Annotated in this window: 51 protein-coding genes (1 of these 51 cut by a window edge); 35 read left to right on the top strand and 16 right to left on the bottom strand. The window is 69.3% G+C overall.

Annotated features, from left to right (window positions below):
* The 4 genes from ACSMFO_RS26220 to ACSMFO_RS26205 form a co-directional block, all read left to right on the top strand.
* Window positions 1–365, top strand: a 365-nt coding sequence (locus tag ACSMFO_RS26220; RefSeq protein ID WP_436460847.1) for a LysM peptidoglycan-binding domain-containing protein, incomplete at its 5' end; no start/stop codon positions are given.
* 301 nt (window positions 366–666) lie between these two features.
* A complete protein-coding gene (gene nrdR, locus ACSMFO_RS26215; RefSeq protein WP_034311932.1) occupies window positions 667–1,155 on the top strand; it encodes a transcriptional regulator NrdR in 489 nt (162 codons plus the stop codon).
* A 34-nt stretch (window positions 1,156–1,189) separates the two neighbouring features.
* Entirely contained in the window at window positions 1,190–4,006 is a 2,817-nt protein-coding gene (locus ACSMFO_RS26210; protein WP_436460846.1) for a vitamin B12-dependent ribonucleotide reductase, read from the top strand.
* An 80-nt stretch (window positions 4,007–4,086) separates the two neighbouring features.
* Window positions 4,087–4,737, top strand: a complete 651-nt coding sequence (locus ACSMFO_RS26205) for a hypothetical protein (protein WP_436460845.1) — start codon at window positions 4,087–4,089, stop codon at window positions 4,735–4,737.
* Here the strand turns inward: ACSMFO_RS26205 and ACSMFO_RS26200 are convergent.
* From ACSMFO_RS26200 to ACSMFO_RS26190, 3 genes are all read right to left on the bottom strand, one after another.
* Entirely contained in the window at window positions 4,725–5,051 is a 327-nt protein-coding gene (locus ACSMFO_RS26200; protein WP_436460844.1) for a DoxX family protein, read from the bottom strand. The genes ACSMFO_RS26205 and ACSMFO_RS26200 overlap by 13 nt on opposite strands.
* A 69-nt stretch (window positions 5,052–5,120) precedes the next feature.
* Window positions 5,121–6,170, bottom strand: a complete 1,050-nt coding sequence (locus tag ACSMFO_RS26195) for a DUF2293 domain-containing protein (protein ID WP_436460843.1) — start codon at window positions 6,168–6,170, stop codon at window positions 5,121–5,123.
* Between the two features lie 18 nt (window positions 6,171–6,188).
* Window positions 6,189–6,788 (bottom strand): CGNR zinc finger domain-containing protein, encoded by a 600-nt coding sequence (locus ACSMFO_RS26190; RefSeq protein WP_436460842.1) that lies wholly within the window; start codon window positions 6,786–6,788, stop codon window positions 6,189–6,191.
* A gap of 55 nt (window positions 6,789–6,843) precedes the next feature.
* Between ACSMFO_RS26190 and ACSMFO_RS26185 the strand changes: the two genes are divergently transcribed.
* Window positions 6,844–7,242 carry an SRPBCC family protein gene (locus ACSMFO_RS26185; protein ID WP_037343302.1) on the top strand — a complete coding sequence of 133 codons (399 nt, stop codon included), beginning with the start codon at window positions 6,844–6,846 and terminating at the stop codon, window positions 7,240–7,242.
* On the opposite strand, the gene ACSMFO_RS26180 is transcribed toward ACSMFO_RS26185, so the two are convergent.
* Window positions 7,243–7,827: a TetR/AcrR family transcriptional regulator gene (locus ACSMFO_RS26180; RefSeq protein ID WP_436460841.1), complete on the bottom strand. Its 585-nt coding sequence runs from the start codon at window positions 7,825–7,827 to the stop codon at window positions 7,243–7,245.
* Window positions 7,828–7,921: 94 nt separating this feature from the next.
* On the opposite strand from ACSMFO_RS26180, the gene ACSMFO_RS26175 reads away from it, so the two are divergent.
* On the top strand, window positions 7,922–8,569 hold the full coding sequence (locus tag ACSMFO_RS26175; protein WP_125737809.1) for an FMN-dependent NADH-azoreductase: 648 nt from the start codon (window positions 7,922–7,924) through the stop codon (window positions 8,567–8,569).
* The gene (locus ACSMFO_RS26170; RefSeq protein WP_037343307.1) at window positions 8,569–8,883 is read left to right on the top strand and encodes a DMT family transporter; all 315 of its coding nucleotides are present in this window, start codon (window positions 8,569–8,571) and stop codon (window positions 8,881–8,883) included. The genes ACSMFO_RS26175 and ACSMFO_RS26170 overlap by 1 nt, the downstream gene beginning before the upstream one ends.
* A 65-nt stretch (window positions 8,884–8,948) precedes the next feature.
* Here the strand turns inward: ACSMFO_RS26170 and ACSMFO_RS26165 are convergent, their stop codons facing one another.
* Window positions 8,949–10,955: a prolyl oligopeptidase family serine peptidase gene (locus tag ACSMFO_RS26165; RefSeq protein WP_436460840.1), complete on the bottom strand. Its 2,007-nt coding sequence runs from the start codon at window positions 10,953–10,955 to the stop codon at window positions 8,949–8,951.
* A gap of 85 nt (window positions 10,956–11,040) precedes the next feature.
* Between ACSMFO_RS26165 and ACSMFO_RS26160 the strand changes: the two genes are divergently transcribed.
* The 3 genes from ACSMFO_RS26160 to ACSMFO_RS26150 all read left to right on the top strand — a co-directional run bounded on the left by ACSMFO_RS26160 (window position 11,041) and on the right by ACSMFO_RS26150 (window position 12,930).
* Window positions 11,041–11,973, top strand: coding sequence for a neutral zinc metallopeptidase (locus tag ACSMFO_RS26160; RefSeq protein WP_038516282.1), 933 nt, complete (start codon window positions 11,041–11,043; stop codon window positions 11,971–11,973).
* 157 nt (window positions 11,974–12,130) lie between these two features.
* Window positions 12,131–12,451, top strand: a complete 321-nt coding sequence (locus tag ACSMFO_RS26155; protein WP_436460839.1) for a hypothetical protein — start codon at window positions 12,131–12,133, stop codon at window positions 12,449–12,451.
* A gap of 47 nt (window positions 12,452–12,498) precedes the next feature.
* Window positions 12,499–12,930 (top strand): CBS domain-containing protein, encoded by a 432-nt coding sequence (locus ACSMFO_RS26150; RefSeq protein WP_037343317.1) that lies wholly within the window; start codon window positions 12,499–12,501, stop codon window positions 12,928–12,930.
* Window positions 12,931–13,010: 80 nt separating this feature from the next.
* Here the strand turns inward: ACSMFO_RS26150 and ACSMFO_RS26145 are convergent, their stop codons facing one another.
* The gene (locus tag ACSMFO_RS26145) at window positions 13,011–14,576 is read right to left on the bottom strand and encodes a DUF4139 domain-containing protein (RefSeq protein WP_436460838.1); all 1,566 of its coding nucleotides are present in this window, start codon (window positions 14,574–14,576) and stop codon (window positions 13,011–13,013) included.
* A gap of 83 nt (window positions 14,577–14,659) precedes the next feature.
* Here ACSMFO_RS26145 and ACSMFO_RS26140 point away from each other — a divergent pair, with 83 nt between their 5' ends.
* From ACSMFO_RS26140 to ACSMFO_RS26130, 3 genes are all read left to right on the top strand, one after another.
* Window positions 14,660–16,471 (top strand): Xaa-Pro dipeptidyl-peptidase, encoded by a 1,812-nt coding sequence (locus ACSMFO_RS26140; RefSeq protein ID WP_436460837.1) that lies wholly within the window; start codon window positions 14,660–14,662, stop codon window positions 16,469–16,471.
* A gap of 156 nt (window positions 16,472–16,627) precedes the next feature.
* A complete protein-coding gene (locus ACSMFO_RS26135) occupies window positions 16,628–17,482 on the top strand; it encodes a M23 family metallopeptidase (RefSeq protein ID WP_038516271.1) in 855 nt (284 codons plus the stop codon).
* Window positions 17,483–17,631: 149 nt separating this feature from the next.
* Entirely contained in the window at window positions 17,632–18,681 is a 1,050-nt protein-coding gene (locus ACSMFO_RS26130; RefSeq protein WP_436460836.1) for a DUF4192 domain-containing protein, read from the top strand.
* Between the two features lie 164 nt (window positions 18,682–18,845).
* Here ACSMFO_RS26130 and galE read toward each other — a convergent pair whose 3' ends face one another.
* From galE to ACSMFO_RS26115, 3 genes are all read right to left on the bottom strand, one after another.
* Window positions 18,846–19,799 carry a UDP-glucose 4-epimerase GalE gene (gene galE, locus ACSMFO_RS26125; protein ID WP_435818461.1) on the bottom strand — a complete coding sequence of 318 codons (954 nt, stop codon included), beginning with the start codon at window positions 19,797–19,799 and terminating at the stop codon, window positions 18,846–18,848.
* Between the two features lie 117 nt (window positions 19,800–19,916).
* On the bottom strand, window positions 19,917–21,098 hold the full coding sequence (galK, locus tag ACSMFO_RS26120; RefSeq protein ID WP_436460835.1) for a galactokinase: 1,182 nt from the start codon (window positions 21,096–21,098) through the stop codon (window positions 19,917–19,919).
* On the bottom strand, window positions 21,095–21,814 hold the full coding sequence (locus tag ACSMFO_RS26115; protein ID WP_016332755.1) for a metal-dependent transcriptional regulator: 720 nt from the start codon (window positions 21,812–21,814) through the stop codon (window positions 21,095–21,097). Before ACSMFO_RS26115 ends, galK begins: the two co-directional genes overlap by 4 nt.
* Window positions 21,815–21,922: 108 nt before the next feature.
* Here ACSMFO_RS26115 and ACSMFO_RS26110 point away from each other — a divergent pair, with 108 nt between their 5' ends.
* The 3 genes from ACSMFO_RS26110 to ACSMFO_RS26100 are packed head-to-tail and all read left to right on the top strand — an operon-like array spanning window position 21,923 to window position 26,687.
* Window positions 21,923–22,771, top strand: a complete 849-nt coding sequence (locus ACSMFO_RS26110) for a sulfurtransferase (protein WP_038516263.1) — start codon at window positions 21,923–21,925, stop codon at window positions 22,769–22,771.
* A 47-nt stretch (window positions 22,772–22,818) separates the two neighbouring features.
* Window positions 22,819–23,991, top strand: coding sequence for an acetoin utilization protein AcuC (locus tag ACSMFO_RS26105; protein ID WP_436460834.1), 1,173 nt, complete (start codon window positions 22,819–22,821; stop codon window positions 23,989–23,991).
* 2 nt (window positions 23,992–23,993) lie between these two features.
* Entirely contained in the window at window positions 23,994–26,687 is a 2,694-nt protein-coding gene (locus tag ACSMFO_RS26100; RefSeq protein WP_436460833.1) for a bifunctional acetate--CoA ligase family protein/GNAT family N-acetyltransferase, read from the top strand.
* Between the two features lie 6 nt (window positions 26,688–26,693).
* Here the strand turns inward: ACSMFO_RS26100 and ACSMFO_RS26095 are convergent, their stop codons facing one another.
* Complete coding sequence (locus tag ACSMFO_RS26095; protein WP_436460832.1) at window positions 26,694–27,119, bottom strand: SgcJ/EcaC family oxidoreductase; 426 nt, start codon at window positions 27,117–27,119, stop codon at window positions 26,694–26,696.
* Between the two features lie 65 nt (window positions 27,120–27,184).
* Between ACSMFO_RS26095 and ACSMFO_RS26090 the strand changes: the two genes are divergently transcribed.
* Entirely contained in the window at window positions 27,185–27,790 is a 606-nt protein-coding gene (locus tag ACSMFO_RS26090) for a TetR/AcrR family transcriptional regulator (RefSeq protein WP_436460831.1), read from the top strand.
* Here ACSMFO_RS26090 and ACSMFO_RS26085 read toward each other — a convergent pair.
* The 4 genes from ACSMFO_RS26085 to ACSMFO_RS26070 all read right to left on the bottom strand — a co-directional run bounded on the left by ACSMFO_RS26085 (window position 27,742) and on the right by ACSMFO_RS26070 (window position 32,709).
* Window positions 27,742–28,839 carry an alpha/beta hydrolase family protein gene (locus tag ACSMFO_RS26085; protein ID WP_436460830.1) on the bottom strand — a complete coding sequence of 366 codons (1,098 nt, stop codon included), beginning with the start codon at window positions 28,837–28,839 and terminating at the stop codon, window positions 27,742–27,744. The two genes, ACSMFO_RS26090 and ACSMFO_RS26085, sit on opposite strands and share 49 nt — an antisense overlap.
* Window positions 28,840–28,936: 97 nt before the next feature.
* Window positions 28,937–30,448 (bottom strand): long-chain-fatty-acid--CoA ligase, encoded by a 1,512-nt coding sequence (locus ACSMFO_RS26080; protein WP_436460829.1) that lies wholly within the window; start codon window positions 30,446–30,448, stop codon window positions 28,937–28,939.
* The gene (locus ACSMFO_RS26075; RefSeq protein WP_436460828.1) at window positions 30,445–31,518 is read right to left on the bottom strand and encodes an acyl-CoA dehydrogenase family protein; all 1,074 of its coding nucleotides are present in this window, start codon (window positions 31,516–31,518) and stop codon (window positions 30,445–30,447) included. Before ACSMFO_RS26075 ends, ACSMFO_RS26080 begins: the two co-directional genes overlap by 4 nt.
* A 9-nt stretch (window positions 31,519–31,527) precedes the next feature.
* The gene (locus ACSMFO_RS26070) at window positions 31,528–32,709 is read right to left on the bottom strand and encodes an acyl-CoA dehydrogenase family protein (RefSeq protein ID WP_436460827.1); all 1,182 of its coding nucleotides are present in this window, start codon (window positions 32,707–32,709) and stop codon (window positions 31,528–31,530) included.
* 103 nt (window positions 32,710–32,812) lie between these two features.
* On the opposite strand from ACSMFO_RS26070, the gene ACSMFO_RS26065 reads away from it, so the two are divergent.
* From ACSMFO_RS26065 to ACSMFO_RS26005, 13 genes are all read left to right on the top strand, one after another.
* The gene (locus tag ACSMFO_RS26065) at window positions 32,813–33,004 is read left to right on the top strand and encodes a ferredoxin (protein ID WP_340683281.1); all 192 of its coding nucleotides are present in this window, start codon (window positions 32,813–32,815) and stop codon (window positions 33,002–33,004) included.
* 71 nt (window positions 33,005–33,075) lie between these two features.
* The gene (locus ACSMFO_RS26060) at window positions 33,076–33,960 is read left to right on the top strand and encodes a 3-oxoacyl-ACP reductase (protein WP_436460826.1); all 885 of its coding nucleotides are present in this window, start codon (window positions 33,076–33,078) and stop codon (window positions 33,958–33,960) included.
* Between the two features lie 16 nt (window positions 33,961–33,976).
* Window positions 33,977–34,738: a glucose 1-dehydrogenase gene (locus ACSMFO_RS26055; protein ID WP_436460825.1), complete on the top strand. Its 762-nt coding sequence runs from the start codon at window positions 33,977–33,979 to the stop codon at window positions 34,736–34,738.
* A 91-nt stretch (window positions 34,739–34,829) separates the two neighbouring features.
* A complete protein-coding gene (locus tag ACSMFO_RS26050) occupies window positions 34,830–35,615 on the top strand; it encodes an MlaE family ABC transporter permease (RefSeq protein ID WP_125675589.1) in 786 nt (261 codons plus the stop codon).
* Between the two features lies 1 nt (window position 35,616).
* Window positions 35,617–36,465 (top strand): MlaE family ABC transporter permease, encoded by an 849-nt coding sequence (locus ACSMFO_RS26045; RefSeq protein WP_038516225.1) that lies wholly within the window; start codon window positions 35,617–35,619, stop codon window positions 36,463–36,465.
* Between the two features lie 8 nt (window positions 36,466–36,473).
* Window positions 36,474–37,796: an MCE family protein gene (locus tag ACSMFO_RS26040; RefSeq protein WP_038523890.1), complete on the top strand. Its 1,323-nt coding sequence runs from the start codon at window positions 36,474–36,476 to the stop codon at window positions 37,794–37,796.
* Window positions 37,797–37,905: 109 nt separating this feature from the next.
* The gene (locus tag ACSMFO_RS26035) at window positions 37,906–38,943 is read left to right on the top strand and encodes an MCE family protein (RefSeq protein WP_436460824.1); all 1,038 of its coding nucleotides are present in this window, start codon (window positions 37,906–37,908) and stop codon (window positions 38,941–38,943) included.
* Complete coding sequence (locus ACSMFO_RS26030; RefSeq protein ID WP_037343494.1) at window positions 38,940–39,971, top strand: MCE family protein; 1,032 nt, start codon at window positions 38,940–38,942, stop codon at window positions 39,969–39,971. Before ACSMFO_RS26035 ends, ACSMFO_RS26030 begins: the two co-directional genes overlap by 4 nt.
* A complete protein-coding gene (locus ACSMFO_RS26025) occupies window positions 39,968–41,149 on the top strand; it encodes an MCE family protein (RefSeq protein WP_436460823.1) in 1,182 nt (393 codons plus the stop codon). Before ACSMFO_RS26030 ends, ACSMFO_RS26025 begins: the two co-directional genes overlap by 4 nt.
* Window positions 41,146–42,348, top strand: a complete 1,203-nt coding sequence (locus ACSMFO_RS26020; protein WP_436460822.1) for an MCE family protein — start codon at window positions 41,146–41,148, stop codon at window positions 42,346–42,348. Before ACSMFO_RS26025 ends, ACSMFO_RS26020 begins: the two co-directional genes overlap by 4 nt.
* Window positions 42,345–43,580: an MCE family protein gene (locus tag ACSMFO_RS26015; protein ID WP_073846793.1), complete on the top strand. Its 1,236-nt coding sequence runs from the start codon at window positions 42,345–42,347 to the stop codon at window positions 43,578–43,580. The genes ACSMFO_RS26020 and ACSMFO_RS26015 overlap by 4 nt, the downstream gene beginning before the upstream one ends.
* On the top strand, window positions 43,580–44,068 hold the full coding sequence (locus ACSMFO_RS26010; protein WP_436460821.1) for a hypothetical protein: 489 nt from the start codon (window positions 43,580–43,582) through the stop codon (window positions 44,066–44,068). The genes ACSMFO_RS26015 and ACSMFO_RS26010 overlap by 1 nt, the downstream gene beginning before the upstream one ends.
* On the top strand, window positions 44,065–44,559 hold the full coding sequence (locus ACSMFO_RS26005; protein ID WP_436460820.1) for a hypothetical protein: 495 nt from the start codon (window positions 44,065–44,067) through the stop codon (window positions 44,557–44,559). Before ACSMFO_RS26010 ends, ACSMFO_RS26005 begins: the two co-directional genes overlap by 4 nt.
* On the opposite strand, the gene ACSMFO_RS26000 is transcribed toward ACSMFO_RS26005, so the two are convergent.
* Window positions 44,560–45,063, bottom strand: coding sequence for a hypothetical protein (locus ACSMFO_RS26000; protein ID WP_436460819.1), 504 nt, complete (start codon window positions 45,061–45,063; stop codon window positions 44,560–44,562).
* Between the two features lie 175 nt (window positions 45,064–45,238).
* On the opposite strand from ACSMFO_RS26000, the gene ACSMFO_RS25995 reads away from it, so the two are divergent.
* The 3 genes from ACSMFO_RS25995 to ACSMFO_RS25985 all read left to right on the top strand — a co-directional run bounded on the left by ACSMFO_RS25995 (window position 45,239) and on the right by ACSMFO_RS25985 (window position 48,979).
* Window positions 45,239–46,483 carry an aminotransferase class I/II-fold pyridoxal phosphate-dependent enzyme gene (locus ACSMFO_RS25995; protein ID WP_073846796.1) on the top strand — a complete coding sequence of 415 codons (1,245 nt, stop codon included), beginning with the start codon at window positions 45,239–45,241 and terminating at the stop codon, window positions 46,481–46,483.
* 389 nt (window positions 46,484–46,872) lie between these two features.
* A complete protein-coding gene (locus ACSMFO_RS25990) occupies window positions 46,873–47,820 on the top strand; it encodes a ferritin-like domain-containing protein (protein ID WP_038516198.1) in 948 nt (315 codons plus the stop codon).
* Window positions 47,821–47,884: 64 nt separating this feature from the next.
* Window positions 47,885–48,979: an FAD-dependent oxidoreductase gene (locus tag ACSMFO_RS25985; protein WP_436460818.1), complete on the top strand. Its 1,095-nt coding sequence runs from the start codon at window positions 47,885–47,887 to the stop codon at window positions 48,977–48,979.
* Window positions 48,980–49,456: 477 nt separating this feature from the next.
* On the opposite strand, the gene ACSMFO_RS25980 is transcribed toward ACSMFO_RS25985, so the two are convergent.
* Window positions 49,457–51,247, bottom strand: coding sequence for an AMP-dependent synthetase/ligase (locus tag ACSMFO_RS25980; RefSeq protein ID WP_038516192.1), 1,791 nt, complete (start codon window positions 51,245–51,247; stop codon window positions 49,457–49,459).
* 125 nt (window positions 51,248–51,372) lie between these two features.
* Between ACSMFO_RS25980 and ACSMFO_RS25975 the strand changes: the two genes are divergently transcribed.
* Together ACSMFO_RS25975 and ACSMFO_RS25970 are read left to right on the top strand one after the other, a co-directional pair.
* A complete protein-coding gene (locus ACSMFO_RS25975) occupies window positions 51,373–51,783 on the top strand; it encodes a polyketide cyclase / dehydrase and lipid transport (RefSeq protein ID WP_436460817.1) in 411 nt (136 codons plus the stop codon).
* Between the two features lie 23 nt (window positions 51,784–51,806).
* A protein-coding gene (locus ACSMFO_RS25970) for a metallophosphoesterase family protein (RefSeq protein WP_038516186.1) crosses the window boundary here: on the top strand, window positions 51,807–51,926 show its start. The gene runs 669 nt beyond the window's last position; only the first 120 of its 789 coding nucleotides appear in the window; it begins with the start codon at window positions 51,807–51,809; its stop codon lies beyond the right edge, outside the window.

Below are 51,926 nucleotides of genomic sequence, written 5' to 3'. Positions count from 1 at the left end.
GGGTCGTGGCGGGCCGCCGCCCCGGCGTCGCCACCGTCGCCCCGGCGTGCCCGGGGCCGCGGCGGCTCCCGCTCAGGTGGCCGTCGCTCGTCGGGATGGCCTTGCTCGTCGCCGGGGTCATCACCGGATTGGGTCTGTTCTTGGCCGGTGTTCCCGGCGCCGCGGTGCCCGAACGGACCACCACGGTGTCCGTTTCCGCGGGCGAGACGCTGACGGAGATCGCGGCGCGATTCGCGCCAGGCAGTGACACCGGCGCGGTCGTCGCCAAGATCAAGGAGCTCAACTCCCTGGAAAACGCCGTCCTCGTGCCCGGACTGCCGCTCACGGTCCCCGTCGCGGCCGAGGTCGCGGAAGGCGGGAGGTGATCCCGAAGGACGCTCTCACCCGTCGTGGGTGAGCTCCTCATTCGTGTCTGATCGACCCGGCCGTTGCGCTTGCGTGCGTCCGACCAGCGATCTAGTCTCCACCGCTATATGTAGTAGTTACATGGCTGTAGTTGGTCCATAGCTTGGGGTAGACTCGGTACCAGTTGTCCACAGCTGGCCGGTGTTCACCCACCGGATGTCCACAGATCGATCCACATGTCGATCTTTTCCGTCGTTGCGTGGCGGCGGGGGCGGGCGTCCACTCGGGACCGGCCGGCGCGGAGGGGAAGGTGATCGGCGGATGAGGTGCCCGTTCTGCCGGCATGCGGACTCTCGGGTCGTCGACTCCCGAGAGGTGGATGAGGGTCAGGCGATCCGGCGGAGGCGCTCCTGCGCCGCTTGCGGCCGGCGCTTCACCACTTCGGAGACGATGGTGCTCGCCGTCGTCAAACGATCCGGGGTCACCGAGCAGTTCAGCCGGGACAAGGTGGTCCGGGGGGTGCGCCGCGCCTGCCAGGGCAGGCCCGTCGACGACGACGCGTTGCAGCAGCTCGCGCAGCGGGTCGAAGAGTCGATCCGGTCGGCGGGGCTGGCGGAGATCCCGAGTCACGAGGTCGGCCTGGCGATCCTGGGCCCCCTGCGCGAACTCGACGGCGTCGCCTATCTCCGGTTCGCCAGTGTCTACCGCTCCTTCTCCTCGGTCGAGGACTTCGAGAAGGAGATCTCGGACCTCCGCGAGGCCATGGCTGCCACACCGGACGAGAGCGATCAAGACGCGAAAGACGGCTGATGCCGCCTCCCGCGTGGGAGTGAGGGAAAGACCCATGACCGAGACCGTGGGAACAGGCAACCCGGCCACAGCGCGGACGAACGGGAAGAAGAAGCAGGCGGGCGGGCTCACCGTGCGCCGCGTCTTCACCACCGAGGGCGTCCACCCGTACGACCAGGTCACCTGGGAGAACCGGGACGTCGTGATGACGAACTGGCGCGACGGCACGGTCAACTTCGAGCAGCGCGGTGTCGAGTTCCCCGGCTTCTGGTCGGTCAACGCGACGAACATCGTCACGAGCAAGTACTTCCGCGGTGCCGTGGGGACGCCTCAGCGCGAGCAGAGCCTCAAGCAGCTGATCGACCGCGTCGTCCACTCCTACGTCAACGCCGGCCGCGAACACGGCTACTTCGCGAGCCCCGCCGACGCCGAGGTCTTCGAGCACGAGCTGACCTGGATGTTGCTGCACCAGGTGTTCAGCTTCAACTCGCCGGTGTGGTTCAACGTCGGCACGACGTCGAAGCAGCAGGTCAGCGCGTGCTTCATCCTCGCGGTCGACGACACCATGGAGTCGATCCTCAACTGGTATCGCGAAGAGGGCCTGATCTTCAAGGGCGGCTCCGGCGCCGGCCTGAACCTCTCCCGTATCCGGTCCTCTCGTGAGCTGCTGTCCTCCGGGGGCACCGCGTCCGGTCCGGTCTCCTTCATGCGCGGCGCCGACGCGTCCGCGGGCACCATCAAATCCGGCGGCGCCACCCGGCGCGCGGCGAAGATGGTCGTGCTCGACGTCGACCACCCGGACGTCGAGGAGTTCGTGCAGACCAAGGCCCGCGAAGAGGAGAAGATCAAGGTCCTCCGCGACGCCGGGTTCGACATGGACCTGTCCGGTTCGGACATCGCCTCCGTCCAGTACCAGAACGCGAACAACTCGGTCCGCGTCTCCGACGAGTTCATGCAGGCCGTCGAGACCGAGGGCGACTTCGGCCTGCGGTCCCGGACGACCGGCGAGGTCATCGACCGGGTCGACGCGAAGAAGCTGTTCCGCACCATCGCGCAGGCCGCCTGGGAATGCGCCGACCCGGGGCTGCAGTACGACGGCACGATCAACGATTGGCACACCTGCCCCGAATCGGGCCGGATCACCGCGTCCAACCCGTGTTCGGAGTACATGCACCTGGACAACTCCAGCTGCAACCTCGCCTCGCTGAACCTGCTCAAGTTCGCCACCGAGGACGGCGGTTTCGACGCGCCGCTGTTCGCGAAGGCCGTCGAGCTGGTCATCACCGCGATGGACATCTCGATCTGCTTCGCCGACTTCCCGACGGAGGCGATCGGCGACACCACCCGCAAGTTCCGTCAGCTGGGCATCGGCTACGCGAACCTCGGCGCGCTGCTGATGGCGCTCGGCCACGCGTACGACTCCGACGGCGGCCGCGCGCTCGCCGCCGCGATCACGTCGCTGATGACCGGTGTCTCGTACCGGCGTTCCGCGGAACTCGCCGCGGTCGTCGGGCCGTATGAGGGCTACGCGCGCAACGCCGAGGCGCACCAGCGGGTCATGCGCAAGCACGCCGCCGCCAGTGAACTGGTGCGGACCTACCACTCGAACGACGCCGCGGTCCGCGCGCTCGCGACCCAGGAATGGAAGCGCGGCATCGAACTGGGCGAGAAGAGCGGCTGGCGCAACGCACAGGCCTCCGTGCTCGCGCCCACCGGCACCATCGGCTTCATGATGGACTGCGACACGACCGGCATCGAGCCGGACTTCTCGCTGGTCAAGTTCAAGAAGCTGGTCGGCGGCGGCTCGATGCAGATCGTCAACCAGACCATCCCGCGCGCGCTGGCCGCGCTCGGTTACCAGGGCGAGCAGATCGAAGCGATCGTCGAGTACATCGCTCAGCACGGTCACGTCGTCGACGCCCCCGGCCTGCGCCAGGAGCACTACGAAGTGTTCGACTGCGCGGTGGGGGAGCGGTCCATCGCGCCGATGGGACACGTCCGGATGATGGCCGCGGTGCAGCCGTTCCTGTCGGGCGCGATCTCCAAGACGGTCAACATGCCGGAGTCGGCGACCGTCGAAGAGGTCGAGGAGATCTACTTCCAGGGCTGGAAGTACGGCCTCAAGGCGCTCGCGATCTACCGTGACAACTGCAAGGTCGGCCAGCCGCTGTCCAGCGGTAAGAAGGAGAAGGCCGAGCCTGAGGCCGAAAAGGTCGTCGAGTACCGGCCGGTCCGCAAGCGCCTGCCGAAGAAGCGCCCGAGCCAGACGGTGTCGTTCACCGTCGGCGGCGCCGAGGGCTACCTGCACGCCGGTTCGTACCCGGACGACGGCCTCGGCGAGATCTTCGTGAAGCTCGGCAAGCAGGGGTCGACCCTCTCGGGCGTGATGGACGCGTTCTCGATGTCGATCTCCGTCGGCCTGCAGCACGGGATCCCGCTGGAGTTCTACGTTTCGAAGTTCTCCAACCTGCGCTTCGAGCCCGCCGGCATGACCGACGACCCGGACATCCGGATCGCCACCAGCGTCATGGACTACCTGTTCCGCAGGCTGGCGCTGGATTACCTGCCGTACGAGAAGCGTTCGCAGCTCGGCATCTTCACCGCCGACGAACGTTCGGCGCAGGTCGAAGCGAGCTACGGCACCGCTCCCGCCGCGGAGCCGGAGAACGTCGACATCGACGCCCTCCGGTCCACTGTGGACTCCTCGTCCGCGGAGCCCGCCAAGGTCGCGCACTCGACGGCGGAACTGGTGGAGTTGAACCTGGGCACCGCTTCCGACGCGCCGCTCTGCATGACCTGCGGCACCAAGATGCGGCCCGCCGGTTCGTGCTACGCCTGTGAAGGGTGCGGAGCGACCTCCGGCTGCAGCTAGGTCAGAGCGAATGTCATGAAAGGGCCGTTCAGGACGATATATGTCCTGAACGGCCCTTTCATGACACCGGAGGCGCGTGCGTGACCATCCTTGATCCGTTCGGCACACTCAAGCAGGCGCTCTGGATCTGCGGCGGTCAATGGGCGGGGAAGTCCACCGTCTCCCGCCTGCTCGCCCACCGCCATGGAATCACCGTCTACCACTACGACTTCCACGACGCCCGTGCCCATCAAGATCGGCGTATCGCCCATCGCGTCCGGAACGGTTCGCCCGTCGAGGACCCCGACCCCGAGACCGTCTGGGTCGACACGACACCCGAACGGATGGCCGCCGACACGATCGCCGGTTTCCCGACCCGGTTCGCCTGGGCGCTGGACGATCTGCGCGCGCTGGTGTCCGGGCGCCCGATCCTCGCCGAGGGCTGGGGGCTGCGCCCGGAACTGGTCGCGCCACTCCTGGATTCACCCCGGCGGATGATCGTGCTGGTGCCCACGGACGAGTTCCGCGAGCACCAGCTTCGTGCGCTGCCCCGTGCCGGGGCGGTGACACAGCGGGTCAGTGACCCCGAACGCGCGCAGCACAACCGGATCGCGCGAGACCGGCTTGTCGCCGAGGACGCCGTGCGGAGCGCGACCGGGCTCGGTATCCGGGTGCTGCGGGTCGACGGCTCGAAAGACGCCGAAGCGATCGCGGACGTCGTCGCCGAGCACTTCGGTCCCTACCTGGCCTGAGCGAGATCCAGGACCAGGACGACCGCGGCCAGCGCGAGCAGACTGCCGGGGGCGGCGATGTTGCCGAAGACGCGGTGGCGCAGGTGGACGAAGACAGCGCCGACGTAGAACAGCACGAGCCCGGCGGCCGCCGCGGCCCCGAGGTAGGGCACCCCGAACAGGCCGAGGATCAGCCCTGCCGCGCCCGCGGCTTTCACCAGGCCCAGGGGCACGATCCAGGAACGGGGTACGTCGACGGCGGCGGAATTCTCGAGAACGAACGGGGCATAGACGAAATCGGCGATCGCCGCCCCGGCGTTGAGGACGATCGTCACGATGGCCACGATGAGGTATGCGGTGAACATGCCCCGTGGACGAGGCCCGCGCCCGGAACGTGACAGCGGTCAGGAACGCCAGCGGTCCAGCACCGCGTCGATGGCGGGCCGGATGCGGTCGCGGGCGGCCTGGCGTTCCACACCTGCCATGAGGAGGTCGTCGTACTCGGTGTCGAGATGCCGGATCGAGGCGACGACGGCGAGGAAGACCGCTCGTTCGGCCAGTTCCCGTCCGGCGGCGGACCGGCCCACCCGGCCGCTGCCGCGCAGGCCCGCGTGTTCGGCGATGGCGCGTGCTCGTTCCGGCGGGCAGCCGGGGAACAGCTCGGTGATCGCGGTGTGGAACCGGATGGTGAACTCGACGTCTTCGTGGGCGCGGCGTTCCCGATCGCGGCCGCGGCGCCGTTCGCGGACGTCCTCGTCGGCGAGGCATTGTTCCTCGGCGTCGCGCAGTGCCGCCTCTTCGACCAGGATCCCTTGCCGCTCATGGCGTTTCCGCGATCGGTTGAACTTGGTGACGACGGCGGAAAGCCGGCTCGCCTTCTTCGCCCGGCGGGTCAGGGTGGCGTCGCCGGAGGGCAGGAAGACCAGGTGGCCGAGGTCGGCGCAATCGAGGCAATGCGGCTTTTCGTTCTCCGCGAACCACAGGTCGCCGGTGCCGCCGCAGTCGGCGCACGTCCACTCCCGGAGCGCCACCGACACCATGAGGTCGGGTGCTTTCCGTTGCCTGGCCTCGACTTGCGCGCGTTTGGCTTCGGACAGTCCCGGCATGATCCAGTGCGTCCGGAACAGCGGTTCGAGACCGGCGAGCTCGCCGGAGGTCACCCGGAGGGCGGCCCGGTCCCGGGTCGCGCCGACGTGCTCGATCTCCGACCCTTCGAGGCCGTTCGCCGCGGCCCAGCGTTGCAGGGCAGCGAGAGCGAAGGCCAGCTTCTCCGGTGCCACCGACAGCGCCCCCGTCAGCACGGGGATCCGGCCCCGCTGCCAGGCGTCGACGACGTTCTCCGAGAGCCAGCCGATGCCGGTGAGGATGCCGAGCGCGGTCACCGACTTCTTTTTGGCCAGCAGCTTTTCCGCCGTCTCGACGACGCGTTGCTCCAGTTTCGCTTCACCCTGCATCGCCGGGAATCCTAGCGATCACGCGGTTTCGGTCCGGGCCCGGTACGCCCGGATCTTGGCGCGGTTGCCGCAGCGCTCCATCGAGCACCAGCGACGGTTGCCCGAACGCGAGGTGTCGAAGAACAGCAGATAGCAGTCGCTCGCGGAACATTCGCGGACGCGGCCGGAGCGTTCGCCCGCGACCAGGCCGATGGCGTCGCGGGCGACGGCGCCGAGGAGTTGCTTCCCGGTGACGGGCGGCGCCCAGGCGAGCCGCCGGGTCTGCGGGTCCACGAGCGGCCTCGGGGTGGCTTCGGTCGCGCTGTTCAGCACGGCGAGGTCGTCGGCCGACGGTGCTTCGCCCCGGGCGAGGGCGGGTGCGACGCGGTAGAGCGTGTCCCGCAGTTCCTTGAGCGCGGTGAGTTCGGCTGGCCGGATCCGGACGTCGGTCAGGGGAGCGGTCAGCGCCAGCCGGGAGCCGGTGAACCAGTCGGCGAGAGCGGACGGCGTATGCGCGATCTCGTAGCGCTCGTACGGGCCGGGGCCGCCGGTCAGCATGAGTTCGAGACTGAGGCTGCCCGGGTCGAACCGGTACCGCTCACCCTGGGCGTTGACGAGCACTCTTGTTCCCGGAGTCATGTAACCACTATAGTCGGTTTCAGAAACCAGGTAAGACGGTTACAGCGGAGGCGTGATGATCGGCAAGACGAAGGACGCGGGCTGGGAGATCGGCGTGTCCAAGACGGTGGCGTATCCGCTGGACGAGGTTTGGGAGTATCTCTCGGGTCCGGGCTTGGCGGCCTGGCTGGGCGAAGTGTCGCTGGAGCCGGAAAAGGGTGCGCCGTACGAGACGGCCGAGGGCACTGTCGGCGAGGTCCGCGGTTACCGCGAGCGCGAGAAGATCCGCCTCACCTGGCGGCCGAAGGACTGGGATCACGAGAGCACGGTCCAGGTCGGGCTCCGTCCGGCCGGGCCGGGCAAGACGACCGTGGTCTTCCATCAGGAGCGGCTGACCGGGCCGGAAGAGCGCGCCGCGCAGCGCGAGCACTGGCAGGCCGTGATGAAGCTGGTCGTCGACGGTCTCGCCGGCTGATCAGGAGAGCGTTCGCCGGGCGAGCTCGGCCAGGGTGTCGGTGATCCGTTCGACGCTCAGGCCGAGCTCGCCTGTTTGATGCAGGAACACTTCGACGGCGAGCGGTGCCAGCAGGATGTCGGCGAGCACGTCCGGATCCGGGGCGCTCGCCTGCTCCGCGAGATGGCGGACATGGGTGCGCCACAGCCGGTACGGCCCGGTGGTGAACCGCGAGTGCCCGACCTCGGTGCCGAGGACGAGATGCGCGTGCCGGGCGAGCAGCCCGATCATCGCCGCGTAGAACGCGGCCAGCCGCTCGGCGGGCGGCGCGCCGGGCCCCAAGGGGGGAGGGCCGGCGAGCAGCCGCTCCTGGAGTTCCCGCTCGTGTTCGTCCAGCAGGGCCACGGCGATCGCCGAGCGGTCCGGGTAGCGGCGATACAGCGTCGCGCGGCCGACTCCGGCCGCTTTGGCGATGTCCTCCATGGTGATGTCGGCCGCCGGACGTGCGGCGAAGAGCCCTTCGGCGGCTTCCAGGATCTTCGCGCGGTTACGGGCGGCGTCCGAACGTTCCCGTCCCGGACCGTTCGCGAGCAGATCTTCCGGCATGTTTCGCAGCCTAGGGAATATCCGGACGCGGCGTCCACTTGTACCCGGCGAAGCAAGTGGACGCCGTGTCCACTTCCTGGTCCCGGAGGCCCCGATGAGCCACCTTCTCCACCTCGACTCCAGTGCCCGCAGCGCGTCGTTCTCCCGCGAGCTGAGTGCCCGGTTCGCCGGCGCCTGGCGTGCCGCGAACCCGGGCGCGGCCTACACCTACCGCGACCTGGCCGCCGACCCGGTGCCGCCGATCGGCCAGGCCTGGACCGAGATCTGCGACGCCCTCCTCCAGGCGGGGATCACGGATCCGGACGGCTACGCCTCCGTGGTGAAGACGCCAGAGCAGCGCGAAGCCTGGGCGGTCATCGAGCCGCTGCTGGCCGAACTGCTCGCCGCCGACGTCGTGCTGATCGGGGCACCGATGTACAACTTCTCGATCCCCGCGACGCTCAAGCTGTGGATCGACCAGGTGACGTTCCCGAAGATGTCCTTGGCGGGCAAGGCTTTCGTGGTCGCGGGAGCGCGTGGCGGCACCTACCTGCCGGGCACGCCGCGCGAGCCGGTCGACCACCACGAGCGCTACCTGCGCGATTTCTTCGCCGGGCACTACGACGTCCGGGACGTCACCTTCCTGCACTCCGAACTGACGAACGCCCTGGTCGACCCGCGGCTGAGCCCGCGTGACGCCGACCGGATCGCGTCGCGGGAGCAAGCGCTCCTCGGCGCCGAAAAGGCTGGGAGGGAAGTCTGATGGGCTGGGGAATCCTGCTCCTGGCGGGAGCCGTCGAGGTCGCCTGGTCGCAGAGCATCAAGCCGACGGAGAACTTCACCCGGTTCTGGCCGACCGTGCTGTGCTTCGTGCTCGGCGTCGCCGCGGTGTACCTGCTGTCGAAGGCGATGGACTCGATCCCGGTGGGGACCGCGTACGCCGTCTTCACCGGGATCGGCGCGGTGGGCGCGATCGTGTTCGGCATCGTGATCCACAAGGACCCGGTCAGCTTCGGCCGGTTCGCCGCGATGGCGCTGATCGTCGGAGGGGTGGTGCTCGCGAAGGTGACCGAGTGAGCTCCGAGTGTCATGAAAGGGTCGTTCAGGACGAAAGATGTCCTGAACGACCCTTTCATGACATGTCAGGCGAGCTTCTCCCACAGGAACTCGAACATCAGCGCCCATTTGAACGCCAGCTGTTCGTTGTCGGCCGCCGCGCCGTGCCCGCCCTCGATGTTCTCGTGGTACCGCACGTCGTGGCCCTGCTCCGCCATCCGCGCGACCATCTTGCGCGCGTGCGCGGGATGCACCCGGTCGTCGCGGGTGGAGGTGACGAACAGGACCGGCGGGTACCCACGGTCCGCGTGGACGTTCTGGTACGGCGAGTACTTCCCGATGAAGTCCCATTCCGCCGGATCGTCGGGGTCGCCGTACTCGGCCATCCACGACGCGCCCGCGAGGAGCTTGTGATACCGCTTCATGTCCAGCAGCGGGACCTGGCTCACGATCGCGCCGAACAGGTGCGGGTAGCGCGTCAGCATGACACCCATCAGCAGCCCGCCGTTGCTGCCGCCCTGGATCCCGAGCCTGGACGGCTCACTGATCCCGCGCTCGACGAGATCGGTGGCGACGGCCGAGAAGTCCTCATACACCTTGTACCGCTTGGCTTTGGTCACCGAGGTGTGCCAGTCCGGCCCGTATTCGCCGCCTCCGCGGATGTTCGCGACGACGTATGTGCCGCCTCGCGCGAGCCAGCCGCGGCCGATGATGCCGCTGTAGCCGGGGGTCAGTGAGACCTCGAAGCCGCCGTAGCCGGTCAGGAGGGTCGGGCCGCCTTCGGCACCGGAGGGGCGTACGACGAAGTACGGGATCTTCGTGCCGTCTTCGGACGTCGCGAAGTACTGCGAGACCGTCATGCCTTCGCTGTCGAAGAACGACGGAGCGCGCTTGAGGACCTCGACGTCACCGCCGACGTGCCCGTAGCTCAGCGTCGACGGCTGGGTGTAACCGCTGGAGTCGAGCAGGTATTCGTCGCTGACGTCGGGGTCGGTGCCGGTGATCTGCGCGGTGCCCAGTTCCGGGGCGCCGGCGAGCGGCCGGGAGGTCCAGCCTTCGGACGGCGTGAGCACGTGCAGTTCCGTCCGGACGTCGGACAGCGTCGAGAGCAGCAGGTGGTTGTGCGTCCACGCCCAGTACTCCAGCGACGTGTGCGCGTCCGGCGTGAACAACGTCGTGAAGGAGCGCTCGCCCGCCATGAACGCGTCGAAGCCGGAGGCGAGCAGGGTGCCGGAGGGGTATGTCGTGCCTTCGACGGTCCAGTCCGAGCGAAGCCGGATCAGCAGCCACTCACGGTGCGAGGACGTCTGGGCGTCTTCGGGAACCTCTATGCGGTCGAGACCGGCGGCCGTCCGGACATACCTTTCCGTGCGGTAGAAGTCGACCGACCGGTAGACGAAGTCGCGCTCCCACCCCTCGGTCGGGTCGTGGTGCGCGGATACCGAGACGTCGTCCGGTTTGCCCTCGAAGACCACCGTTGCCTCTTCGAGCGGCGTGCCGCGGCGCCATTCCTTCGCCAGCCTCGGATAGCCCGAACTGGTCAGCGTCCCCGGACCGAAGTCGGTGCCGACGTAGACGCGGTCCTGGTCGATCCAGCCGATCCTGGTCTTGGCCTCGGGGACGAAGAACCCGTCGTCGACGAAACGGCGCTCGTCGAGGTCGTACTCGCGGACCACGGTCGCGTCGGCGCCTCCGCGCGACAGTTCGACCAACGCGCGGTGATACCCCGGACGGAGGACGGCCGCGCCCTGCCACACCCAGTTCTCGCCGTCGGCCTCGGCCAGGGCGTCGACGTCGAGCAGGAGTTCCCACTCCGGGTCGTCGAGCCGGTACTGCTCCAGGGTGGTCCGGCGCCACAGGCCGCGGGGGTTGGCCGAGTCCTGCCAGAAGTTGTACAGATATTCGCCGCGGCGCCGGATGTACGGGATCCGGTCGTCGGCGTCGAGGACCTCGCGGACCTCGTCACGGATCCCGGCGAACCGCTCGCCGGTGGACAGTTCCGCCAGCGCCTCGGCGTTGCGGGCTCGCACCCAGTCCAGCGCTTCTTCGCCGGTCACGTCTTCCAGCCACAGGTACGGGTCCTCGTCACTCATGCCCACAGTCTCGCCGGGTGCTCCGTCCCGGCGCCACCAGGTGTGGCATTCCGTATGCTGTGGGCTCGCACGTTTGGGGGACATCATGACCGGCACCGACGAGGTACCCAGACCGTTCGCGCCCGCGCCGCCTCGTCCCGAAAGCCCCCGCAACACCGGGACCGCCGTGGTCGGCCTGCTCATCGTCGCCGCGCTGACCACCACCGGGATGGCGATGGCGGGCGGACCGCGGAAGATCGACGGTCAAGCCCTCCCTGCGTCCGGTGTGTACACCTCCGAAGGGGCCAAAGCACCCGCCGGGAACGCGAAACCCGCGCCGAAGGAGGTGCGGGAACTGGAGACGAACCCGCTGCTGGCGGAGGGGATCGCGCTCGGCGCCGTCACCTGCCGCCTGCCCGCGATCAGCCGCGAGCCCGCGAAGCTGGAGACGTACTACAAGACCTTCGTGTCCTGTCTCGCCGAATCCTGGAAACCCGCCTTGGACCAGGCGAACGAACCCGCGCTGACGGCGACCGTGCAGGTGACGCTGCCCGAGACCAGCGCGTGCGGGAAGGCACCGAGCGAGAACGAGGCCGTCGCCTACTACTGCGGCGGCGACACCACGATCTACGCGCCGACCCAGTGGATGCTGGGCGATGCGGGTCTCGAACGGTCTCGTCACCTCGCGACGATGGCCCACGAGTACGGACACCACATCCAGCGGTCCAGCGGGATCCTGTCGGCGGCCGCGGAGAAGATGTCGTCGCCGGGCGAGGACAGCCCGGCCGACAAGGAACTGGTCCGCCGCATCGAACTGCAGGCGAACTGTTTCGGCGCGCTCGCCCTCGCGGCCGCCGCCGGGCGCGGCTCGATCAGCAAGTCGCTGGCGAACGCGGCACTCGACGACTACGGCCGCGCCGACGACAGCGACACCCACGGCAGCCGTCGTAACCAGCTGAAATGGGCGAAGGCCGGGTTCTCCGGGAAGACGACGTCGGCGTGCAACACCTGGGCGGCGCCCGCTTCGGACGTCAAATGACCGACGAGGTGATGGCCGAGATCAACACCGGTCTCCAGGCGCACATCTCCGGTGACCGCACCGGCGCGCGCGAGAGGTTCGCGGCGTTGTGGGAACGGATCGGCGAGGACGGCGACCCGCTGCACCGGTGCGCGCTCGCGCATTACATGGCCGACGTGTGCGACGACCGGCCGACGAACTCGCCTGGGATCTCCGCGCGCTCGCGGCGGCCGATTCCCTCACCGACGAGCGTGCCAAGGAGTACCACGCGACGCTCGCCGTGCGCGGGTTCTACCCCTCGCTGCACCTGAACCTCGCCGAGGATTACCGCAAACTCGGTGATCACGGGTCCGCGAAGAAGCACTGGGAGCTCGGGCGGGAGACACTCGGCGCGCTCGGCGACGACCCCTACGGCCTGGGGATCATCGAGGCCTACGACGCGCTTGCCACCCGGCTCGGTCTCGAACCGGACTCTCCGGACTTTCGCGCACGGCGGTGAGGCCATAACCTGGAGTGACTCAGGTCACCCATCCGGGAGGAGCGCGTATGCGGATTTCCGATCTGTTGCGGAACAAGGGGGCGGCCGTCGCGACCGTCTCGCCGGAGACGAACGTAACCGAACTGCTCGAGAGACTGGCGGAGCACAACGTCGGCGCCTTGGTGGTCGTCGACCCCGAGGGCGGGATCGTCGGGATCGTCTCCGAACGGGACGTGGTGCGGCGGCTCAACGAGCGCGGACCCCAGCTGCTCGACGGATCGGTGTCCGCGATCATGACGAAGATGGTCGCGAGCTGCACCCCCGAGGATTCGGTGGACCAGCTGTCGGTCCTGATGACCGAACGCCGTATCCGGCACGTCCCGGTCGTGGTGGACGGCAGGCTCGCGGGAATCGTCAGCATCGGCGACGTCGTGAAGACCCGGATGGAACAGCTGGAGCAGAGCCAGGAACAGCTGGAGGCGTACATCTCGCAGGGCTGATCCCGGCCGGCCCGTGCAATGAAAGGTCCTTTCCTTGCAAATTTCGCAAGGAAAGGACCTTTCATTGCATCCGGGGGCGGCTACTCGCGCCACCCAGACAGCTCGACACCCTTCGCGACGTCCACCCGGTACCCGAGCGTCACGACGCCCTTCGCGCCCGAAGCGAGCGTCAGCCGCCACGTGAACTCGCCCAGCTCGGTCCGCTCAACCGGCTCCGGTGTGGTGCGCACGTCCCGGACAGTGATCGCGTCGTCCCGGGAGACCGGTGCCTGGTCCAGCACGGTCACGACGGCTTCGCGCGGGCTGTGGTTGACGATCGTCGTGGTGTACGCGGCCTCCCGTTTGCGGACGCCGGACAGCGTCGCCTTGCTCGCCGTGCGGTGCGTGAGTTCGCGTTCGATCCGGATCCGGTCGTCCACGCCGAGGGCGAGTTCGAGTTCCTCGCCCGGCGCCCAGACGTCCAGCCGTGTGGTGCCGACGAACTCCGTCTCGTGGAACACCGAAGCCTTCCCCGGCCGCAGCGTGTGCTCCGAAGTGTTGACCACGGTCGCCCGCAGGAACGCCTCCGGGGACACCGCCGGAGCGGAGATGTAGCCCAGTTTCGCCGTCAGCTCCAGTTGCGCGAGCGTCGTGCGGTGGCCCTGCGCCCCCGACGGCACCGCCACCGGGCGGCCCGGCCGGTAGGTGACCGCGGTGGTGCCCTGTTCGACGGACGCCGTCCGCGCGGCCATCGGGGGGCCGGCGGGCGCGGGCATGCCCACCGACTCCGGAATCCCGCCGCCCGCGGGCGACGCGCTGCCGTACGCCGCGCGGGCCATCAACGGCTGGACCGGACGCACGCGGTCGAGGAACCAAGGTTCGAGTTCCGGTACCTCGACGGTGTTCGCCGGCCGCGCGGTCGACAGGGCCAGTTCGCATTCCGGCCAGTCCTCGCCGGTGTGCTGGGTGATCCGCCCGTACCAGGTCAGCGAGACGTCCTCACCGCGGACGCGCACGTCGTAGCCGGGTTCCCAGCCGGCGTTCGCGACCACATAGGACAGTTCGAGGCCGATCTCCGCGCAGTCCTCCCCGGGCTCCAACTCGACCGTGACCGTCGCGCTGTCCACTTCGGACATCCCCTGTTTCGCCTCGATCTCGCGGTCCAGCGCCTTGAGGTCGTCCCGGAGCCGGGCGAGGCGGATGCCGAGTTCGCGGCGCTTGCCCAGCGCCTCGGCCAGCTGGGTGCCCAGCGCGTCGGTGACTTCGGCGACCCGGGGCGGCTCCGCCGTGCCCGCGGCGAGCGCCTTCGCGAAGCTCTTGCCGCTCCGGGTCGCCAGGCCGGTCAGCAGATCGACCTTCGCCGTCTCGGCGGCGACCGCGTCCGCGACCTCGTCGACCACCGCCTGATCGGCCTTTCGCCGCTCGGTCAGCGCGCGCAGTGACGCGTCCGCGGGCGCGGGATGGCGCTCGACGGCGACGTCGACCCCGGCGATGACCGCCGGACCGGAACCGGTGACGCGGACCGAATCCGTGTCCAGGTTCCATGGCAGGCCCGCGAAGGCGAAACGCGTTTCCCCGTCGAGGGCCGCCGAAGCCCGCCTCGTGATCCGGGCGTGGTGCGGATAGACGGTGACGGCGACGATCGGTGCGTCCAGGGTGCTCGGCATGCCTCCGACGTTAGTCTCTTGACACCCGTTCGGGTGGCCGGAAGCCTCAGCTTCGTCTTGCCCACCAGCCTTTTGGGGGTCTTGTGAGAGTCGCCAGGCTCGCCGCCCTGTTCACCGCCGTCCTGGTCCTTCCGGCGACGGCGTTGCCCGCCCAAGCCGACGCGCCGCCAACGCCGGTCTTCAAGGACGGCCAAGCCCAGCCAGTGTTCGACCCGGCGGACGTCATCCGGGAGAACGTCTGGGTCACCGCACCGGTCGACAGCGACCACGACGGCAAGGACGACCTCGTGCACGCGGAGGTCGTGCGTCCTCGCGCGACACAGCAGGGCATGAAGGTCCCGGTCGTCTACCAGGCCAGCCCGTACTACGCGGGCGGCAACGACGTCGCGAACCACAACGTCGACGTGGAGCTGTACGTGCCCGGCGCGAAGCGCGCCCCGGCGGGCCCGCGGATCGCGACCAAGACCGTCGGCCCCAACGCGGCACCGATCAGCTGGCGCTACCAGGACTACTTCACCGCCCGCGGGTTCGCCGTGGTGTACGGGGAATCGCTCGGCAGCGGTCAGTCCACCGGCTGCCCGAGCACCGGCGACGTCAACGAGACCATCGGCGCGAAGTCCATTGTGGACTGGCTGAACGGCCGTGCGACGGCGCGTGACGCGGCGGGCAAGGCCGCGGTCGCCGACTGGAGCACCGGCAAGACCGGCATGACGGGCGTCTCCTACAACGGGACGCTGCCCAACGCGGTGGCCAGCACCGGCGTCGAAGGGCTGGAGACGATCGTCCCGATCGCGGCGATCTCCAGCTGGTACGACTACTACCGCAACGACGGCGCCGTCGTCGCGGCCGGCGGTTTCCAGGGCGAGGACGCGGACGTGCTCGCGGACTACGTCTACACGCGCCAGGATCGCGCCGTGTGCCGTCCGCTGATCGACCGGATCGCCGTGGACCAGGACCGGGTGACCGGCGACTACAGCCGCTTCTGGGACGTGCGGAACTACCGTAACGACGTGAACAAGGTGCGGGCTTCGGTGCTCGTGGTGCACGGCCTCGGCGACTGGAACGTCAAGACCGACCAGGGCACCCGCTGGTACGAAATGCTCAAGGCGCGCGGTGTCGAGCACAAGATCTGGCTGCACCAGGCCGGGCACGCCGACCCGTACAGCCTCCGCCGCGACGTCTGGCTCGCGACGTTGAACAAGTGGATGTCGCACTACCTCTACGGCATCGACAACGGCATCGAGCGCGAGCCGAAGGCCACCATCCAGCGTGAGGACAAGTCGTGGGTGGACGAGCCGGAGTGGCCGCTGCCCGGCACCCAGGACGTCAAGCTCTACCCGTGGCCCGGCGGTTCTTCGAAGGGCAAGCTCGACACGCGTAACCCCGTCCCGGGCAAGGCCGCCGTCGAGACGCTGGCTGACGACGCCAGCAAGACGATCGAACAACTGGCGGCCGCCGCGTCGTCGGGCAACCGCCTGCTGTACTCGACCACCGCGGCGAAGCAGCCCGTCCGGCTTTCCGGAACAGTGAAGACCGATCTGTCGCTGTCCTTCGACAAGCCGGCCGCGAACGTGACCGCGGTGCTCCTCGACCGCGCCCCGGACGGGACGGCGAAGGTGATCACCCGGGGCTGGACCGACCCGCAGAACCGGCGCGACCCCGCCCGCACCGACCCGATCACCCCTGGTGAGAACTACAAGGTCGAGGTGGAACTGGTCGCGAAGGACTACCTGCTCGCGGCCGGGCACAAGATCGAGTTCCTGGTGGCCTCCAGCGACCACGACTACACGCTCCGGCCGAAGCCGGGCGCCGGTGTCTCGGTCGAGCTGAACCGCACCTCGCTGGTGCTGCCGGTGGCGGGCGGCAAACCCGCGCTGCGTGCCGCCTTCGGCTGATCAGGGCCGCGTTTTCCGGATGCCACGTCCCCCTCGGGACGTGGCATCCGGCGTTTCGGATGGAAAACGCCGACCCGACCTCGGGCTTGTACGGAAAATGTATTTCCCCCGGCTTTGCTCCGTCCTGTCCGGCTTCCCCACCTGATGGAGGTCTCCATGTCCAGGTTGCGCCGTTTCGCAGTGCTCGCCGCGGCCGCCGTTCTCCCCGCGCTCGGCCTGACCCTCGCCGGCACGACGCAGGCGTCGGCCGCCCCGAACTTCCAGGTCCCCTTCAAATGCGGCGTCACGGTCACGGCGGCGACGTTCAGCGGGCACAGCCCGGCGAACTCGGTCGACTTCCAGAAGTCGGGGATCACCGGGATGCCGGTGCTGGCCTCGGCGGGCGGCACCGTCACCCGGGTCGCCAACGAAGGCAGCACGAGCTACGGGCGCTGGGTCGAGATCGACCACGGTGGCGGCTGGCGTACCCGCTATGCCCACCTTTCGACCCAGTCCGTTTCGGTCGGCCAGGCCGTCAGCCTCGGCAAGCAGATCGGCACGGCCGGCGCGACCGGCGGGGTGACCGGTCCGCACCTGCACTTCGAAGAGCGGCTCAACGGGGTGGCGCAGAAGGCGGTGCTGAACGGGGTCGCGGTGCCGTACTACGGCCACACGAACTTCACCAGCAAGAACTCGTGCGGCGGCAACCCGTACGAAGCCACCGAGGTGTGCGGCAGCGGCTTCTCGGTCGTCGACTCGCAGGGGCTCGCGAACGGTTCGGGAACCGCGTACCTGCTGTACAACGCTTCGACCAAGGCCAACTGCGTCACCACGCTGAAGGCCGTCTCGCTCGGCACCGCCTCGCCGGTTTCGGCGTTCCTCGAGGTGCAGGGTTCGGCTCGCGTGACCGACTCCGGCAGCTTCACCTACTACGCCGGACCGGTGAAGAAGACGGCCGCCTCGACCTGCGTCAAGTGGGGCGGTTCGGTCGGATCGAACGCTTACGAGAGCCCGTTCGAACACTGCGACTGATCCCGCGGGGCCGGGCACTGTAGATCACCTCACCGACAGGATCGGCGTCCCACGACCGGTCCCGCGGCGGTTGTCCACAACGGTCCCGGCTGTCCACAGATATGTCATGCCCCCACCCTGCGGCCCCATTCCCGCCGCAGGGTGGGGGCATGACCACTTCCACCTCGACCGGCAGGACCAAGGTCGATCTGACGGATCCGGCGGACCTGCTCGCCGCGATCCCGTACCTCCTCGGATTCCACCCCGAGGACTCCGTCGTCGTCTTCGGCCTGCGCGGCCCGGGACGGATGAAACAAGGCCTCGTCATGCGCGTGGACCTGCCGCCGCCCGGCCTGGAGCAAGACCAGGCGCGTGACCTGGCGATCAGGCTCGCCGTGAGCGGTCACACCGGTGCCACCCTCGCGGTGGTCGGCGGTGGCGCCGCGAACAAGGCGGGTCGGCCACCGCGCCGCCGGTTCGTCCGGCGCCTGGAAGCCTCGCTGGCCGAGTACGAGATCTCGGTGACGCATTCGGTGTGGGCGCCCCGGATCGCCGCCGACGTGCGGTGGGGCTGCTACCGGGAACGGACCTGTGGCGGGATCCTGCCGGATCCGCGGGACTCGGTGGCCGCCGCGATCGTCACCGGTGCCGGGCACGTCACCCACGCGAGCCGGGACGAGGTCGAGCGGCTCTTCGACCCCGTCGCGCCGGAAACGCTCGCCAGACGTGCCGATCTGCTCACCAGAATGGCCGATCCGCCGTGGCGAGGGGAGGATCCCGTCCCGGCCGGAGTCGCCGAGGTGAACGCCGCCCTCACCCGAGTCGACGGCGGAGACCGGGCGATCAGCGACGACCAGGCCGTCCGGCTGGCCTGGGCGCTTTCCCTGGTCGAGGTTCGCGGCGCCTGTCTGCTCACGGCCGTCCCCGCGGACTCGTCGCTCGCCCGCGTGGCGGAGGACCTCTGGCTCATCCTGGCACGGGAGCTCCCGGCACCCGAAGCGGCCGAGGCGCTCGTCCTGAAGGCGCACGCCGCCTATGTCCGAGGTGACCTGGCGGCCGCCGGGATGGCCTTGGCCAGGGCCGGCGAGGCCGACCCCGGGCACGGGCTGGCGAAGCTGCTGAGCGCGGCCCTCAACGCGATGGTGCCGCCGGCCGACCTGATCGGGGTGGTCCTGCGGCAGCAGGCCGAAGGACCACCGGAGATCGCACTCAGAACCTGATGGCGGAGCTGAGGTTTTGTCTGGAAACTCGCCAGACGCGTGAACCCGCCCGGCCGAAGGCCCCGCTATCGCGGTGGCAGGGCGCCTTGTCCGTATCCGTGACGCGGATGACCAGGTCGCGCCCTGTCGACGTCGATCGCGGACGCGGGTTCACCAACAGGCACTCAGACGTTCTGACGGGACCGGGTGAACGCCCAGGCATCGGCCACGATGCCGTCGAGGTCGGTGCGCTCGGGCTTCCACCCGAGCTCGTCACCGGCCCGCTCGCTGGAGGCCACGAGCACCGACGGGTCGCCCGCACGGCGCGGCGCGACCGCGGCGGGGATCTCGTGACCGGTGGTGCGGCGGCACGCCTCGATCACCTCGAGCACCGAGAAACCGGTGCCGCTGCCGAGGTTGTAGATGCGGTGTTCGCCGTCGGCCGCGTGCCGCAGGGCCAGCAGGTGCGCGTCGGCGAGGTCGACCACGTGGATGTAGTCGCGGATGGCGGTGCCGTCCGAAGTCGGGTAGTCGTCACCGAAGATCTGGATCCGTTCGCGGTCCCCGGTGGCGACCTGGAGCACGAGGGGGATCAGGTGGGTTTCGGTGGTGTGCCGCTCGCCGAAGGAACCGTAGGCGCCGGCGACGTTGAAGTAGCGCAGGCTGACCGCGGCGATGCCGTGGGCGCGCGAGAACGACGTGATCGCGTGGTCGATGGCCAGCTTCGTCGCGCCGTAGGTGTTGGTCGGCTGCGTCGGCGCCGTCTCCGGGATGGGGGAGGACTCGGGTTCGCCGTAGGTGGCCGCGGTGGAGGAGAACACCAGCCGCTTCGTGCCGTGGTCGCGCATCGCCTCGAGCAGGCGGAGCGAGGTCAGGACGTTGCCTTCCCAGTACTTCGCCGGATCCGTCATCGATTCGCCGACCAGCGACTTGGCGGCGAAGTGGAGGACACCGTCGAAGCCGTCGCCGAGCAGGCGCCCGGCGACCTCGGCGGCGTCGCCCTCGACGAAGGTCGCGTCCGGGTGCACCGCGTCGGCGTGCCCGGTGGAGAGGTCGTCGACCACGGTGACGTCGTGCCCGGCCTCGATGAGGCGGGCCGCGCAGACGCTGCCCACATAACCGGCTCCGCCCGTCACCATCAGCTTCAGGGTCTTGGTCGGTTCGTCGGTCACGTTCGCGCCTTTCTGCTGCGGATGCGGTCGCGGCCCAGTCTCCTCGCCCCCGGGCACGGTGCGCGCCCGGGGGTGGTGCGGCGGCTAGAGCTCGTCGCGGCCCGCGCCACGCGACGGCACGGCGGTGAACAGCCTGGGGTGGCGCAGCTCCGCCGCTTCGTACGCGGCCTTCACCGCCCGGCCCACGGTGTCCACATCGGACTCGCGGACCAGCGCGATCGCCGACCCGCCGAAGCCGCCGCCGGTCATCCGCGCGCCGAGCGCCCCGGCTTCGCGGGCCGAGTCGACGGCGAGGTCGAGTTCGCGGGTGGAGATCCGGTAGTCGTCGCGCATGCTCACGTGCGAGGCGTCGAGCTGAGGGCCGATCTCGGTGATCCGGCCCGCCCGCAACAGGTCCACGGTGTCGAGGACGCGCTGGTTCTCCGTGACGACATGGCGCACCAGCGGCACGAGCTCGTCCGGCAGCTTGGCGAGGGCGGTGTTCAGCCCGTCGACGCCGATGTCCCGCAGCGCCTTCACTTCGAGCAGCTCCGCGGCGCGCTCACAGCCCCGGCGGCGTTCGCCGTAGCCGCCCTCGGCGTGCGAATGCTTCGTGCGGCTGTCCATGATCAGGATCCGGACGCCGGATTCCTCGAGCGGGAACGGCACCTGCTCCATCTCGCCCGAACGGACGTCGAGGAACAGCACGTTCGATTCCGTGCAGCACAGGGAAGCGGTCTGGTCGAGCAGGCCGGTCGGCGCCCCGACGAAGTCGTTCTCCGAACGCTGCACCCAGCGGGCCACCTCGTGCAGGGTCGGCGAACCCGCGCCGGTCCCCGGGGTGATCCCCGCCAGCCCCAAGAGGGCGAGCGCGACGGCGCATTCGAGCGCGTGGGAGGAGGAAAGCCCCGCCCCCGAAGGCACGTTCCCCGCGATCGCCACGTCCGCGCCGCCGCCGAGACCCTGGTCCCGCAGGACCCACGCGACCCCCGCCGGGTACGCGGCCCACCCCTCCACCGAGCCGGGCCGCAGATCGGCGATGGTGAGCGGGCCGGATTCCTGCACCCGGCCGTCCGAGCCGAGGGTGGCCACGGTCAGCACACCGTCCTCGCGCGGCGACGCCGCGGCGGCGAGCCGGTGCGGGAGGGCGAACGGCAGCACGAAACCGTCGTTGTAGTCGGTGTGCTCACCGATCAGGTTCACCCGGCCCGGTGCGGACCAGACGCCGGCCGGAGCCCGGCCGTGGAGGGCCTGGAAGGTCTCCGCGGCGTCGGACGCGGCGCTCACCTGGCTTGCGCCAGCACGGCGTGCAACGCCGAGACGGGCACCTGCGCGGTGCTGCTCCCGCCGGTGACCTCGATGGTGCCGCCGGGCGCCGTCTTGCCGACCTTGACCCGGCTGCCGGGCACGATGCCGACCGACTTGAGCTCCGTCATCAGCGTCTCGTCCAGCTGCACGTGCTCGGCGATGCGGCGGATCTCGACCTCGCCGCCGCCCATGCGGGCGAACTCGTCGAGCCGCACGAGGTCGGCTTCGGCGGGCGGGGCGGGATCACCGTCGCCGAGCTTGTCCAGCCCCGGGATCGGGTTGCCGTAGGGCGACGTGGTCGGGTGGTCGAGCAGCTTGACCAGCTTGCGCTCGACGGCCTCGCTCATCACGTGTTCCCAGCGGCAGGCCTCGTTGTGGACGTGCTCCCATTCCAGGCCGATGACATCGACCAGGAGGCGCTCGGCCAGCCGGTGCTTGCGCATGACCGCGATGGCGAGCTCGCGACCGTGCTCGGTCAGCTGCAGGTGCCTGTCGTCCGCGACCACGACCAGTCCGTCGCGTTCCATCCTGGCGACGGTCTGGCTCACGGTCGGGCCGCTCTGCTGCAGCCGCTCCGCGATCCGGGCCCGCAGCGGGACGACACCTTCTTCTTCGAGCTCGTAGATGGTACGCAAGTACATCTCTGTGGTGTCGATGAGATCGTTCACGCTGTCCCCTTCGTCCGCGTTGCTCATCGTAGTCGCTGGCACCGACAGCGACGCAGGCGTGGGGAGAACAAGCGCCGAGGCGGGAAAAGTCCCCCAAGCTGGGCATGGAGACGCGAGGCACGGGAAGATGGGCCCATGCGCCCCATGATCACCACCAGCGAACTCGCCGAGCAGCTCTCCGGGCCGGAATCCGCACGCTCCGTAGTCCTCGACGTCCGCTGGCGGCTCGCCGGGCCGCCCGGCGCCGATTCCTACCGTGAGGCGCATCTCCCGGGCGCGGTGTACGTCGACCTCGACACGGCGCTCGCCGGGGAGCCGGGGGAGGGCGGACGTCACCCGCTGCCCGAGCCGGAGACGTTGCAGCGGCACCTGCGGGCGGCCGGGGTCCGCGCCGGTCACCCGGTCGTGGTCTACGACGACTCCGACGGTTCGGTCGCGGCCCGGGCGTGGTGGCTGCTGCGCTGGGCCGGGCACGCCGAGGTCGCCGTGCTGGACGGCGGGTTCGCCGCGTGGGCGGAGGAAGAGCGCCCGCTCACCGACGAGATCCCGTCACCGGCGGAGGGCGACATCGTCGTCGAGCCGGGCGGCATGCCGGTGCTCGACGCGGCCGACGCCGCCACTCTCGCGAGGGACGGGCTGCTCTTCGACGCACGGGCGCGGCCGAGGTACGCGGGCGAGACCGAGCCGATCGACCCGCGCGCCGGGCACATCCCCGGCGCGGTCAACGCGCCCTTCTCCGGGCACGTCGGGGAGGACGGCCGCTGGCGTGACGCCTCGGAGCTGGCCGAGCGGTTCGAAGGGCTCGGCGTGGCCCCGGAGACACCGGTCGGTGTCTACTGTGGATCGGGCGTCACCGCCTCGTCCGTCGTGCTCGCGCTCGAGGTCGCCGGTCACCCGGAGCCCGCGGCGTTGTACGCGGGTTCGTGGTCGCACTGGTCCCGCGATCCGGAGCGCCCGCTGGCCACGGGCGATCTGCCCGGCTGACCCGCGAAGCGGCGCGCGAGCCGCGTCCGGGCACTAGAGTTCCGACCATGCGAGCACCGGCCGTCGTATGGGACTCCTCGCTGCTGGGTTACGACCTCGGCGGCGAGCATCCGTTCAATCCGGTGCGGCTTGAACTGACCATCCGGCTCGCCACCGAACTCGGCGTGCTCGACGGGGTCGAACTGCTGATCCCCGGCCCGGCGGGCGAGGACGAGCTGCGCCGCGTGCACCTCGGCGAGTACATCGAGGCCGTCCGGCAGGCGCCGATGACCGGTGCCGACTTCGCGCACGGGCTCGGCACCGAGGACAACCCGGTGTTCACCGGGATGCACGAGGCTTCCGCGCTGGTCGTCGGCTCGACCCTGCTGGCCGCGCGGAAGATCGCCGAGGGCGAGGCGACCAGGGCGGTCAACATCGCCGGCGGGCTGCACCACGCGATGCCGGGCAAGGCGTCGGGCTTCTGCGTCTACAACGACTGCTCGGTCGCGATCTCGTGGTTGCTGGACCACGGCTTCGAGCGCGTCGCCTACGTCGACACCGACGTCCACCACGGCGACGGCGTGCAGACGGCGTTCTACGACGACCCGCGGGTGCTGACCGTTTCCCTGCACCAGCACCCGTTCACGTTGTGGCCGGGCACGGGCTACTCGGCCGAGATCGGCAAGGGCGGGGCCGAGGGCACCTCGGTCAACCTGCCGCTGCCGCCCGGCACCCGTGACGGCGGCTGGCTGCGGGCGTTCGAGGCGGTGGTGCCGTCGCTGCTGGAGCAGTTCCGGCCGCAGATCCTGGTCACCCAATGCGGCGTCGACTCGCACGAAGAAGACCCGCTGGCGGACCTTTCGCTCTCCGTGGACGGCCATCGCGCCATCTACCGCAGGCTGCGCGAACTGGCCGAGACGCACACCGCCGGCCGCTGGCTGGCCGTCGGCGGCGGTGGTTACCAGCTGATCCGGGTGGTGCCGCGGTCCTGGACGCATCTGCTCGCCACCGTGCTCGACCGTGACGTCGACCCGGCGACGTCGCTGCCGCCGAACTGGGTCGCGTCGATCTCCAGGGCGGCGCCGAAGGCCGAGATCCCGCCCGGCATGTCCGACGACCGCGACACCGTCTTCGTCCCGTGGGGAGACGGAGAGGACGAACCGGTCGACATCGCCATCCGCGACACCCGCCGCGCGATCTTCCCCCTGCACGGCCTCGATCCGGACGATCCGAGGGACTGAACATGGTCAGTGAGGACACCAAACGCGACCCCTACGACTACCCGCGTGAGTGGGAGGCCGACGTCCTGCTCTCCGACGGCGGCACGGTGCACCTGCGCCCGGTGATCCCGAGCGACGCCGACGGCCTCGTCGCCTTCCACGGCCGGTTGTCCGAACGCACCCGGTACTTCCGGTACTTCGGCGCCTATCCGCGGATCCCGCAGCGCGACCTCGAACGGTTCTCCGTCGTCGACCACCACGACCGGGTCGCGTTCGTCGCGCTGCTGGGCGACGACATCGTCGCGGTCGGCCGGTACGAACGGCTGGAACACGGGCCGTCGGCCGAGGTCGCGTTCGTCGTCGACGACGCGCATCAGGGCCGCGGGCTCGGTTCGATCCTCCTGGAGCATCTCGCCGCGGCCGCCTCGGAATCCGGGCTGCGCCGCTTCGTCGCCGAGGTGCTCGCCGAGAACGCGGGCATGGTCCGGGTGTTCCGTGACGCGGGCTACCAGGTCAGCCGTGAGATCGAAGAAGGCGTGCTGCATCTGGAGTTCGACATCGACCCGACCGAGGAGTCGCTCGCGGTCGCCCGCTCCCGGGAGCAGGCCGCGGAGGCCCGCAGCGTGCACAACCTGCTGCATCCGAAGTCGGTCGCGGTGATCGGCGCGTCCACCGATCCGACGAAGATCGGCTACGTCGCCCTCACCAACCTGCTCAGCGCCGATTTCGCCGGCACGGTCTACCCGGTCAACCCGGAGCACAAGTCCGTCCGCGGCGTCCGTGCCTATCCGTCCGTCGTGGACATCCCCGAGGACGTCGACCTCGCGCTGGTCGCGGTGCCCGCCGAGGCCGTCGAGTCCGTTTTGGACGGTGCGCTGGCCAAGGGGGTCAAGACCCTCCTGATCGTCTCCGGCGGGTTCGCCGAGGCCGGGCCGCACGGGCTGCACGCCGAACTGAGGCTGGTCGGGGAGGCCAGGGCGCACGGTATGCGCGTCGTCGGCCCGAACGCGCTGGGCGTGCTCAACACCGACGCCTCGGTCCGGCTCAACGCCACCCTCGCGCCCCGCCTGCCCGCGCGCGGCCGCACCGGGTTCTTCTGCCAGTCCGGCGCGCTGGGCACCGCGATCCTGGCCGACGCCGAAGCACGCGGCCTCGGGCTTTCCACCTTCGTCTCGGCGGGGAACCGAGCCGACGTCTCCGGCAACGACCTGCTCCAGTACTGGGAGACCGATCCGGCGACCGACCTCGTCCTGCTGTACCTGGAATCGTTCGGCAACCCGCGCAAGTTTGCGCGGCTCGCGCGGCGGCTGGCGCGGACGAAGCCGGTGGTGGCGGTGAAATCCGGCAGGCACGCCGTCCGCCCGCAGCTCGCCGCGACCTCGGCGGAGGTCGACGAGTCCAGTGTCCAGGCCCTGTTCGAGCAGGCGGGTGTCGTCCGCGTCGACACGCTCGCGCAGCTCTTCGACACCGCACTGGTCTTCGCCCATCAGCCGCTGCCCGCCGGGCCCCGGATCGCCATCGTGGGCAACTCCAGCGCCATCGGGTTGCTCGCCGCCGATACAGCGCGGGCGCACGGCCTCCGGCTGACCGCCGACCCGGTCGACGTCGGGCCGCAGGCGAGCCCGGAGGAATTCGCCGCCGCCGTGCGCGAGGCGCTCAACTCCCCGGACACCGACGCGCTCGTCGTGGTCTTCGTGCCGCCGCTCGCGATCCCGGGGACCGCGTACGCCCGCGCGTTGCGGGAGGCCGTCGTCGAGATGGACAAGAACAAACCGATCGTGTCGACCTTCCTCGCCGTCGAAGGTGTGCCGGACGAGCTGGCCGTGCTGTCCGAGGACGGCGTGCCGACGCGGGGTTCGGTCCCGTCGTACCCGAGCCCGGAACGCGCGGTGAACGCGCTCGCGCGGGTCGTGCGGTACGCCGCCTGGCGGCAGCGGCCACAGGGCAACCTCGTGCGTCCCGCCGGCCTGCACGCCGAGCAGGCGCAGGTGATCGTCGGCGAACTGCTGGCGGCCGAGGACGGCAAGACGACGCTGCTCTCCGACGACGACGTGGTCCGGCTCCTGGGCTGCTACGGCATCGACGTCGTCCCGTTCCGGGTCGTGACCTCCGCGGACGAAGCGGTGAAAGCGGCCGAGGACCTGGGCTTCCCGGTCACGCTCAAGGCCATCGACGAACGGCTGCGCGGGAGGCCGGATCTCGCCGGGGTGCGGCTCGATCTGTCCTCTGTGGACGGAGTGCGCCGGGCGTACCTCGATCTGCGGGAGATCTCCGGTGACGACGAGGTCTACGTCCAGCGGATGGCGCCCAAGGGGCTGTCCTGCGTGATCGGGCTGCAGGACGACCCGTCGTTCGGCACGCTCGTGTCGTTCGGGCTCTCCGGTCTGGTCAGCACGCTCCTGGGGGACCGGGCCTACCGCGCCGTGCCGCTGACCGACGTCGACGCCGCCACCCTGCTGCGCGAACCGCGGACGTCGCCGCTGCTCACCGGCTACCGCGGCGACGAACCGGCGGATCTGGCCGCGCTCCAGGACATCGTGCTGCGCGTCGCGGCGCTCGCCGAGGACAACCCCGAGGTCCGGTCGATGACGCTCGACCCGATCCTCGCCTCGCCGGACGGCGCTTTCGTGGCCAACGCCCGGATCGTGCTGGGCCCGCCACCGTCCCGCCCCGACACCGGGCCGCGACGGCTGCGGCCGATCAACGCCCCTGCTTGAGCCCGGTCAGGAATCCCACTCTTGGGGTGAGCGGGCCGCGAGGTCCCCGTCGTGATGGGTGAACGTCGCGATATCGCCCCGGATGGTGTTGTGGAACGCGACGATCAGCCCGTCGTGGACGAGTTTCGTCTGCACCGCCTGTGCCTCCCCGGCCATGGGCCCGGCGGGGATGGACAGGACGGTCGCGGTGTGCACGAGGTCGAACCCGCCGCCGAGGGGACGGCTCGACACCTGGCGGATCCGCAGCGTGCTTCCCCGGTAGATGGTGTCGAAGATGTTCTGGCTTTCCCGCGCGATCGTCGCGCGGCCGCGCTGGATCCGGCCGACGACGTCGACGAAGTCCGCGTCCTCGGCGAAATTCGCCGCCCACGCCTCGCCATCGCCCGCGTTCCAGGCGCGTTCCAGCGCGGTGATGATCTCCTCGGTGGTCATCGCTATCCTCTCTTGTAACAGCGATCCATTGGTTAGAACAACGTTCCAACTTTCGAGGAGCATACATGTCGGCGGACCTTCCCGGCATCGTCCGGTTGCGCGATCGCCGTGAGGCGCTGACGCTGCGCACGATCCTGACGGCGGCCCGCGGCCTGTTCGCCGAGCGTGGGTACGCGCGGACGCCGATCCGCCTCATCGCCCAGGAGGCGGGGGTCGCCCCGCAGACCATCTACGCGCATTTCGGGTCGAAGGCCGGTGTCCTCGGCGGTCTCGTCGACCTCCTCGACGACGAGGCCGGGATCCCCGACCTCGTCGCCGAGGCGCAGCGGACCGACGATCCGGTCGCGCTGCTCGGCCTGCTGGCCACGGTCGCCCGCCAGGTCCGGGAACGCTGCGGGGACATCGTCGCGATGCTGAGCTCCGGCGCGGCCGTCGATCCGGACATCGCCGCGACCCAGGCGGAGGGCGCGCGGCGCAACCGGCTCGGTGTCGAGATGGTCATGGACCGCGTCCGGAAGAGCGGCCGCGCCCTGGTGCCGAGGGCCACGGACATCGCCGTGGCGCTGATGAGCGCCGACGTCCACACCAGCCTCGTCACCGAGGCCGGGTGGAGTCACGACGACTACGAAGCCTGGCTCAAGGACACCTTGGTCACGTCGCTGCTTCGGTGACGCAGGTGCTCGGCGAAGAACGCCGAGAGCCGGGCACGCTGGACGGCGACGCTTCGCGCCGGATCGATGGTGCCGACGAACGCGGCCGGGGAGTTCCCCAGCTGCGGCAGCAGGGTCTGATAGTCGGTGAAGCTGAAGTGCTCACCGTCCGGCAGACGTGTTTCCCCGGTCCAGCCGCGCTGATTGCGCTGGAACTCCTGCCAGGACGCGTCCGACGCCGCACTGTGGTCGCCCGCGCTCATCAGCAGGAAGGGCCGGTCCAGTCCTTCGTCGGCGACGCGGCCGAAGATCCGCTGAGACTGCGAGTGGGCCATGCTGCCGTCCAGATTCGCCCCGGCGACGACGCGCCGGTCGCTCACCATCGTCTCGCCCGCGGTGAACCCGCCGGCGGAGTGGCCGAACATGCCGACCCGGGTCAGGCCGAGCGAGTCGAGGACGAAACGCGTGTCCCGCACGCGGGTCTCGATCACGCGTTTCGACACCTCGATGCTCGACGGCGGCAAGGCCTTCTTCTCGACGCGGCCGCCGGGGAACTCCACCGCTTCCGCTTCGTGGGTGTGGTCGACGGCCACCACGACGTAGCCCTCGCTCGCGAGCTGTTCCTGCTGCGTGGTGCCGTGCGAACGCGACAACGTGCCCCCGGGCGAATACAGCACGACCGGCCGTCCGCCGCCGATCGCGGGCGCGCCGATCCGGGAGTGGGTGGGGAAGCGATAGTCGAGCCGGTCCGACGGCATGCCGAGCTTGGCGGCGTCGCCTTCGGCCACCACCTTCGCGACACCCGGCGCCATGTACGGCGCTTTCGGCTTCCCGCTCGGCAGCGCCGGGTACCGGACGGTGACCATCAGTTCCCTTGGGGTGCCGGGAACCCACGGGTCCTGGCGGGAGCGGTCGATCAGGTGGAGGTCGGTGCTGCCGACCGCGAACGGTCCGGTCGGCGCGGGCAGGCTCAAGCGGACAGGCGCCGCCGACGCTGACGGTGCGAGGAGGACGGCGGGAAGGGTGAGTGCGGTGGCGAGTACGCCGATACGGCGCGTTGTTCGTTTCATGGCACCGAACGTAGGGAGCGCGTCCGGCCGCGGACATCGGGAAGATCACCGGTCCCGACCCTGGGATCGGCCCCGGGTCAGGACCGCATTCAGAGGACTAAACGCGGGGGTAGGGGAGCTCCAGGGCGTCGTGCGTGCCGTCCGCGGCCAGTTCTCGTTTGAGCACCTTGTGCGTGGCCGTCCGGGGCAGCGCGTCGAGTACCCGGACGAACCTCGGCCACTGTTTGGGTCCGAGATCACCTTGTGCGGCAACGAAAGCGGCGAACTCGCCCGCGTCGATCGGCGTCCGGCAGACCAGTGCGGCCAGCACTTGGTCGCCGACGCGCGGATCCGGGACGCCGTAGACGGCCACCTCGCTGACGGCGGGATGCCGCAGGAGCGCGCGTTCGATCGGGGCGGTGCCGAGGTTCTCGCCGTCGACGCGCAGCCAATCGCCGAGCCTGCCCGCGAAATAGCAGTAGCCGTCCGCGTCGAGGTACGCCAGGTCGCCGGTGTGGTACATCCCGTCGCGCATCCGCTCGGCCTCGGCCTCGGGATCGCCGTAGTACCCGGCGAAGAAGCCGGGACCACCGGTGTTGACCAGTTCGCCGACCGCTTCGGCTGCGTTGAGCAGCTTCCCGCCTTCGCCGAGTTCCGCCGGGGGACAGGGTTTCCCGGTCTCCGGATGCAGGACGGCGACGCCGTCGAGCAGGCGGCCGAGCGAACCGGGCGGGGTGGTGGCGTCCCTGCCGAAGTTCACGCCGCCTTCGGTCGAACCGAACGCGTCGACCACGTGGCAGCCGAACCGCGTACCGAACGCGGCGAGGTCGGCCTCCGCGCCTTCGTTGCCATAGACCAGTTTCAGCGGATTGTCGGCATCGTTGTCCCGGGCGGGCGTGGTGAGCACATAGGACAGTGGCTTGCCGACGTAGTTGGCGTAAGTCGCTCCGAACCTCCGGACGTCCGGCAGGAAACCGGAGGCGGAGAACCGCCGGCGCAGCGCGATCCCCGCGCCCGCCGCGAGCCCTACCGACCAGCCGGCCATGATGGCGTTGGAGTGGAACATCGGCATCGACACGTAGACGGTGTCCTTTGTGGACAGACCGAAGCGCGTCGCCAGCATCTCGCCGGGGTAGGCGATCTTGCCGTGCGTGCACCGGACGGCCTTCGGGTCTCCGCTGGTGCCGGAGGTGAAGATCAGCATCAGCAGGTCTTCGGGCTTCGCGGCCACGGGGACCACGGCCTCCCGGGCCGGTTCGAACTCGCTCAGCCGCAGCACCGGCACGCCGGCCTCGGACAGCAGCGGAAGGTACTTCTCCTCGGCGAACACCAGCTCGCAGTCGGCCAGCGTGATGTCCCGGGCGAGCGCCGCGCCCCGCCGCGTCGGGTTGAGGCCGACCAGCACGTGCCCCGAGAGCGCCGCCCCGCCGAGCAGGAACGAGAACTCGGGGACGTTGTCCGCCAGCAAGCCGAAATGCCCGCCGGGACGCAGGATCCCGGTGAGCGCGGCGGCGTACCCGGCGCAGGCTCGGACATGTTCGGCCCAGGTCCAGCGCCGGTCCTCGAACAGCAACCCGGTCGAGCGGTCCTCCGCCCGCGCGAGCAGGAGTTCCGTGACCGTGGGGGTCATGCCGGAGCCGCGGCCAGGAGGTCGCCGAGCCCGCCCAGCTGCGCGGTCGCCCCGCCGAAGGTGAACTCGAGCCGCTTCGCCGCGACGAAGTAGCGATGCAGGGTGTGGTCGACGTCGATGCCGACCCCGCCGTGGATGTGCACGGCGGTATGCGCGACACGGTGCCCGGCCTCGGCCGCCCAGAACTTCGCCGTCGCGACCTCTTCGGCCGCCGGAAGTCCTTCGCTCAGCCGCCAGGCGGCCTGCCACAACGTCAGCCGGACGGCTTCGACGTCGACATAGGCGTCGGCGAGCCGCTGCCGCACCGCCTGGAAACTCCCGATCAGATGCCCGAACTGCTTGCGCTCCCGCGCGTACGCCGCGGTCAGCTCCAGCGCGCGTTCCACAACGCCGAGCTGCTGCGCGCAGACACCGATCGTGCCTCGCAACCGCAGCCATTCGCCGACGTCGCCCAGCGAGACCGTGACCTTCGCCCCGGACAGCTCGACGAGCGCCGCGTCCGCGTGGTCGACGGTCCGCTGCGGTGAGACCGTCACCGCGTCCCGGTCGAGCAGGAACACCTGACGACCGCCGTCGATGGCGGCTTCGACGAGGAAACCGTGTGCGAACGCGCCCGACGGCACCGCGGTCTGCGCGCCGGTCAGCCGCCAGCCGCCACCGTCGGCCTCGGCCGTGAACCCGCACGGCACGCCGTAATCCGGCAACGCCACCGCGAGGACGTGGTCACCGCGCAGGACCGGGACGATCCAGCGTTCGGCGAGCATCCCGTCCCCGAAGGAGGCCACCGCCGCCGCGCCCATGACCACCGAGGTCAGATACGGCACGGGCGCGACCGCGCGGCCGATCTCGGCGAGTACCGAGCACTGCTCCAGCAGCCCGAACCCGCCACCGCCGACCGACTGCGGCAGCGCCGCGTCGAGCACGCCGGCCTGGGCGAGTGAAGTCCACAGTGGAGCGTCGAAGCCGCCGGAACCGTGCGGCCCCAGCACCTCGGGGGTGACCTTGTCCGTCAGGATCCGGCGAGTGAGAGACGCGAGGTCTCGCTGCGCTTCGGTGAGCGTGAAGTCCATCGATATCTCCTAGCGCGTGACGGGCAGGCCGAGGGCGGTCGCGGCGATCATGTCCCGCTGGATCTCGTTGGTGCCGCCGCCGAAGGTGAGGATGAGCGACGAGCGGTGCAGCCGTTCGATCCGGCCGCGCAGCTGGGCGCCGGGGGAGCCCTCGCGGACCACCGCGCCCGCGCCGAGGATCTCCATCATCAGCCGGTAGGCCTCGGTCGCGGACTCCGTGCCGAACACCTTGGTCGCCGACGCCTCCTCGCGGCCGAGCTCGCTGCTCGCGGCGGCCCAGGCGATCCGCCAGTTCCGCAGTTTCAGGTACTCGGCGTGGGTGTGGATCCGCGCCAGGTGCAGCCGCACCCACGGCTGGTCGGCGACGCGGGTGCCGTCGGGCAGCTTCGTGGTCTGCGCCCAGGCGCGTACCTCGCGCAGCGACGTCTGGATCGGCGCGGCCGAGGTCAGCGCCACCCGCTCGTGGTTGAGCTGGTTCGTGATGAGCGGCCAGCCCTCGTTCTCGCCCGCGACCCGCGAGGTCACCGGGACGCGGACGTCGTCGTAGTAGGTCGCGCTCGTGCCCGGCCCGGCGACCGTGTGCACCTTCGTCCAGGAGAAACCGGGGGCCGACGTCGGCACGATCAGCATGCTCAGGCCCTTGTGCCGATGCGCATCGGGATCGGTGCGGGCGGCCAGCCAGATGTAGTCGGCGTACTCGATCAGGCTCGTCCACATCTTCTGGCCGTTGATGACGTAGTCGTCGCCGTCGCGGATCGCGCGGGTGCGCAGCGCCGCCAGGTCGGTGCCCGCGCCCGGCTCGGAGTAGCCGATCGCGAAGTGCAGCTCGCCCGCGGCGATCTTCGGCAGGTAGAACGCCTTCTGTTCTTCGGTGCCGTAGCGCATGATCGTCGGCCCGACGGTGTTCACCGTGAGGAACGGGACGGGCACCCCGGCCGCGGCCGCCTCGTCGGTGAAGATGAGCTGGTCGAGCATCGGCCGGTCCTGTCCGCCGTACTCGCGGGGCCAGCCGATCGCGAGCCAGCCCGCACTGCCGAGGTCGCGAACGATTTCCTTGTACACCAGGCCGTTGCCGTACTCGCCGCCGTCGCCGGCCAGGGCGTCGCGGCGCTCCGGGGTCATCAGCCCGGCGAAGTACTCCCGGAGTTCGCCCGCCAGTGCCCGCTGCTCCGGCGTGTAGTCGATCCGCATCCGTCACCTCTGCCGTCGGTGCTCGTTACTGGTGCCATGGCCGCTCGCGGCGGTAGGGTAGAACCTGTTCTAGTTGTACCAGGTGTCACGGCGAGGAGGGAATATGGAGATCGACGTCGATCGCTCGCTCTGCGAGGCGAACGCGATCTGTGTCGGCTTCGCGCCGGAGGTCTTCGATCTCGATGACGACGAGGAGCTTGTCCTCGCGTCGGGCGAAGTTCCGCAGAATCAAGTAGAACGTGTTACTCAGGCTGTAGCGAGCTGCCCGAAAAATGCCCTGCTCATACGTGGTTAGCACCGTTTATTTGATGCTTGCATCGAGCAAGAACAGATTCTAGTGTGTGCGGAGAGGCAAGGAGGCCCGGAGTGAGTTTGGACGGCAATACGGCCATCGTGACCGGCGCCGGCGCGGGACTCGGCCGGGCCGAGGCGCTGGCGCTGGCCGCCGCGGGAGCGTCGGTGGTGGTCAACGACGTGTCCACCGCCGCGCAGGCGGTGGCCGACGAGATCGAGGCCGAAGGCGGCAAGGCCATCGCGGTCACCGGCGACGTGTCGGAGTCCGCGACCGCCGACGCGCTGCTCACCGCCGCCGTCGACCACTTCGGCGGGCTGCACGTGCTGGTCAACAACGCGGGCGTGCTGCGCGACCGGATGCTCTTCTCGATGACCGACGACGAATGGGACACGGTGCTCCGCGTCCACCTGCGCGGGCATTTCCTGCTTTCGCGCAACGCCGGGGCGTACTGGCGCGACAAGTCCAAAGTGGACGGCGCGCCGGTGTACGGCCGGGTGGTCAACACCGCGTCGGAGTCGTTCCTGCTCGGCGCCCCCGGCCAGCCGAACTACGGCGCGGCCAAGGCGGGCATCGCCGCGCTGACCGTCTCCACCGCGCGTGGTCTCTCCCGTTACGGCGTCCGCGCCAACGCGATCTGCCCGCGCGCCCGCACAGCGATGACCGAAGCCGTCTTCGGCGCCGACGCGCCGGAGGGGATCGACCCGCTTTCGGTCGACCACGTCGCGCCGTTCGTGTCGTTCCTCTGCTCGCCGGACGCCGATCGCGTCAACGGCCAGGTGTTCCTCGTCTACGGCGGGATGGTCGCGCTGATGCGGCCGCCGTCGGTGGAACAGCGGTTCGACACCGCCAACGGCACCTGGACCCCCGAAGAACTCGCCACCAGCGTGGGCGGCTACTTCGCCGACCGCGACCCGGAGCGGATGTTCTCCGCGTCCGAGATCATGTCGCTGCCGTGAATCGGAGGAGATGACGATGGGCAGGCTCGACGGCAAGGTAGCGCTGATCACCGGTGGTGCCCGCGGGCAGGGCGAGGCGGCCGCGCGGCTGTTCGTCGCCGAGGGCGCGCGCGTGGTGATCGCCGACATCAACGACCTCGACGGCAAGAAACTCGCCGCCGATCTCGGCGAAGCGGCCGTCTACCAGCATCTCGACGTCGGCGACGAAGCCGAATGGGACGCGGCGATCGAGCGCACCCAGGCGGAGTTCGGCCCGCCGACGGTGCTGGTCAACAACGCGGGCATCCTGCACTTCTCGGAACTGGGCAAGACCACGCTCGCCGACTACGAACGCGTCGTCCGGGTCAACCAGATCGGGGCGTTTCTCGGGATGCGCTCGGTCGTTGAACCGATGACCGGGGCCGGAGGCGGCTCCATCGTCAACGTGTCCTCAGTGGAGGGGCTCGCCGGGATGCCGTTCCTCGTCGCCTACACCGCGAGCAAGTTCGCGATCCGCGGGATGACCAAGGTCGCCGCGCTCGAACTCGGCGCGAAGAACATCCGGGTCAATTCGGTCCACCCCGGCGCGATCGACACCCCGATGGTCGCCGCCGCCGCGGGCGGGCAGAAAGTCGACATGTCGTGGGTGGGCAACAAGGTCGCCCTCGGCCGCGTCGGGCAGCCGGAGGACATCGCGAAACTCGTGCTGTTCCTGGCCAGTGACGAAAGTTCGTACAGCACGGGCGCGGAGTTCGTCGCCGACGGCGGCGCCACGGCCACACATGCTCTCAAGTTCTAGCGCGGAGGTGCCGAGAGCAAAGTGAACACCGCTAACGCAATGGGGCGTTGACAGGTGGAGTAAGACTCGGGGCAGGCGACTGGGAGGTTCTGTGGGAGCGACGGTGTCCGTCCCCGGTACGGGTGCGCTCACACAGGTCGGCAGGCTCGCGACGCTGTCGTGGGAAGTCCTGCGCGCGATCTTCAAACGCCCGTTCCAGTTCCGCGAATGGATCCAGCAGTGCTGGTTCTTCGCCAGTGTCACCATCCTGCCCACGGCGCTCGTGGCGATCCCGTTCGGCGCGGTCATCGCGCTGCAGCTGGGATCGCTGACGCAGCAGATCGGCGCGCAGTCGTTCACCGGCGCGGCGAGCGCGCTCGCGATCGTGCAGCAGGCGAGTCCGCTGATCACCGCGCTGCTGGTGGCGGGCGCGGGCGGCAGCGCGGTCTGCGCCGACATCGGCGCCCGCAAGATCCGCGAAGAGATCGACGCGATGGAGGTGCTCGGGGTCAACCCGATCCAGCGCCTGATCGTGCCCCGCGTCCTCGCCGCGATCGTGGTTTCGGTGCTGCTGAACGGTTTGGTCAGCGTCGTCGGTGTGCTCGGCGGCTACTTCTTCAACGTCGTCATGCAGGGCGGCACGCCGGGCGCGTATCTCGCCAGCTTCAACGCCCTCGCACAGGTGCCGGACCTGTGGATCAGCGAGATCAAGGCGCTCCTCTACGGTTTCGTCGCCGGGGTGGTCGCCGCGTTCCGCGGGCTGAACCCGGCGGGCGGGCCGAAGGGCGTCGGCGACGCGGTGAACCAGGCCGTGGTCATCACGTTCCTGCTGCTGTTCCTGATCAACGTCGTGCTGACCGCGATCTACCTGCGGATCGTGCCGCCGAAGGCGATGTGACATGGCAGGCGAACCCGCTGTTTCCGACCGGACGCTCGAGATCATCGCGCGTCCCGGTGCGATGCTGGAAGGCTTCGGCGGCCAGCTGTCGTTCTACTTCCGCGCGCTGGCCTGGACCCCGCGCACGATCCGGCGCTACGGCCGCGAGATCTTCCGCCTGCTGACCGAAGTCAGCTTCGGCACCGGCGCGCTCGCGGTGATCGGCGGGACGCTCGGCGTGATGATCGGGATGACCTTGTTCACCGGTCTCATCGTCGGCCTGCAGGGCTATTCGGCGCTGAACCAGCTCGGCACGGCCGCGCTGACCGGGTTCATCTCGGCCTACTTCAACACCCGCGAGGTCGCGCCGCTTTCGGCCGGGCTCGCGCTTTCGGCCACCGTCGGCTGCGGGTTCACCGCGCAACTGGGCGCGATGAAGATCTCCGAGGAGATCGACGCGCTGGAAGTGATGGGCGTGCCGAGCATGCCGTACCTGGTGACGACGCGGGTGATCGCCGGTGTCGCCGCGGTGATCCCGCTGTACGCCGTCGGGCTGCTTTCGTCCTATCTCGCCTCGCGGCAGATCACCATCTGGCTCTACGGCCAGTCCGCGGGCACCTACGACCATTACTTCACGCTGTTCCTGCCGCCCGAGGACGTGCTGTGGTCGTTCCTCAAGGTGATCATCTTCAGCGTGCTCGTCATCCTGTCCCATTGCTACTACGGCTATACCGCCAGTGGTGGGCCCGCCGGGGTCGGCGTCGCGGTGGGCCGCGCGGTGCGGACGTCGATCGTGCTGATCTCGGTGCTCGACTTCTTCCTGAGCCTGGCGATCTGGGGCGCCACCACGACAGTGAGGATTTCCGGGTGAACAGGAGGATGCTGCTGCAGCGGCTCCGGCACCAGGTGCTGGGGCTGATCTTCCTCGTGGTGGTCGTGCTGTTCTTCGTCACCACCATCGCCTTCTACCAGAAGGCCTTCACTTCGGTGACCCTGGTGAAACTGGAGACCGACCGCATCGGCAACCAGATGCGCGAGGGCGCGGACGTCAAGGTGCGGGGAATGGTCGTCGGCGAGGTCCGCGCGATCCAGGCCCACGGCGATCGCGCGACGATGGATCTGGCGTTGCAGCCGGACAAGACGCCGGTCATCCCGTCCAACGTGTCCGCGCGGCTGCTGCCGAAGACGTTGTTCGGCGAACGGTATGTCGCCTTGCAGGTACCCGAGAAGCCGGATCGGCACATCGCCGAAGGCGACGTCATCCCGCAGGACCGCAGCAGCAGCGCGATCGAGCTGGAAACCGTGCTCGGCAACGTGATGCCGTTGCTGCAGGCCGTCCAGCCGGAGAAGATGGCCAGCACGCTCAACGCCGTCGCGTCCGCTTTGGACGGTCAGGGCAAACAGCTCGGCGCGACGATGGCGGGACTTTCGGAGTATCTGGGCAAAGTGAACCCGTCGCTGCCGGATCTCAAGGCCGACATCACCGGAGTCGCCGACGCCGCCGCGATCTACGACAAGGCCGCGCCGGATCTGCTGGCCGCGCTTTCGGATCTGACCACCACGAGCAAGACCCTGGTCGAGAGCCAGCGCGGGCTCGCCGACGTCTACTCGACGGTGACCGCGGCCTCGATCGATCTGACGAGCTTCCTGAAAGTCAATCAGGACAACCTGATCCGCCTCACCACCAACCTGCAGCCCACTTTGGACGTCCTCGCGAAATACTCGCCGGAATACCCGTGCCTGCTCAAACAGCTCGCCGGATCGGTGCCGCGCGCGGAACTCGCGTTCGGCAAGGGCACCGCGCATCCCGAGGTCAGCCGGGTGACGATCGAGTTCACGCCGAGCCGGGGCAAGTACCTGCCCGGGGTCGACGAGCCGAAGTACAACGACAAACGCGGCCCCCGGTGCTATCCGGAGCTCCCGCCGCCGGGCCGTTGGCCGCAGTACCCGCCGGACGGCGCCATCGACGACGGATCGTCGAAACCCGCGCCGCCGCGCGATCCCGACGGCACCCTGCCCTCGAACGGGACCATTCCCGCGGGCGGGAACGCGGGTGGTTCGGTGGTGAACTCGCCGGACGAGCAGCGGCTGATCGACCTGCTCGTGTCGCCGGCGATGGGCACGACGCCGGACCAGGTGCCGAACTGGGGCAGCCTGCTGGTGGGGCCGCTGTACCGCGGGGCGGAGGTGGAACTGCGATGAGGACCGTGCGCGCGGCGACCTCCCGCCGCCGGGGCGGGCTGAAGGGGCCCTTCACCGCATGTGACGCGGCGAAAGCGTCCTTCAGCACACGAGACGGGAGGGGCACCCGATGAGGTCCTTCGTTCCCGACTTGATCAAGATCCTCGTCTTCGCGGTGGTGACCGTGCTGCTCACCGCGATCCTCGGCGCCACCATCGCGAACACCAACTTCGGCGAGACCTCGGGCTACACGGCCAAGTTCACCGACGCGTCCGGTCTCAAGGAAGGCGACGACGTCCGCATCGTCGGCGTGAAGGTCGGCCAGGTCGGCAAGATCGAGGTCGAGGAGGGCGAACGGAACTTCGCCCAGGTCCACTTCGACGTCCAGACCTCGCACCGGCTGCCCGCCTCGGTGACCGCGACCATCAAGTACCGCAACCTCGTCGGGCAGCGGTATCTCTCGCTCGGCACGGACATCGGGGACGAGAAGTCGTTACCGCGCGGCGGGGTAATCCCGCCCGAGCGCACGAAACCGGCCCTGAACCTGACCGTCCTCTTCAACGGGTTCAAGCCGCTCTTCCGCGCGCTCAACCCCGAGGACGTCAACAAACTGTCCTACGAGATCATCCAGGTCTTCCAAGGCGAGGGCGGCACGATCACCAGCCTGCTCGCGCACACCGCGTCGGTCACGTCCGCGATCGCGGGCAAGGACAAGATCATCGGCGAGGTCATCGCGAACCTCAACACCGTGCTCGGCACGGTCGAGCAGCGCTCGCCACAGCTGGGCGAGCTGATCGATCAGACCCAGCGGCTGGTCACGGGGCTTTCCGAGCAGCGCCGGCCGATCGGGGAAGCGGTCAAGGCGCTGGGTGACCTCACCGTCGCCACGACCGGCCTGCTCGCCGACGCGCGGCCGGCGCTCAAGGACGACGTCGCCCAGCTCGGCGCGCTGTCGCAGAACCTCGGCGATTCCGAACAGCTGCTCGACCATCTCCTGCAGGTGCTGCCGGGCAACCTGCAGAAGTTCACCAGGACGCTGAGCTACGGCAGCTGGTTCAACTACTACCTGTGCGGGATCTCCGGCAGCATCGGCATCAAATCGCTCAACATCGAACTGCCGATCACGCCGCTGCCCGGCACGCAGCGACCGGAGAGGTGCGGGCCGTGAAGCCGCTCAAGGAACGCAACCAGGCCGTGGTCGGCGGCGTGACGCTGATCCTGATCGTGCTGATCACGGCGACGACGTACTTCTCCGATCGGATCCCGTTGTTCGGCAGCGGGACGACGTACTCCGCGTACTTCGGCGAGTCGGCCGGGCTGGCTCCGGACAACGAGGTCCAGGTCGCCGGGGTCAAGGTCGGGCAGGTCAGCTCGGTGGAGCTGGCGGGCAAGAAGGTGCTGGTGAAGTTCCGGGTCAAGGACGTACGGGTCGGCGACGCGACCGCGGCATCGATCGAGATCAAGACGCTGCTGGGCGAGAAGTTCCTCGCGCTCACGCCGAAGGGCAAGGCGAACCAGGACCCGAACACCACCATCGGGCTCGACCGCACGCGGACGCCGTTCGAACTGCAGGACGCGTTCCAGGAGCTGTCGGGCACGGTCGGCGAGATCGACACCGCGCAGCTGGCGACGAGTTTCACCGTCCTGTCCGACGCGCTCAAGGACAGCCCGCAGTACCTCAAGGACGCGCTCGGCGGGCTTTCCTCGTTGTCCAAGACGGTGTCCTCACGCGACAGTGACCTGAAGGCGTTGCTGGCCAACACGAGCAAGGTGTCCAAGACGCTGTCCGATCGCAACGCGCAGCTGAAACGGATCCTCGACGACGGCAATCTCCTGCTCGCCGAACTGCAGAACCGGAAGGACGCGATCAGCACCTTGCTCAAGGGCACGCAACAGGTTTCGGCGCAGTTGTCCGGTCTCGTCGCCGACAACCGGCAACAACTGAAGCCGACACTGGAGAAACTCGGCAAGGTCACCGACATCCTGCAGCGCAACCAGGACAACCTCAGCCGCAGTCTCGCGCTGATGGCGCCGTTCGCCCGCGTCGGCGCCAACGCGACCGGCAACGGACGCTGGTTCGAAGGTTACCTGTGCGGTCTGCTGCCGCCGACGATCATCGCGGGCGCGTTCCAGGTGAACCCGGAGGGCTGCACCCCGCCGATCGCGGCGCCGAACCAGGGAGTGGGTGGACGATGAGCACCCGGACTCGCACGCTCTACGACTGGGTCGCGTTCGCCTGCGTCCTCGTGCTGCTCCTGACCGCCGGGCTGTGGCTGGTGTTCAAGGAACCGGGCGGGACCAAGATCAGCGCCTATTTCGGCAAGACCGTCGGCCTCTACGCGGGTTCGTCGGTCCGGGTGCTCGGCGTGAAGGTCGGGGAGATCACCGGCGTGACCCCGCAGGGCGAGGCGGTCCGGGTCGACATGCGGATCGACGGCGACACGCCGATCCCGGCCGACGCGGGCGCCGTCGTCGTCGCGCCGAGCCTGGTCAGCGACCGCTACGTGCAGCTGACCCCGGCCTACGAGAGCGGTCCCGAAATGGCGACGGACACGGTGATCGCCAAGGAGAAAACGGCGACGCCCGCCGAGCTCGACGACCTCTACACGAGTCTCGACAAGCTCTCGACCAGCCTCGGACCCAACGGCGCCAACAAGAACGGCGCGCTGTCCGACGTGCTCGACACCGCGGCGGCGAACCTCGCCGGCAACGGGAAGAACCTCAACACCACGGTGACGCGGTTGTCCGAACTGGCCAAGACCTTGGACAGCTCCAAGGGCGACCTGTTCACCACCGTGCAGAACCTGAACTCCTTCACCGGCGCGCTGGCCGAAAGCGACAAGCAGCTCAACGAGTTCTATCGCCGGGCGGCGGACGTGAGCGGGTTCCTGGCCGCGGACTCCGCCGACGTCGGCTCCGCGTTGAGCTCCCTGGCGACGGCGATGGGCGACGTCGAGAAGTTCGTCGCGGAGAACAAGGATCTGCTCTCGTCCAATGTGGACAAGCTGGCCGGGCTGACGAAGGTGCTCGTGGACCAGCGTGCCTCGCTCGCCGAGGTGATCGACATCGCGCCGACCGGGGCGACCAACTTCATCAACTCCTACGACGCCGCGTCCGGCACGATCGCGGTGCGCGACAACCTGAACGAACTGACCCACCCGCCGATCCTGACCGTGTGCCGGCTGATCAGCGCGAGCACGCCGAAACCGATCCCTGACGCGCTGGGCAACATCTGCAAACAGCTCGCGCCCGTCCTCGACGGCACGTTGAAACTTCCGTCGGTCCCGCAGGTGCTGGCCTCGCTGCAGAGCGGCGAACTGCCGCCGTTGCCGCTCCCGCTGGTGGACGTGATGACCAAAGGACTCCCGAAATGAGGCGGCAGCGGCAGAAGATCGCCGGGGTGATGGCGGGCGTCCTCGTGCTCGCCGGATGCAGTGACGGCGGGTTTTCGGGGCTGTACAACACCCCCTTGCCGGGCGGTGCGGATCTTGGCGACCATCCGTACCGGCTCACCGCGCAGTTCTCCGACGTCCTGGACCTCGTGCCGCAGGCGAGTGTGAAGGTCAACGACGTCCCGGTCGGCCGCGTCGAGAAGATCGACCTCGCGCCGGACACGCGTTCGGCGTGGGTGAGCATGGTGGTCAACGGCGACATCGCGCTGCCCGCGAACGCGCGCGCCGAGCTGCGGCAGTCGAGCCTGCTGGGGGAGAAGTTCATCGATCTGCACGCCCCCGAAAAGCCCGAAGGAACGCTCGCCGAGGGCGCGAAGATCCCGCTGGACCGCACGAACCGCAACCCCGAGGTCGAAGAGGTCCTCGGCGCGCTTTCCCTGCTGCTCAACGGCGGCGGGGTCGAGCAGATCCAGAAGATCAGCCACGAACTCAACGAGGCGCTCACCGGCAACGAGGCCGAGGTCCGCTCCCTGCTGTCCCAAGTGGACAAACTCGCCACCGAACTCGACGGGCACAAGGGTGAGATCCTGCGCGCCATCGACGGTCTCGACAAGCTGTCCAAGACCCTCGTCGGCCAGACGCAGAACCTCACGAACGCGCTCGACAACCTCTCGCCGGGGCTCAAGGTCGTGACCGAGCAACGGGATCAGCTCGTCGGCATGCTGCAGTCGCTCAACACCCTTTCGGGGGTCGCCACCGAGACCATCAAGGCGAGCAAGGACACACTGGTGGCGAACCTCCGCGCGTTGCAGCCCACGCTGAAGAAGCTGACCGAGGCGGGCCAGGATCTGCCGACGGCGCTGCGGATCCTGCTCACGTATCCGTTCCCGGACTACGCGGGCAACGTGATCAAGGGCGACTACGCGAACGTCGAGGCCAAGATCGACCTGAATCTGGACACCTTCCTGGAGAACATGAACAACTCGTCGCAGCCGATCATCCAGCTGCCGGGCACCCAGGGCACCGGCACACCCGGCGCGATCCCGTTCAACAACGGTGCCGCCCCGCCGGTGTTGCCGTTGCCCGGTGATCTCCCGCAGGCGCCTCCGGCCGCTCAAGGGGACGCGCTGGGCGGCGTGCTCGGCGGAATCCTCGGGCCGCTGCTGGGAGGTGGCCGGTGATCACGAGGAAGATCAGGATCCAGCTGGCGGTGTTCGTCGTCATCGCGGTGGTTTCGGTCGTCTACGCGGGCGGCAACTACGCCGGGCTGGACCGGCTCTTCGGCACCCGCGGCTACCTCGTCACCGCGCAGCTCGTGGACTCCGGCGGGATCTTCGTCAACGCCGAGGTCTCCTATCGCGGTGTCGCGGTCGGCAAGGTCGCGTCGATGACGCTCACCGAACACGGCATCGACCTCGGCCTCGACATCGATTCGGGCGCACCGAAGATCCCCGCGGACACCAAGGCCGCGGTCGCGAACCGGTCGGCGGTGGGGGAGCAGTACGTCGATCTGCTGCCCATGCACGAAAACGGGCCGTACCTCACCGAGGGTTCGGTCATCAAACGCGACAAGACCTCGATCCCGCTCGCGCCGGACACCGTTCTGTCCAATTTGGACAAACTGGTGTCGAGTGTGAAGCCGGAATCGTTGCGGACCGTCGTCGACGAGACCTACGAGGCGTTCGCGAACGCCGGCCCGGATCTGCGGCAGCTGCTGAACAGCACCGGCTCGCTCACCGCGACCGCGACGCAGTACCTGCCCGACACCCAAGGCCTGCTCGCCAACTCGCGGACCGTGCTGGACACGCAACGGCGGCAGGCGGACAACATCACGCAGTTCTCCAGCGGGCTCAAGACGATCGCCGCGCAGCTGAAGACGTCCGACCCGGATCTGCGGCGCGTGATCGACGAGGCGCCGAAGCTGAGCCGCCAGATCAGCGACGTGCTCGCGGTGTCCGGGACCGACCTCGGGGTGCTGTTCGCGAACACGCTCACGACCGCTCAGATCACCTCCGCCCGTACCGACGCCATCGAGGAACTCCTGGTCGCGTACCCGATCATCTCGGCGTTCTCGCGTTCGACGTCGCCGGACGGCACCGGCCACCTCGGCGTCGTGTTCAACTTCTTCGACCCGGTCTCGTGCACGAAGGGCTACGAGGGCACGAAACAGCGTCCCGCCAACGACACCACCGAAGCCCCGGTGAACACCCAGGCGTACTGCGCCGAGCCGCCAGGAAGCCCCACCGGCGTGCGAGGCTCGCAGAACGCCCCGTACGCAGGGAAGCCGCCGGCGGTCCCGGAGCGGCCGAAGCAGACCCCGCAGGCGGCGGAATCCGCCCAGCTGCCGGGTGTGCTGAGCCTGCTCACCGGATCCGCGCCCGGCGGGCTCGGCGCGTTGCTGGGCGGGAAGTGATGCTCACCCGCGCCCTCACCGTCGTGGCCGCGCTGGCGGTCTTCGCGGCCGCCTGGTTCGGCTGGTCGTGGTGGAGCGCCGCGGGCGACGACGGCCTGGCCAGGGGCCGCGAGCGCGAGGCCGTCCTCGCCGCCGCGTCCGGCCAGCTGGAGGTGCTCAACACGATCGACTACCGCAGTGGCGCGAAGGACGTCGACCGCTGGCTCGGCGTCACCACCGGACGGCTCGGCAAGGACCTCACCGGCGACCGCCAGATCCAGATCGACCGGGCGACCGCGAGCAAGACCGTCGCCACCGCCAAGCTCAAGCAGGCCGCGGTCACCGAACTCGACGCCGCCGCCGGGACGGCGCGCCTGATGGCCGTGCTGGACGTGCGGGTCAGCACCGGCGGCGGGTCGGCCGCGCCGAAGGTGAGCAGGCTGACCGTGGACTACCAGCGCGTCGAGGACGGCTGGAAGGTCAGCGCGGTCCAGGCGGCGGGCTCATGACCGGGCGTGTCCCGCGGCTCCTCGTCGCGGTCATCGTGCTGGCCGCCGGCTGCGCGGTGTGGTTCGGCCTCCAGGCGTCCTCGCTGGGCTCGGACGGCAACGCGGCGCTGGTGGACCAGGCCGCCACGGCCGAGGTCGCGGACCAGGTCGGCGCCGGGGTGAAGGCCGTGTTCTCCTACGACTACAGCAACCTCGCGCGCACCGAGCGAGCCGCCGCCGACGTGCTGACCGGGGAGGCGACCGGCCAGTACCGTGACCAGTTCGCCTCGGCACGGAAGCGTGCCGAGGAAGGGAAGCTGGTGCGCACGACGACGGTACGGTCGCTCGGCGTCCGGTCCCTGCGCGGCGACCAGGCCGAGGTGCTGCTGTTCCTCGACCAGCAGACGATGACCGCCGCTGGCGGCGCGCCGCAATCGACGGTGTCCCAGCTTTCGGTCACCGCACAGCGCGTCGACGGCCGATGGAAGATCTCTCAGCTCGTCCCGCTGTGATCAGGAGAGGCGTTTCATGTTCGCGGCGGTGATCACGCCGCCGGAAACGGTGTAGGAACCGGAAAAAGTGCGGAGCGAACCATCGGTCTGCCGTGCCGAAAGGTCGACGTACACGGTGTTCCCGCTCACGCTCCGCACGGTGACCGCGGCCCACGAAGTCGTCGTGTACCCGCTGGACCAGGAAGCGAAAGTGCCGCCTTTCGCCAGGCGTTGCCCACCGAGATTCCACGCGGTGAGGAAATCACGCCGGTTGATCGCGTCGTAGAAGGCGATCACCGTTTGGGCCACGGGGACCGACGGTGCGGGATAGACGGTCTGCGTCGCGAGTGGTGCGACGTAAACCGTTTGCGGCGGGGCCGCGACGGCGGGTGGCTGGATCACGATCGTGTTCGGCGGAGCGGCCACCGCGACCGCGGGCATCGCCGTTCCCTGATTCGGCACCGCGCACGCGGCCAGCGTTCCGGCCGCCGCCAACTTCACCATCGCCCACTTCTCCGCACCCATTTTCTCCCCTTTTCCTCGTGCTACCGAGAATGCGGGAACGGTGGCGGCATCAATAGGGGATTTGGCCTCGTTACGATTGCTGAAAAACGCACCGGAACCGTTATCGGATCTTGTGCGCACGGGCCTTGGGCCACCCTCGTCTCACGCCGGACCGCCGCCGGGTTTAGCGTTAGGCATGACCACTGCACCTGTCGATGTCGAGAGCGCCCGCCGCGACTACGCGGCCCTCGTCGACCGTGGCCTCTCCCTGGACATCACCCGCGGCAAGCCGTCCCCTCGCCAGCTGGACCTCGCCGACGGGCTGCTCGCCCTCCCCGGAGACGTGCGCAAGGCCGAGGACGGCACGGACGTCCGCAACTACGGCGGCCTCAAGGGCCTGCCCGAGCTCCGCCGCATCTTCGCCGGGCCGCTGCAGGTCCCGGCCGAGCAGCTGCTGGCCGCGGGCAACTCCAGCCTGGAGCTCATGCACGACTCGATCGTGCAGGCCTTCCTCAGCAAGCTGCCGGGCGCCGAGCGCCGCTGGGCCGACGAGCCGAGCGTCAAGTTCCTGTGCCCCGTGCCGGGCTACGACCGCCACTTCGCGCTGGCCGAGCGCTTCGGGATCGAGCTGATCCAGGTGCCGCTGACCGAGACCGGCCCGGACATGGCGGTCGTCGAGCGTCTCGTCGCCGAGGACGCCGCGGTCAAGGGCATCTGGTGCGTGCCGAAGTACAGCAACCCGACCGGGGTCACCTACAGCGACGACACCGTGCGCCGCCTGGCGACGATGACCACGGCCGCCCCGGACTTCCGGATCTTCTGGGACAACGCCTACGCCGTGCACCACCTCACCGAGGACGAGGCGCAGCTGGCCGACCTGCTCGCGCTGGCCACCGAGGCGGGCAACGCCGACCGCGTGTTCGTCTTCGGCTCCACCTCGAAGGTCACCTACGCGGGTGGCGGTGTCGGCTTCTTCGGCGCGTCCGAGGCGAACCTGGCCTGGTGGACCGGCCTCATCGGCAAGCGGACCATCGGCCCGGACAAGGTCAACCAGCTCCGTCACGCGCAGTTCCTGCGCGACGAGGACGGCGTCCGCGAGCACATGCGCAAGCACGCCGAGCTGATCGGGCCGAAGTTCGCGGCCGTCGACGAGATCCTCACCAAGGAACTCGGCGAATCGGGCCTCGCGTCCTGGACCAAGCCGACCGGCGGGTACTTCATCTCGCTGACCGTGCCGTCCGGGACCGCCAAGGAGGTCGTGCGGCTGGCCAAGGAGGCGGGTATCGCCCTGACCCCGGCCGGCGCGACCCACCCGTACGGCGACGACCCCGAGGACGCCGTCATCCGCATCGCGCCGACGTACCCCGAGCTGGCCGAGGTCGAAGAGGCCATCCGCGGTCTCGCGGTCTGCGTTCGCCTTGCCGCGGCGACGAAGAACTAAGGAGCCTTAAGGCAACCTGGTCGGAAGTCCGTGAAGGCCACCTTGAGGGACTCTGGGTCCCTCAAGGAGGCCTTCACGGATCAGGCGCGCAGGCGCGGCGTGAGCGAAGGCGTGACTCGCGTGATCAGGCACGTGACTCGCGTGTCTGGAAGCCGCACACGCGTGTTCCGCCGCTGAGCACGCGAGTTCCGGCTTCGATCACGTGAGTGCGGTACTCACGAGGACGCTGATCTGCGGTTCGTCGACAAAGTGCGTGGCGTGGCACGGTCACTGTTCGCCTTGCCGCGGCGACGAAGAAATAAGTTCGAGATCTTCTCCAATCCGGGCCGCGAGTGGTTCCGAACGTCCGAGTGGGTGGGTGTGCACCGCAAAGACGAGAGGAACCACTCGTGTTCGGAAAGCCCTTCGTTCGTACCCTGATCTCCCGCAGCGCGGAGAACCGCACGGATCGCCGCCGGTTCCTGAAGGCCGCGGGCGCGGCGGGGCTCGGTGTCGTCGGCGCGACCTACCTCGGGGTCCAGGCCACTTCGTCGGCTTCGGCCACGGGTGACGCCGCTGCCGCCGAGGGTGCTCCCAGTGACGCCGCCGTCCTCAATTTCGCGCTCAACCTGGAGTACCTCGAAGCCGAGTTCTACTCCTTCGCCGTCCACGGCCGCGGGCTGCCGGACGACCTCACCGGTGGCGTCGGCACTCAGGGCGGCGTCTCCGGCGGCAAGAAGGTGATGTTCCACGACAAGGCGCTGCACCAGTTCGCGAAGGAGATCGCGGGCGACGAGGTCGCGCACGTCAAATTCCTGCGCGGCGCGCTGGGCGAGGCCGCGGTGTCGCGGCCCGAGATCGACCTCAAGGACAGCTTCACCGCCGCGGCCAAGGCGGCCGGGCTGATCAGCGGGTACCAGCAGTTCGACCCGTTCGCCAACGAGAAGAACTTCCTGCTCGCGGCGTTCCTGTTCGAGGACGTCGGCGTGACGGCCTACAAGGGTGCCGCGCCGCTGATCACCAACAAGACGTTCCTCGACGCGGCCGCCGGCATCCTGGCCGCCGAGGCCTACCACGCCGCCACCATCCGGACCGCGCTGTTCGACCGGGAACTCGGCGACGCGGCCGCCAAGATCTCCAACGCGCGCGACGCCCTCGACGGTCCCGGCGACGACGACCAGGGTGTCCTGCTCGGCAACCAGGCCAACATCGTGCCGACCGACCACAACGGCATCTGCTTCGGCCGCGGCGCCGACCGGGTGCTGAACGTCGTCTACCTGAACCCGGGCGCGGTGAAGGAGGGCGGGTTCTTCCCCAAGGGCGTCAACGGCGACATCGTCGCCAGCGGCGGCGCGTGATCCCCTCTGTCGTGTCGCCGTTTCCCGGTACCGTCGGGGGTCGGCGACACGACAGGGGTTCACGGTGAAGGCAGTGATTATCGGCGGCGGTGTCTCCGGCACGGTGACCGCGATGGCGTTGCGCCGGGCCGGGATCGAGGCGAGCGTCCACGAGGCGCACCCGTCCGGCGGCGAGGACGCGGGCGCCTTCCTGACGATCATGCACAACGGCATGGACGCCCTGCGTGCGATCGGCGCCGAGGCACCGGTGATCGACATTTCGTTCGGCGCCGTGGGTCTGGAACTCGTGACGCCCGACGGGCGGACCGTCGAACGACGTTCCTTCGACATCGAAGGCCTCGCCGGTCCGCGCACGATGACGCGGGCGTCGCTTTACCGTGCGCTGCAGGACGAGGCGATCTCGCGCGGGATCACCTTCGAGCGCGGGAAACGGCTGGTTTCCGCCTCGCCGGGGATCGCGCGGTTCGAGGACGGTTCCGTGGCCGAAGGCGACATCCTGATCGGCGCCGACGGCCTGCGTTCGGTCGTCCGGACGATCATCGACCCGGACTGCCCGCCGCCGCGTTCGACGGGCCTCGACGTCGTCTACGGCTACACGACCGACACGAACATCCCGCAGGCGCCTTCCCTCTATCGGATGATTCAGAGCCTGCACGCCTACTTCGGTTACACGACTACTCCCGACGGCTCGACGTACTGGTTCGCGCGGCTTCCCACGGCCGAGGGAGTGCGCTCCGGCCTGACACCGGCCGAATGGCGCGCGGCCGCTTTCGCCGCCTTCGACGGGGAACCGTTGCCCGCCGCGGAAATCATCCGGTCGACGGGCGACGACGTGTTCGGCGGTCACTCCTACGACGTGCCGTCGACACCGGTGTGGTTCAACTCGACGATGGTGCTCGTCGGCGACGCGGCGCACGCGGCCTCGCCCGCCGCGGGGCAGGGCGCGTCGATGGCGCTGGAGGACAGTGTCGTACTGGCCCAGTGTTTGCGGGATCTTCCCGACGCGCCAACGGCTTTCGCGGCCTATGAGCGGCTGCGGCGGGCGCGGGTGGAGGAACTGGTGGCGGGCAGCGCTGCGGTGTCCTCGGGAACGACGTCCGACCGGGACCGGAATTGGCTTTACCGGCACCACATCGACTGGGACGAGAAGATCGGCTGAAGGACGCTTTCGCCGCATGTCACGCGGTGAAAGCGTCCTTCAGCCCCTTGTCGTGTCCGGGGCAGGCCCGAAGTCCGTGAAGGCCTCCTTCACTACCTTGAGGGTAGGGTCCCGGCAAGTCGCATAAGCGCTGGTCAAGCGGCGACCAAGGGGGCTCGTCACGCTGATCCCCCACACATCGCTCGACCGTCCACAGGGGACACTGCCAAGGCGGCCATGCCTGGTTTGGGCGTTTTCCGGGGTGGCCGTGAGTGTTTTGGTCGTTCTAACGACAATCGCCACTCACGACCCCACTTGGAAACCGTACAAATAAGACTCAAGCGGATATTTACTCGACTGCCGGCGTCCTTTGTGGACGGAAACAGGGGAACCTCCTGTCATCCGCCGTACGCCGAGAGTGGTACCGGCCAGCACTTATGCGACTTTGCCGGGACCCTGACCTTGAGGGTAGGGAAGGAGGCCTTCACGCGCGAAAGGCTACTTCTTGTACAGGGCCTCGATGTCGGTCGCGTAGTTCTTGTTCACGATGTTGCGCTTCAGCTTCAGGCTCGGCGTGATCTCCCCGCCCGCCTCGGTGAAGTCCTTCGAGAGGATCGTGAACTTCTTGATCGCCTCGGCCTGCGACACCGCGCTGTTGGCCTGATCGACGGCCGTCTGGATCTCGGCGCGCAGTTCGGCGTCGTCGGCCAGATCGGACACCGAGGCGTCGGAAGGCTTGCCGTGCTGCGACTTCCACGACGGGAAGTACTCCTCGTCGATGGTGATCAGCGCGCCGATGAACGGCCGCTGGTCGCCGACGACCATCGCCTGGCTGACCAGCGGGCTGGCCTTGATGGTGTCCTCGAGCCCGGACGGGGCGACGTTCTTGCCGCCCGCCGTGACGATGATCTCCTTCTTGCGCCCGGTGATCTTCAGGAAGCCGTCGTTGTCGAGTTCACCGAGGTCGCCGGTGTGGAACCAGCCGTCTTCCAGCGCTTCGGCGGTCGCCTCGGGGTTGTTGAAGTAGCCGCCGAACACGACGTCGCCCTTCAGCAGGATCTCGCCGTCGTCGGCGATCCGGACCGAGGTGCCGGCGACCGGGCGGCCCACGGTGCCGACGCGGAACCCGTCCTGCGTGCCGACGCAGGCCGCCGCGGAGGTCTCGGTCAGGCCGTAGCCCTCGAACACCGGGACGCCGATGCCGCGGAAGAAATGCGCCAGCCGCACGCCGAGCGGGGCACCGCCGGACACCGCGGCGACGCACCGGCCGCCGAGGGCCGCGCGGAGCTTGCTGAACACCAGCTTGTCGAACAGCGCGTGCTTGACCTTCAGGCCCAGCCCGGCGCCGCCGGTGTCCTGAGCCTGGCTGTACGCGACCGCGGTGGCTTCGGCGGCGTCGAAGATCTTGCCCTTGCCGTCGCCGTGCGCCTTCTGCTTCGCGCTGTTGTAGACCTTCTCGAACACGCGCGGCACGGCGACGACGAACGTCGGCCGGAAGGTGCCGAGGTCGGCGACGAGGTTCTTGACGTCCGAGGTGTGTCCGAGGGTCACTCGCGCGCTGAGCGCGGTCACCGCGATGGCGCGGGCGAGGACGTGCGCGAGCGGCAGGAACACCAGCAGCGAGTTGCCCTGCTCCATCAGCTGCGGGAACGCGGCGATGTCGGCGCGGATCTCGGCGAGGAGGTTCCGGTGGGTCAGCTCGACGCCCTTGGGGCGGCCGGTCGTGCCCGAGGTGTACACGATCGTGGCCAGGTCGCCGGCCTTCACCGTGCGGCGGCGCTCGTGCAGGTCGTCGTCGCTCAGCTCGGCGCCCTGCTCGGTGAGGTGGTCGACGGCGGCGGCGTCGATCTGCCAGGTGTGCTCGAGCCCGTCGAGGCGGCCCTTCACGGACTCCAGCGTCGCGAGGTGCTCGTCGGTCTCGACGAACACGCCCTTCGCGGCCGAGTCCGAGAGGATCCAGTGCACCTGCTCGGCCGACGAGGTGTCGTAGATCGGGACGGTGACCGCGCCGGCGGCCCAGATCGCGAAGTCGATCAGGGTCCATTCGTAGCGGGTCTTGGACATGAGCCCGATCCGGTCGCCCGGTGCGATGCCCGCCTGGGCCATTCCCTTGGCCACGGCCAGAACCTGGGCGGCGAAGTCTTTGGCGGTGACGTCCAACCAGGTACCGTCGACCTGGCGGCGGAAACTCACGACATCGGAGAACCGCTCCGCGTTCGCCCAGACGACGTCGGCGAGATTCTCGTCGTCTGTCACCGGATTGGCGGCGGGGGCGCTGTATTCGCGCACGAGGAACCTCCGTGTTCGCGTGCAAGTGGTGTGACCGGTGTTACCCGCCAGTCAACTTAGCGTGCCGTGCACCTTAAGACCATGCTGACGAATCGGCCATACCCAGGGCATGACATTCTGCCGCTGTGAACCAGGCGCCGCCAGCTCTCGACATCGTCGACGAGACCTTCCTCGTGGTCCCGCCCTCCACCGTGGCCACCGCTTTCGCCGATCCGCGATCTTGGTCACGTTACTGGCCGGACCTCGTCCTGGAGGTCTACACCGACCGCGGGGACCAGGGATTGCGCTGGACCGTGCGCGGTGCCTTGATCGGTACCATGGAGGTCTGGCTCGAGCCGGTGCTCGACGGAACCTTGCTGCACTACTTCCTGCGCGCCACCCCCGCCGGTCCCGACGGGGAGCCGATCGGCCTGGCACCGCGGGAACTGCGCCGCGAGTTCGATCGCCGTGCCCGTGCCGCCAAGGCGATCGCGCTCGGGCTCAAGGAGGTCCTGGAGGACGGGCGCGAGCCCGGGGTCGGTCCCCGGGCTCAGTAGGCACGGGGAGCACAGGGGAGAACATGCGGGTTCACGTGGTGTCGGACGTGCACGGCAACGCCGACGCGCTCAAACGCGCGGGCGACGGCGCCGACGCACTGATCGTCCTCGGCGACCTGCTGGACTTCGTCGACTACCGCGAG

It is taken from the genome of Amycolatopsis sp. w19 (assembly GCF_051373225.1).
In the GTDB taxonomy this organism is placed as follows: Bacteria; Actinomycetota; Actinomycetes; order Mycobacteriales; family Pseudonocardiaceae; genus Amycolatopsis; species Amycolatopsis japonica.
This window is presented reverse-complemented; position numbering and strand designations above follow the sequence as displayed.

Excerpts from the sequence above, each read along its gene's own strand:
- nrdR (WP_034311932.1), top strand. The coding sequence starts at position 667 with ATGAGGTGCCCGTTCTGCCGGCATGCGGACTCTCGGGTCGTCGACTCC.
- ACSMFO_RS26210 (WP_436460846.1), top strand. The coding sequence starts at position 1,190 with ATGACCGAGACCGTGGGAACAGGCAACCCGGCCACAGCGCGGACGAAC.
- ACSMFO_RS26195 (WP_436460843.1), bottom strand. The coding sequence starts at position 6,170 with ATGCAGGGTGAAGCGAAACTGGAGCAACGCGTCGTCGAGACGGCGGAA.
- ACSMFO_RS26190 (WP_436460842.1), bottom strand. The coding sequence starts at position 6,788 with ATGACTCCGGGAACAAGAGTGCTCGTCAACGCCCAGGGTGAGCGGTAC.
- ACSMFO_RS26185 (WP_037343302.1), top strand. The coding sequence starts at position 6,844 with ATGATCGGCAAGACGAAGGACGCGGGCTGGGAGATCGGCGTGTCCAAG.
- ACSMFO_RS26180 (WP_436460841.1), bottom strand. The coding sequence starts at position 7,827 with ATGCCGGAAGATCTGCTCGCGAACGGTCCGGGACGGGAACGTTCGGAC.
- ACSMFO_RS26175 (WP_125737809.1), top strand. The coding sequence starts at position 7,922 with ATGAGCCACCTTCTCCACCTCGACTCCAGTGCCCGCAGCGCGTCGTTC.
- ACSMFO_RS26170 (WP_037343307.1), top strand. The coding sequence starts at position 8,569 with ATGGGCTGGGGAATCCTGCTCCTGGCGGGAGCCGTCGAGGTCGCCTGG.
- ACSMFO_RS26165 (WP_436460840.1), bottom strand. The coding sequence starts at position 10,955 with ATGAGTGACGAGGACCCGTACCTGTGGCTGGAAGACGTGACCGGCGAA.
- ACSMFO_RS26160 (WP_038516282.1), top strand. The coding sequence starts at position 11,041 with ATGACCGGCACCGACGAGGTACCCAGACCGTTCGCGCCCGCGCCGCCT.
- ACSMFO_RS26150 (WP_037343317.1), top strand. The coding sequence starts at position 12,499 with ATGCGGATTTCCGATCTGTTGCGGAACAAGGGGGCGGCCGTCGCGACC.
- ACSMFO_RS26145 (WP_436460838.1), bottom strand. The coding sequence starts at position 14,576 with ATGCCGAGCACCCTGGACGCACCGATCGTCGCCGTCACCGTCTATCCG.
- ACSMFO_RS26135 (WP_038516271.1), top strand. The coding sequence starts at position 16,628 with ATGTCCAGGTTGCGCCGTTTCGCAGTGCTCGCCGCGGCCGCCGTTCTC.
- ACSMFO_RS26130 (WP_436460836.1), top strand. The coding sequence starts at position 17,632 with ATGACCACTTCCACCTCGACCGGCAGGACCAAGGTCGATCTGACGGAT.
- galE (WP_435818461.1), bottom strand. The coding sequence starts at position 19,799 with ATGGTGACGGGCGGAGCCGGTTATGTGGGCAGCGTCTGCGCGGCCCGC.
- ACSMFO_RS26115 (WP_016332755.1), bottom strand. The coding sequence starts at position 21,814 with ATGAGCAACGCGGACGAAGGGGACAGCGTGAACGATCTCATCGACACC.
- ACSMFO_RS26110 (WP_038516263.1), top strand. The coding sequence starts at position 21,923 with ATGCGCCCCATGATCACCACCAGCGAACTCGCCGAGCAGCTCTCCGGG.
- ACSMFO_RS26105 (WP_436460834.1), top strand. The coding sequence starts at position 22,819 with ATGCGAGCACCGGCCGTCGTATGGGACTCCTCGCTGCTGGGTTACGAC.
- ACSMFO_RS26100 (WP_436460833.1), top strand. The coding sequence starts at position 23,994 with ATGGTCAGTGAGGACACCAAACGCGACCCCTACGACTACCCGCGTGAG.
- ACSMFO_RS26095 (WP_436460832.1), bottom strand. The coding sequence starts at position 27,119 with ATGACCACCGAGGAGATCATCACCGCGCTGGAACGCGCCTGGAACGCG.
- ACSMFO_RS26090 (WP_436460831.1), top strand. The coding sequence starts at position 27,185 with ATGTCGGCGGACCTTCCCGGCATCGTCCGGTTGCGCGATCGCCGTGAG.
- ACSMFO_RS26085 (WP_436460830.1), bottom strand. The coding sequence starts at position 28,839 with ATGAAACGAACAACGCGCCGTATCGGCGTACTCGCCACCGCACTCACC.
- ACSMFO_RS26080 (WP_436460829.1), bottom strand. The coding sequence starts at position 30,448 with ATGACCCCCACGGTCACGGAACTCCTGCTCGCGCGGGCGGAGGACCGC.
- ACSMFO_RS26075 (WP_436460828.1), bottom strand. The coding sequence starts at position 31,518 with ATGGACTTCACGCTCACCGAAGCGCAGCGAGACCTCGCGTCTCTCACT.
- ACSMFO_RS26070 (WP_436460827.1), bottom strand. The coding sequence starts at position 32,709 with ATGCGGATCGACTACACGCCGGAGCAGCGGGCACTGGCGGGCGAACTC.
- ACSMFO_RS26065 (WP_340683281.1), top strand. The coding sequence starts at position 32,813 with ATGGAGATCGACGTCGATCGCTCGCTCTGCGAGGCGAACGCGATCTGT.
- ACSMFO_RS26055 (WP_436460825.1), top strand. The coding sequence starts at position 33,977 with ATGGGCAGGCTCGACGGCAAGGTAGCGCTGATCACCGGTGGTGCCCGC.
- ACSMFO_RS26045 (WP_038516225.1), top strand. The coding sequence starts at position 35,617 with ATGGCAGGCGAACCCGCTGTTTCCGACCGGACGCTCGAGATCATCGCG.
- ACSMFO_RS26040 (WP_038523890.1), top strand. The coding sequence starts at position 36,474 with ATGCTGCTGCAGCGGCTCCGGCACCAGGTGCTGGGGCTGATCTTCCTC.
- ACSMFO_RS26035 (WP_436460824.1), top strand. The coding sequence starts at position 37,906 with ATGAGGTCCTTCGTTCCCGACTTGATCAAGATCCTCGTCTTCGCGGTG.
- ACSMFO_RS26025 (WP_436460823.1), top strand. The coding sequence starts at position 39,968 with ATGAGCACCCGGACTCGCACGCTCTACGACTGGGTCGCGTTCGCCTGC.
- ACSMFO_RS26020 (WP_436460822.1), top strand. The coding sequence starts at position 41,146 with ATGAGGCGGCAGCGGCAGAAGATCGCCGGGGTGATGGCGGGCGTCCTC.
- ACSMFO_RS26010 (WP_436460821.1), top strand. The coding sequence starts at position 43,580 with ATGCTCACCCGCGCCCTCACCGTCGTGGCCGCGCTGGCGGTCTTCGCG.
- ACSMFO_RS26005 (WP_436460820.1), top strand. The coding sequence starts at position 44,065 with ATGACCGGGCGTGTCCCGCGGCTCCTCGTCGCGGTCATCGTGCTGGCC.
- ACSMFO_RS26000 (WP_436460819.1), bottom strand. The coding sequence starts at position 45,063 with ATGGGTGCGGAGAAGTGGGCGATGGTGAAGTTGGCGGCGGCCGGAACG.
- ACSMFO_RS25995 (WP_073846796.1), top strand. The coding sequence starts at position 45,239 with ATGACCACTGCACCTGTCGATGTCGAGAGCGCCCGCCGCGACTACGCG.